The sequence below is a fragment of the Streptomyces sp. NPDC059909 genome, assembly GCF_042730885.1.
GTDB lineage: Bacteria > Actinomycetota > Actinomycetes > Streptomycetales > Streptomycetaceae > Streptomyces.
Genome location: NZ_JBHWKX010000062.1, coordinates 1 through 45,130, shown reverse-complemented (window position 1 = coordinate 45,130; position 45,130 = coordinate 1). Strand labels below are relative to the sequence as shown.

The following is a 45,130-nucleotide window of genomic DNA, read 5'->3' as shown; positions in this document are numbered from 1 at the left end:
TTCGACACACCCCACCCAACGCCACACCCCGGCCCAGGGACACCCCTGGACCGGTCACACCATACGAATCAACGACCCGCGAAGTACGGGTCTAGGCCGGGAGCAGTCGTACCTGGGCGTCGGGAAGCTTGGCCCACCAATGGTCGTACCGGCTGTACACCCGAGGGTCGCGGTCGGCCAGCACCGTGGTCAGGGCCTGCGCCTCGGCGGCGAGTTCCTCCCACGCCGCGGACGGAAGGTCGTGGAAGGCCGTGGCCTCGATGCCGCCGTCGACCGGCCGCCACACGCCGGCGACATAGCCGTCGACCAGCAGGGTGGGCAGCACGTCGCCGTTGTTTCGGGTCACCAGCCGGCGCCAGGCCGGAGGGATCACACGGCTGCGGTCGGCGTACGCCAGCAGGGTGCTGTCCCACATGGCCATGAGCCGCGCCGGGGCCGGGGTGTCCGACGGTGGGCGCGGGGCACCGGGGATGTCGAACAGCGTGGTGCCGTCGGGTCCTTCGAGCTGTTCAACGGCGCCGTCGAGTGCGAGGAGCGCCTGGCGGATCGGCGCGCGCTGCACCATGGAGAACTGAGCCACGTCCGCCACCGAGGCCGGTCCGAACCCTTCCAGATAGCGCAGGACGAGGGCCTGCAGCGCCTCCGGCGCCGTCTTCTTCCCCGTGGGCACGGGACCTGTCCGCGCCGCGACGAAGGACGACCGGGTGCCGAACGACCATGGCCCGCCCGTCGGGACGTGATGCAGCGGGGCATACGCCCGCAGCCCCCACCAGGCCCCGGCCTTCCTTCCCGCGCCGAGTCGCTCTTCGACCCATGCCTGCATCTCGGCGGCCGTCCGCGGCCGGTCGGCGAACGCCAGCAGCTGCGGCACCAGCTCGTCACCGTCCGAGGGAGCGAGCCCCGTGGCGGCGAAGCGAGAGCCCAGGCGCGAGCCGTACAGCGTCGGCTGCATCGCCTCGCGGAACACCTGGTAGTCGTCGGCATGGACCGCGTGCAGCGTGATCCGCATCAGGGTCGCCTTGACGACCGCGCGGCCGGTGAAGGCGGCGTCCACATCGGCCGGGACGAGGCCCGTGAGCCGGTTCCACAAGGCGAGGTACGGCGAAGCGGCGTGCTGCGCCTGCAGCGCGACGACGCGACGGACCGCGTCGGCAACGTTCAGCGGCTCCCGCTCCAGCAGCATTTGTCGGCTGAGAGTGGCCCGGTTGAGCTCCCGTGCGGTGATCTTCACGCCGAGGATTGTGCCGTGGGCCGGGCCACAGCCGCCAGGGCGTTCGCGCGCCTGTTCCGATGGACCGGCCCCAGAGCCAGCCGTCACACCGCGGCGGCGGAAAACCGCTTGATCCACCGTTCTATGGTTCCCGCATGGATTCCCGCACGACGACGCCGCGCCTCGAGAAGATCACCCCCGACAATGTCGACGCCGCGATCGGCCTGAAGGTCCGCCCGGACCAGGAACACCTGGTCGCGCCCGTCGTGAAGTCCCTTGCCGAGGCGTACGTGCACCCCGACACCGCCTGGCCCCGCCTCATCCTCGACGGCGACCGGACCGTCGGCTTCCTCATGGCCTTCTTCGACATCGACTTCGCCGGTGACGGCAAGGGCGCCGACGTCCGCTCCGGCCTCTGGCGCCTCAACATCGCCGCCGGGGAGCAGGGCCGCGGATACGGCCGCTTCGCGGTCGAGTCCGTTGCCGCCGAGATCCGCCGCCGCGGCGGCACCCGCCTGACGACCACCTGGCACCCGGGCGAGGACGGTCCCGAGGGCTTCTACCTCGGGCTCGGGTTCCGGCCGACGGGCGAGACGAGCGGGGACCAGCGCGTGGGGGAGCTGGAGTTGGGCTGAGGGCTGGTGCGGCCGGACCGCCGACCTGGTCGGGGAGGCTTCGCCATCATCACGCTCGTCGCCCGAGATCCTCGACCTGTTCGCGCGGGTCGGGGCGATGGCCCCCGGCTCCTTTGGACTCCTCCACGTACGCGACGACGAGGACCCGGGCCACGAGAACGACGTGCGCGTGTTCGGACGGGTCCGCGGGACGGTCACGGAGCACGCGGAGTCCCTGCTCTCACCGTGCATCCCCACGCCCGAGGACCCCCTCACCGGGTAGGGCGGCCGGCCACGCTCACGCCGGGGCGGCGCGCGTGAGGCGCCGGACGGGGTGAACGACGATGAGCGCGGCGGCGCAGCAGAGGCTGATCACCGCGGCGACCAGCAGGAGTTGATGGATGCCGAAGAGGCTGCTGGCGGGCCCGGCTATCGCCTGGCCGAACGGCACGGCGAGGATCGAGCCGGCGACCTCGTAGGCGGCCACCCGGTTGAGCCGGTCCTCGGGGACCTGGGTCTGCACGGTGGTGGCCCACTGGACGCCCCAGAACGCCCAGCCGAGCCCGCTCACCGCGTACCCGAGCATGAGCAGCGGCAGGGACGGGACCAGGGCCGCCGCCAGCGGCATCAGCGGGAACAGGAACATCGCGAGCCCGCCGCCGAAGAGCGGGCGGGCCGGGCGTATCCGTATCGCGACCAGGCCGCCGAGGACACAGCCGGCCCCGAACGCGCCCTCGGCGTAGCCGAACGCCGCCTTTCCGTGCTCGGCGATGATGGATGCCGCGCCGAGCGGAGTGATCGGGCCCCAGACGAACACGCCCAGCACCCACCAGATCAGGATGACCGACCACAGCCAGGACCGGGACCGGAACTCGACCCAGCCGGTACGGAGGTTCGCGAGGGTCGACTCCGACCGGTCCACCTCGAACGGGGGCAGCCGCAGCGCCGCCAGGCAGATCCCGCTGACCACGAAGGTGGCCGCGTTCGCCGCGAACACCCAGGCCGCCGAGGTCGTGGCGACCAGCATGCCGGCGAGCGCCGGCCCCGCCATCGTGGAGATCCCCTGGCTCACCCGCAGCACACCGTTGGCCTTCTGCGGGTCGGCGGCGATCTGCGGCACCAGACTGGAGAGCCCCGGCTGGAACATCGCGGTCGCGATCCCGCCCAGCACCGCCCCGCCGACGATGAACCACAACGGCGGGTGGCCGAGCCACAGATATGCCGCGAGCGAGCCCTGGATCACGCACCGGACGGCGTCCGCGCCGATCATCTGCGGCCTGGGGTGGAACCGGTCCGCGAACACCCCGCCGAACACGACGAAGAGGGCGAACGCCCCCATCCAGGCGGCGAGCGCGAACCCGACGCCGCTCACCCCGTACCCGAGCGAGAGCATCACGACCGCCATCGCGACCGGGATCATCGCGTCGCCCAGCATCGCCACGATGCGGGCGGTGAAGTAGAGGCTGAAATTCCTTGACCAGAGACGTGAGGGCGGGGGCGCCACGGCTTCGGCGACAGACAAGGCCATTCGGGCTTCCTTCTGGGGGCCGCGTTTCGGAGGGGTCTCAACTCCCGGCTGTTGCAGATCCGTACGCTAGAGCTCGCCACGCGATCGTGGTCGGTGATTTTTCGGTCGTCGCCGGGGGATGAGGCCGCAGGCGGTCCGTCACCTGCACATCGTGCCCGGGCGCCGCGGCGCACCACCATCCGTACGCGTGCTCATCCGGTCGAGCGAGTAGTGGTGACCGGCGGCCTATGCCCCTGGATCCTCGCGTCAGGCCTTCGCGTGCGCCACCGCCGCCTCCGCCAGGGCCCGCACGATCGGGTGCGGGCGGGTGCCGTCGCGGTACAGCTCGGGCTGGAAAAGCGTTGCCAACGACCTCGGGATGCCGCTCCTGGTACGGAGGCCCGTCGCGCCCACCCGCGCGGGCGCCCGGCTCCTGGAGCACGCCGGGTCCCTGCTGCTGCGTCTGGATGCCGCCCGCGCCGACCTCGCCCGGATGGCGGTGGATCCCGGGCAGGAGCTGACCCTGGCCGCATCGCCGCTCGCGCTGCCGGCGCGCAGCCTCGCCGCACTTCCCGCGTCAGGTGTGACCTTGCACGTACTGCCGCGGGAAGCGATCCCCGCCGCCGTGGCAACAGGCGCCGTGGACCTGGGACTTGTCGACGGGCTCGCCGCCCCCAGCGATCCGCTGCGGCTGCCCGACGTCGCCCCGCTCACCGCCACCGGAGTCGCCGAGGAGCCGCTCGCCGTCCTCCTCCCCGTCCGGCACCCCCTCGCCCGCCGCCGTGGACTGCGGCTCGGCGACCTGGCCGACGCCCGCTGGCTGGACGCACCCGCGGCCGGAATCCCGCTCGACCAGCTGCGCGCCGCCGCGCACGGCGCCCCGCCCGCCCGTGGATTCCGGCCCGCCCTCCGCTACGAGGGCACCGACGTCCGGACGCTGCTCGCCCTCGTCGCCGCCGGCCACGGACTGACGCTGCTGCCGTTGTCGGTCGCCCGCAGCGCCGACGGCACGGCGCCCGTCCCGCTGACCGAGCCCCGCCTCGTGCACCGCATCGAGCTGCTGCACGGCGGAATGCCCGACGGATCGGACGCCCATGCCCCGGCCGCAGCGGCGCGACCGGCCCCTGCACCGGGCGGCCCGGCCCGGACGGTCGTCCAAGCGCTCCTGGGCCTGAAGAGCGCGGCGGAAGGTGAGGTCGGTACGCTCGAAACCAGAACACACACATGAGGAGCGGGGGCCGACGTGGGGTTGTTCCGGCGAGGGCCGAAGCGTGACAGGGACGATGCGCCCCGGGACGAGGAGTTCTCCTTCTTCTCGGCGGCCGAGGGCGCGCGTTTCCGCGGCCAGGTGCGGGAGGCGTTCGCCGAGCAGGGCCTCGAGGTCACCGTGTACGCCGACGTCGTCACCGACAGCGCCGACCGGCAGTTCGGGCTCGGCAACCTCGCCGCGGTCTGCCACAACGACGAGCGAGGCCCGCGCGTCTGGCCCGAGGTGATCCGCGGGCACGTCGCCATGGTGCTGCGGACCATGGACGCCCCGTCCGCACTGGACACCCTCCCGCCCGACCAGATCCGCTCCCAGCTCTACCCCCGCGTCATCGGCTCGGAAGGGCTCGACCCGGAAACCTTCGGTTACGCGCGCACGCTCGCCCCGGGACTGTGCGAAGTGCTCGCCCTCGATCTCCCCGAGAGCGTCATGATGCTCACGGACGAGGCCCTGGAACCGCTCGGGGAGGTGCCACGGCTGCGGGAGCGCGCGATGGACAACCTGCGCGGGCTGCCCATCGAGGGCCACGAGACCATCAAGGACGCCGGGGGCATGTGCTTCGAGGTGGTGGTCGGCGACTCCTTCTACACCGCGAGCCGGGTCCTGGTCCTGGACGCGCTCGTCCGCCAGGTCACCGGGCAGCACATCACCGCCGACGGCGCCCTCGTCGCGCTGCCCTTCCGGCACCAGGTCGCCTTCCACGTCATCCGTGACGCCACCGTCATCCCCACCCTGAACGGCATGGCCGCGTTCGCCGCCTCCGGGTACGCGGACACGCCGGGGGCGATCACGCCGTACGTCTACTGGTGGCGGGCCGGGACACTCACCCAGCTCAGCGACCGCGACGAGGACGGCGAGGGGCTGCGGATCGTCGTCGGCGAGGACTTCCAGGAGCTGCTGGAGCGGCTGGTCACGCGGGAGCGGTACGGCGAGGGTGACGAGGACCAGGACTGACCGGGCCGCCCGGGCCGCCCGGACCGCCCTGCCGACCCGACCCGGCCGGCCTGCTGACCGGTCCGCCCTGAGACGACCGGACGGCCGGACCCCGACCGAACCGGACCGACCGAGCGCCCACGAGGAGAAGCTCATGACGCACACAACGACGGCACCCGCGCCCTTCACCGCCGCGGACTACCGCGCCCGGATGGCCCGCGCCGCCCGCTCCGCCGCCAAGGCCGGGCTGTCGGGCCTCCTCGTGGCCCCGGGCCCCGACCTGGTGTACCTCACGGGCTACCAGCCGGTCACCACGGAGCGGCTCACCCTCCTCGTCCTCGCCGAAGACCGCGACCCGGTGCTGGTCGTGCCCACGCTCGAGGCCCCGGACGCCGCGCACGCGGCGGGTGCGCCCGCGCTCAGCCTTCGCGACTGGACGGACGCCAAGGACCCGTACGCCGTCGCCTCGGCACTGCTCCCGGGCAAGGGGCGCTTCGGGGTCAGCGACAACGCCTGGGCCATGCATCTGCTCGGCCTGCAGAGGCAGCTCCCTGCCCTCTCCTACGTGGCCCTCACCGAGGCCCTCCCCATGCTCCGCGCGGTCAAGGACCCGGCGGAGATCGCGCGGCTCGAAGCGGCGGGCGCGGCGGCCGACGAGGCGTACGGCGAGATCCTCAAGGTCCGCTTCTCCGGCCGCAAGGAGACCGAGATCGCGGCCGAGCTGGCCGAACTGCTGCTCCGTTTCGGGCACTCCCAGGTCGACTTCACGGTCGTCGGCTCGGGCCCGAACGGTGCCAATCCGCACCACGAGGCCGGCGACCGCACCATCGTCGAAGGCGACATGGTCGTCCTCGACTTCGGCGGCCTGAAGCACGGCTACGGCTCCGACACGACCCGTACCGTCCACGTCGGCGAGCCGAGCACCGAGGAACAGCACGTCCACAACGTGGTCCTCGCCGCCCAGCAGGCGGGATACGACGCGGTCCGGCCCGGCGCAGCCTGCCAGGACGTCGACCGGGCGGCCCGCAAGGTCATCGACGCGGCGGGGTACGGCGAGTACTTCATCCACCGCACCGGCCACGGGATCGGCGTCACGACGCACGAGCCGCCGTACATGATCGAGGGGGAGGAGCGGGAGCTGGTACCGGGCATGTGCTTCTCCGTCGAGCCGGGGATCTATCTTCCCGGGCGGTTCGGAGTCCGTATCGAGGACATCGTGACGGTGACGGAGTCGGGGGGCCGGCGCCTCAACAACACGCCGCGGGAGATGGCGATCGTGGAGTAGCGGCGGGCGGTGGGGCGGGGGGGCGGGCGCCTGGGGCGGCCTCCTCCCCGCCCAGCCCCTTCCCGGCTTCGCCGGCCCCCCGCACTTCACCCGTCCGCCAGCACCACGCACGACTCGCCCGGCAGTTCCAGCACTCCGTCCGCCCCCGGCCCCCGCACCCCGTCCCAGACCGCGAGCAGGCGGGCGCCGCCGCCCAGGGGGATCGTGGCGGGGCCCTTGGCGAGGTTGACCGCGACGCGCAGGTCGCCGCGGCGGAAGACGAGCCAGCGGGCGTCCTCGTCGTAGGCGACGCGCACCGCCGCCAGGTCCGGGTCGGAGAGGTCGGGCTGGGTGCGGCGCAGGGCGATGAGTTCGCGGTGCCAGGCGAGGAGGCTGGCGTGGGGCTCGCGGGTGCGCTCCGAGCGGTCCAGGCAGGAGCGGTCGCGGGTGGCAGGGTCCTGCGGGTCCGGGATGTCGTCAGCGGCCCAGCCGTACGCCGCGAACTCCCGCCGCCTGCCCTGGCGTACGGACTCCGCCAGCTCGGGGTCGGTGTGGTCGGTGAAGAACTGCCAGGGCGTACGCGCGCCCCACTCCTCGCCCATGAAGAGCATCGGCGTGAACGGCCCGGTCAGCACGAGCGCCGCCGCGCAGGCCAGCAGGCCGGGGGAGAGGTGTGAGGAGAGGCGGTCGCCGAGGGCGCGGTTGCCGATCTGGTCGTGGGTCTGGGCGTATCCCAGGAAATGCTGGGCGGGGGTGCGCGTGAGGTCGACGGGCCGTCCGTGCGTACGGCCGCGGAACGTCGAGTACGTACCGTCGTGGAAGAAGACGTGCCCCATCGTTTTGGCCAGCGCGGCGAGCGGAGCGCGCGCGAAGTCCGCGTAGTAGCCGCGCGATTCGCCGGTCAGGGCGGTATGCAGGGCATGGTGGAAGTCGTCGTTCCACTGGGCGTGGATCCCGAGCCCGCCCTCCTCGCGCGGAGTCGTCGTCCGCGGATCGCACAGGTCCGACTCGGCGATCAGGAACACCGGCCGCCGGACGTCGGCCGCGAAGCGGTCCACCGCGGCCGACAGCTCCTCCAGGAACGTCAGCGCCCGGCCGTCCGCGAGCGCGTGGATCGCGTCGAGACGCAGCCCGTCCATGCGGTAGTCGCGCAGCCAGGCCAGCGCGCTGCCCAGCAGATACGCCCGCACCTCGTCCGAGCCCGGCGCGTCCAGGTTGATCGCGGAGCCCCACGGGGTGTGGTGGGTGTCCGTGAAGTACGGCCCGAAGGAGGGCAGATGGTTGCCCGAAGGGCCCAGATGGTTGTGGACGACGTCCAGGACCACCCCGAGCCCGAGACCGTGCGCCGTGTCGACAAAGCGCTTGAGCGCCTCGGGTCCGCCGTACGGCTCGTGCACGGCCCACGGCGACACGCCCTCGTACCCCCAGCCGTGGGTCCCCGGAAAGGGACACACGGGCATCAGTTCCACATGGGTGATGCCCAGGTCCACCAGCTCGCCGAGGTGCCCGGCCGCGGCGTCCAGCGTGCCCTCGTGCGTGTACGTCCCCACGTGCAGCTCGTACAGGACCGCGCCCGCGAGCCCCCGCCCCTGCCAGTCGTCGCTCCGCCAGACGTACGTGTCGGGGGCGACGACCGCGCTCGGCCCGTCAGGGCCCTCCGGCTGGCGGCGCGAGCGCGGATCGGGCAGCAGCGGACCGTCGTCCAGCAGAAAGCCGTACCGCGTCCCGTCCTCCGCCGCCGCCTCGGCCGTCCACCACCCCTCCCGCACGGGATCGCGTTCCATCGCCAGTCGCGTACCCTCCAGCCACAGCACGACCCGGTCCTGGGCGTTCGGCGCCCACACCTCGAACAGCACGGCTTCCCCTGTTGTGTCGACAGCACTCGATGGCACTCACAGCCATCCTGGCAAGTCCGAGGTCTGGAGGCGGCCTACTCGCCAGTACTAGGGTCCGGCCATGACACCGCCCCCCGTACCCTCCGCGAGCACGTTGCCCGTCTTCCCGCCCGGCTTCCTGTGGGGTGCCTCCGCGTCCGCCTTCCAGACCGAGGGCGCCGCCGACACCGACGGCAAGGGCCCGTCGGGCTGGGACGCCTTCGCCGCGCAGGGCCGCATCAAGGACGGCGCCGACGCCGCCCGCGGCACCGGCTTCCACGAGCGCTACCGCGAGGACGTCGCCCTTCTCGCCGGACTCGGCGCCGGAGCCTTCCGCTTCTCCGTCAGCTGGCCCCGCGTCGTCCCCGGCGGCAGCGGCCCCGTCAACCCCGCGGGCCTCGGCTTCTACGACCGCCTCGTCGACGAGCTCTGCGCGCAGGGCATCACCCCGGCACCGACCCTCTACCACTGGGACACCCCGCTGCCCCTGGACGAGGCCGGCGGCTGGCTGAACCGCGACACTGCCGCCCGCTTCGCCGAGTACGCCGCCGTCGTCGCCGAGCGTCTCGGTGACCGCGTACCCATGTGGATCACCATCAACGAACCGGCCGAGGTGACCATGCTCGGCTACGCGCTCGGCGAGCACGCACCGGGGAAGCAGCTCCTCTTCGACGCCCTGCCGGCCGCCCACCACCAGCTGCTCGCCCACGGCCTCGCCGTCCAGGCCCTGCGTGCCGCCGGTGCCGCCAGCATCGGCATCGCCGTCTCCCATTCACCCGTGCGGACCGCCGGTGACACCGACGAGGACCGCGCGGGCGCCGAGATCTACGACACCCTCACCAACCGGCTCTTCTCCGACCCGCTCCTCACCGGCAGCTACCCCGAGGGCTTCGACGGCCTCATGCCGGGTCCGGTCGCCGACGACCTCGCGGTGATCTCCCAGCCGCTCGACTGGTACGGCGTCAACTACTACAGCCCGATGCTCGTCGGGGCCCCCGCCCCCGAGGCGCTCGAGTCGTACGCCGGACTCGGCATGCCCGCCGGGCTCCCCTTCGGCCTGCGCGAGATCGAGGGCGTCGAACGGACCCACTTCGGCTGGCCCGTCGTCCCCGACGGGCTCCGCGAACTCCTCGTCACCCTCAAGGAGCGCTACGGGGACCGCCTCCCGCCCGTCCACATCACCGAGAACGGCTGCTCGTACGACGGCCTGGACGACACGCGTCGCATCGCCTTCCTGGACGGCCATCTGCGCGCCCTGCACCGCGCCGTCGAGGAAGGCGTGGACGTGCGCGGCTACTTCGTCTGGTCGCTGACCGACAACATCGAATGGGTCGAAGGGGCCTCGCAGCGCTTCGGGCTGGTTCACGTCGACTACGACACGATGGAGCGCACCCCGAAGGCGTCGTACGCCTGGTACCGGGACGTCATCCGCGCGCAGCGGGCCTCCGGCTCAGGGGACTGACCGGATCCGCCACACCAGCAGCCCGCCGGCGACCGTCACCAGCGTGGAGGTGAGGTACAGGCCGGCGTACCCGCCCGCGTACGCCACGATCGGCGCCGCGAGCGCCGGACCGAGGACCTGGGGAGCCGAGTTGGCGATGTTGATGACCCCCAGGTCCTTGGCCCGGTCCACGGCGCTCGGCAGCACCTGCGTGATCAGCGCCTGGTCCACCGCGATGTACGCCCCGAAGCCGAGCCCCAGCAGCAGCGCCGCGGCCATCGCCACCGGCCAGGTGTGCCAGAACGTCAGCAGCAGTGAGGCCGCGGCCATCACCACCGAGCTCACCGACACCAGCGCCTTGCGCCGCCCCCACCGGTCCGAGACGACCCCGCCGGCGACCGCCGTCACGACGACCCCCGCCGTGTAGAGCAGGGTGAGGATCAGGACGCCCTCGTCCGGATGCGCGTAATGCACCGCGTCCTTCAGGAAGTACAGCAGGTACAGCGTGCCGATGGCATTGCCGAGCATGACCAGGAACCGGGTGAGCCACGCCCACCCGAAGTCCGGATACGCGCGCGGGCTCACCCAGAAGTCCGCGAGGCGCACCGCCCGCGTCCGCCCCGCTCCCTCCCGCGCCTCGCGCGTGACCCGGGGATCGCGGGTGAGGAGCACGAACGGCAGCGCGGACAGCACCACGAGGACCGCCAGCAGCAGATAACCGGCCGTCGTCCCCGTCACGACCATCGTCACCAGCACGGCACCGACCACCAGTCCCAGCGTCTGCGGTATCCCGATCCAGCCGGAGACCGCGGCACGCTGTTCCACCGGTACCTGATCGGGGACGACGGCATTGGCGCCGGCGAGCATCGCGTTGAGTCCGAGCTGGGCGAGACACCAGCCGAGCGTCACCCCCACGATCGTGGTCTGCACCGACGTGACCGCGAGTCCGGCCGCGCCGGCCGCCGCCCCGCCCAGGATCCACGGGTGGCGGCGGCCGAAGCGGCCGCCCGTACGGTCCGAGAGGGTGCCCGCGAGCGGGTTGGCGACGACGGCGACGAGCGCACCGACGCCGGTGGCCCAGCCGAGCGCGAGCTCCTTGCCCGAGGGGTCGATGGCGTCGATCTGCTCGGCGAGGAGCACCTGGATCGGGGTCAGGAAGGCCATGTACAGGCCGAGGTTGGCCAGTACGAGCCCGGATATCCAGCCACTGCCGACGCGGATCCGCGGCTCGGTGTGCAGCTCTTCCGTCGTCATGGGCGGCTCGCCATCAGCTCGGGGGTGCCCGGAGCCTACGGACACCCCCGAGCCCGATCAATACATCGGCTCGTACGACCGTCGAGTCGGACGGTCCGATGGTCAGAAGGTCAGATGGACCCGCTCCTGCACCACCGGATGCCCGGCCTTGGCGAAGTTCGCCGCCATCGGGAAATTGCCCTGGTCGGTCGCGCCCGCGATGAACTCCGCGCCCCGCTCGGCCAGGAAGTGCGTGCACTCGGCGAGCAGGTCGTACGCGTAGCCGCGACCGCGCTGCTCCGGTACGACCCCGATGAAGCCGACGCACGGCCCCGACGGGTTGTGCGCGGGGACCTGGATCCCGGCCAGTTCGCCCTCCGGCGTGTACGCCAGCTGCCACCAGTCGCGCGGTGACGGGCACCAGTGGAAGAAGTCCAGCTCCTCCTGCGCCGCCCGGTCGACACCGCCCTCGGCGATGGCGCGCAGCGCGTGCGCGTCGAGCGTCACCGAGTGGATGCGGCGCAGGGCGTCGAGGATGACGGCGTCGTCGGGTTCCGGCCGGAACTCCAGCCGTCCCGGCCGCTCCGGCAGCCCGCACGCGGGCGTCCACCGGTACTGGAAGCGCTCGACGAGCACCTCCATCCCGGCCGCCTTCGCGGCCCGCAGCCGCGCCTCGCCCGCGGCCCGGGCCACCGGGTCGCCGCGCCAGCCTGCGGGCAGGATCAGCTCGTACTCGACCTGGAACGGGGAGGTGCGCAGCAGCTCTGCGCCCGCCTCCTCCTCGCCCTCGGCGACGTCGAACCAGTTGAGATTGACGGGAGTCGTGTCGTCGGGCCCGCCCCACCAGGCGGCCCGTGCGACGACCCTGCCCTCGCGCAGGGCGACCCGCTTCCACTCGGGGCGGTGCGTGGCACGGGCCAGCGCGCGGCCCACGCCGAGCGGGTCGGGCAGGGTGTCGAAGAGATGCGCGTCGCGCGCCGTGAGCGCGCGGATGACCGGATCGGTCATGAGGAAGTCCTCCGGGACGTTTGCGTGTGATGCGCTCCCGGTCGGACGGAGTCAGACGCCGAACGCCGGTCGGACGGGGCGGGAGCGCGGGAATCGTGTGGACTGCACTGCACTCGCCTCCTTCCGTCGGTCTCGGGCGTTGCGAGCACGCTAGACGGCTCCCGAGGGAGCCGTCCAGTGCTTTTCCCGCCGGCGCGCAGGAGGAAGGAGTGGCGGGCGGGCAGGGGATACGCCGTCCCCGGCGGTACTGCCAGGTGAAGTTGACGGCCCGTTCGAAGTGCTCGTAGCCGGTTCGCGCGAAGGCCTTCACCATCGGCACGTTGTCGCTGCGGTTCCGCGGCACGTCCCGTGGGGCGAGGACACGGGTGCCCTCGAAGAGGGCAGTGATCTTCACGGGTCCTTCTGGACACCTCGGGGCACTCGGCCCGACAATCTCGTTTGTGACGTCTTCCTTCGAGTTCCAGACGTATCCCGCGCGGCTCTCCGACGCCGAGCGGGACCGTGTGCTCGGGGTGCTCAGGGAAGGCGCCGCCCAGGGCAAGCTCTCGCACGACACGTTCGTGCGGCGGATGGAGCTCGCGCTGGCCGCCCGGCGGCCCGACGAGCTGCGGGCCCTCACCGCCGATCTGCGGCCCGAAGGACGGCTGTCGAAGCGGCTGTTCGGCGCGGTCGGGAAGATGTCCGCCTTCTCCGTGCGCCTCAGCCGCGCCTGGCAGGCCGAGCGGCTGCCCCCGCTGCTGCTGCCCGAGCCGGGGCCGTACCCCCTGCGCATCGGCCGCGACCCGTCCAACGGGCTGCGGCTCAGCCATGAGACGGTCTCGCGCCTGCACGCCGAACTGGCCCTGCGCGACGGACTCTGGGTGCTGCGCGACCTCGGCTCGACCAACGGCACCACCGTCAACGGTCACCGGGTGACCGGCTCGGTCGTGGTCCAGGCCGGGGACATGGTGAGCTTCGGGCGGATGAGCTTCCGCCTCGCCGCGCGCTGAACGCGCCGTCCGCACCTGCTCGTCACCGCGGGCGAACGCGCCCCGGGCTCGTCACTGCTGGTGGAGCCCCCGCCCGGCCAGCGTCAGGAACGTCTCGCCGACCGCCTCCGACAGCGTCGGGTGTGGATGGATGTGCCGGGCCACGTCCGACGGTTCCGCGTCCCATCCCACGATCAGCTCGCTCTCGGCGATCATCTCCGAGACGTTCGGGCCGACGAGGTGGACGCCCAGGACCTGGCCCCCGCCCTGCTGCGCGACCACTTTCACCATTCCGCCCTGGCCGTGGACCATGCCCTTGGCCACGGCGGTCAGCGGCATCGTGTTGACGGTGACGTCGTGGCCCCGGTTGCGTGCCTCCGCCTCGCTCAGCCCGACGGACGCGGTCTGCGGAGAGGAGTACGTCACGCGCGGGACGGTGGCGTAGTCGATCGGCGCGGACGGCAGACCGGCCAGGGTCTCCGCCACCAGCAGCCCCTCCGCGAACGAGGCATGGGCCAGCCCCAGCGACGGCGGCGGCAGCAGATCGCCCACCACGTGGATGCCGGGCACCGCGGTCTCCAGCCGCGCCCAGTCGGCGGGCGCGACAAAGCCGCGCTCGTCGGTCGTGAGCCCCGCCGCCTCCAGACCGAGCCCGTCGGTCACCGGCGCCCGCCCCACCGCGACCAGCAGCCGCTGCGCCTCCACGGTCCGCGTCTCGCCGCGCGAGGTGCGCACCGTGGCCCTGATCCCGTCGTCCAGCACCTCCGTCCGCTGGAGCAGAGCGCCCGCCTGCACATCGATGCCCCGCTTCTTCAGACCGCGCGTCAGATGCCGGGACACGTCCGCGTCCTCGAGCGGCACGAGCCGGTCGAGCGCCTCGACCAGCGTCACGGCGCCGCCCATCGATCGGTAGAACGAGGCGTACTCCACGCCGATCGGCCCGCCGCCCACCACCAGCACGGAAGCCGGCAGTCCGGGCGCGAAGAGGGCGTCGTCGCTGTTGACGACACGGCGGCCGTCGGTGACGAGGCCCGGCAGCATCTGGGGCCGGGAACCGGTCGCCAGCACGATGCCGCGCCCGGCCGTGACCTGCCCGTACCCCTCGATCGTCGCCGAACGCGGGCCGGTCAGCCGGGCGCTGCCGCGGGCGATCTCGACGCCCGCGTGCGCCAGATGAGCCTCGACGCCCTTGTGGTTGCGGGACACGATGTCGTCGCGTGTCGTCACGAGCGCGGTCCAGTCGACCGAGTCCAGGGTCGCCCTGACGCCCCACCGCTCGCGCCCCTCCGCGATGCCGTCGACCAGCTCGGCAGCGTGCAGCATCGCCTTGCTGGGGATGCAGCCGCGGTGCAGGCAGGTGCCGCCGATCTTGTCGCGCTCGGCGAGCACGACCCGGAGGCCGAGCGCTGCGGCACGCAGGGCGGTGGAGTAGCCGCCGGTGCCGCCGCCGATCACGAGGACATCGGTCTCATGTGTGTCTGTCATGCGACCAGCCTCCGCCCGGTCTTGTCATGAGTCCAAGGCAATGTTCTTGTGGAGCCGATGCACAGCCTTTATGGGGGACGGGGTCATGAGCAGCCTGCGGCAGATGGAGTACTTCGTCGCCGTCGTCGAACAGTCGTCGTTCACCCGCGCCGCGGAGCTGCTGCACGTCACGCAGCCCGCCCTCTCGCACCAGATCAGGGCCCTGGAGAAGTCCGTGGGCGGCGAGCTGCTGGAGCGGATGCCGCGCGGGGTGCGGCTCACCCCGATGGGCCGCGCCTTCCTCCCGCACGCCGAACACGCCGTACGCAGCGCCGCGCAGGCCAGGCGGGCGGCCCGCGCCGCGGCCGGGGCGGAGGGCGGTGAGCTGCACGTCGCGACCGTCCACGCGATCGCCGTGGGCGTCCTCCCCGACGTCTTCGCCCGCTGGCAGCGGGCACACCCCGGGGTCACGCTCGTCCTGCACGAGTACGCCACGGCCGACGCGCTGGAGGAGGCCCTGGAGCGCGGCGCCGCCGACCTCGCCGTCGGACCGCCGCCGCAGCGGCCGCAGGGGCCGGTCGTGCCGGTCGGCGAGGAGGAGATCGTCCTGGTCGTCCCCTTCGACGACCGGCTCGCGGGCCGGTCGTCGGTCCGTCTGGAGGAGCTGTCCGGCCACGCCTGGATCCGCTGCGCGATGGAGCCCGTCGTCGACGGCCGGCCGTTCCTGGACCTGGCCTGCGGCAGGGCCGGCTTCGCACCCCGTACGGCGGTGTGGACGGAGCACACCTCCACGGCCGTCCGTATGGCGGCCGCGGGGGTCGGAGTCGCCACCGCCCCGGCGCACATCGTGCAGGGAGCGGTCGGCGAGGACTGTGTGCTCCTGAGCGTCGATCCGCCCTGGCGCCGGGCCCTCACGGTCTTCTCGCGGGTCCCGCTGACCGGTGCGGCGGAGCGCTTCACCGACCTGCTGCGCACGTCCTGGCCGTACGGGGCGGCGTCGGACTCGGCCTCCCGGCCCGGGGACACGGCTTACTGTCCGTAATCCTCTGAATCGCGGCTTCTCTGGTGAATGGGTAATTTCTTGACTCCGGAGGAGGCGACGGAGAGGCCGGCCATGACCACTGACACACCCATGCAGCTCGGCATGATCGGGCTCGGCCGGATGGGCGCCAACCTCGTGCGCCGGCTGATGCGGGACGGCCATCGCTGCGTCGTCTTCGACCTGGACTCCGAAGCCGTACGGGACGTGGAGAAGGAGGGGGCGATCGGGGCGTCCTCGCTCCACGACCTCGTCGACAAGCTGGAGCAGCCGAGGAACGTCTGGCTGATGCTGCCCGCCGGAGTGGTGCAGCCGACCCTCGAACAGCTGGTGGCCCTGCTCGACGCCGACGACACCGTCATCGACGGCGGCAACTCGTACTACCGGGACGACATGGCCCGCGCCCAGCAGCTCGCCCCCAGCCGTGTCCACTACGTCGACTGCGGGACCTCGGGCGGCGTCTGGGGGCTCGAGCGCGGCTACTGCCTGATGATCGGCGGCGAGGCCGAGCCGGTGGCCAGGCTCGACCCGATCTTCCGCACCATCGCCCCCGGAACGGGGAACGCCGAGCCCACCCCGGGCCGGACCCGCACGGACGGGACCGCGCCCGAGGGCTATCTGCACTGCGGGCCCAGCGGCGCCGGCCACTTCGTGAAGATGGTCCACAACGGGGTCGAGTACGGGATGATGGCCGCCATCGCCGAAGGGCTCAGCATCATCAAGCACGCGGACGCCGGCCTGCGCTCACGGTCCGTCGACGCCGAGACCGCCCCGCTGCGCGAGCCCGAGGCCTACCAGTACGAGATCGACGTGCCCGAGGTCGCCGAGGTGTGGCGCCGCGGCTCGGTCGTGGGCTCCTGGCTGGTCGACCTCGTCGCCGACGCGCTGGCCCGCTCGCCGGAGCTCGACGCGTACACCGGCCGGGTCTCGGACTCCGGTGAGGGCCGTTGGACGGTCCTGGCGGCGGTTGACGAAAGCGTTCCGGCGCCCGTCATCAGCGCCGCGCTGACCCAGCGGTACGAATCGCGCGGGCTGGGCGAGTTCACCGACAAGGTGCTGTCCGCGATGCGCGGCGAGTTCGGCGGTCACGCCGAGAAGGCGGAGTGAACCGTGGCCGGCCGCGCCCAACCGGAAAGCCAGGCAAACCCGGAGAGCCCGCAGAGCCGGGAGAGGTCCCACGGCACGGGAAGCCCCGGGAGCCGTGGCCCCCTCCCCGACGACCACGTCATCGTGCTGTTCGGCGCGACCGGCGACCTCGCCCGGCGCAAGCTCCTGCCGGGACTCTTCCATCTCGCCAAGGCGGGCCTGCTGCCCACCCGCTACCGCATCGTCGGCTCGGCGCCGTCCCAGGCCGCGCTCAGCGACGACGACTTCCGCAAGCGGGCGCGCGACGCGGTCGCCGAGTTCGGCCGGTCGAAGCCCGGAGGCAAGGCCTGGCAGGACTTCGAGGACGCGCTGTCCTTCGGCGCGGCCGACCCCGACGACCCCGGGCCGCTCCTCGCCGCCGTGGGCGAGGCCGAGCGAGCCCTCGGCGGCAGCCCGCGGCGCCTGTTCCACCTCGCGGTGCCGCCCGGCGCGTTCGCCTCCGTCGTCGAGATGCTCGGAGCGACCGGACTCTCCGACAACGCCCGGCTGATCGTCGAGAAGCCGTTCGGCACGGACCTCCCGTCGGCCCGGGCGCTCAACGCGACGATCCACGCCGTCTTCGACGAGTCCCGCGTCTTCCGCATCGACCACTTCCTCGGCAAGGAGTCCGTCGACAACATCCTCGCCCTCCGCTTCGCCAACGGTCTCCTGGAGCCCGTCTGGAACCGCGACCACATCAGCCATGTGCAGATCGACGTGCCGGAGAGGATCGGCATCGAGGGCCGCGCCCAGTTCTTCGAAGGCACCGGAACCTTCCGGGACATGATCGTCACCCATCTCTTCCAGCTCCTCGGCTTCGTGGCGATGGAACCGCCGACCACCCTTGCGGCGAAGCCCCTGCGGGACGAGAAGGAGAAGGTCTTCGCGAGCATGCGGCCGCTCGACCCCGCCCATGTCGTCCGCGGCCAGTACGAGGGCTACCGCGACGAGCCGGGCGTCGACCCCCGCTCCGACACCGAGACGTTCGTCGCGCTGCGCGTCGAACTCGACAACTGGCGCTGGGCCGGGGTGCCCTTCTACCTGCGCTCGGGGAAGTCGCTCGGGCAGGGGCGGCACGTCGTGACGCTCGGCTTCCGGGAACCGGCCCTGCGCATGTTCCCGCTGGCCGTCCGGAGCGGCGCCGGGATGCGCAGCAACGAGCTGTTGATCGACTTCGACGACCCCGGACGGATCTCCGCCCGCTTCCTGGTGAAGGAGCCGGGCCCGGCCATGCGCCTGAGCGAGGCCGAGATGGTCTTCAGCTACGCCGAGTCCTTCAACGCGATGCACGCGCTCGAGGGATACGAGCGCCTCATCCTCGACGCGATGCTGGGAGACCAGAGCCTGTTCACCCGCTCCGACGGCATCGAGCGCCTCTGGGAGGCGTCCACCCCGCTCCTGGAGAACCCGCCGCCGGTCGAGCCCTACGCGCCCGGCTCCTGGGGACCCGAGAGCATCCGCCGGCTCATCGCCCCGTACCGCTGGAGCCTGCCGGACCGGCACTGACACCCGAGGGGATCGATCGCATGCTGGGGCTTCCGGATCACGTACGCACGTGCCTCTTCGACCTCGACGGCGTCCTCACCCGCACCGCGAAGGTGCACGCGGCCGCCTGGAAGGAGATGTTCGACGACTACCTGCGACAGCGCGCCCAACGCGAGGGCGTGCCCTTCGTGCCGTTCGACGCCGTCCGTGACTACGACGAGTACGTGGACGGGCGCCCCCGCGAGGACGGCGTGCGGACTTTCCTCGCCTCGCGCGGTGTCGAACTGCCCGAGGGCTCGCCCGACGACGGCCCGGACACGGAGACGGTGAACGGCCTCGGCACGCGCAAGAACGACCTCGTCCTGCGCAGGATCCGCGAGGAGGGCGTGGAGGCGTACGAGGGCTCGGTGGCCTATGTGCGCGCCGCCCGGGACGCCGGCCTGCGGCGTGCCGTCGTCTCATCGAGCGCCAACTGCCACGACGTGCTGGTCGCCGCCGGGATCGAGGATCTCTTCGAGGAGCGCATCGACGGGATCGTCGTCCGGGAGCAGCGGCTGCGCGGCAAACCCGCACCGGACACCTATCTGGCCGCCGCCCGCGCGCTCGGGGCCGAGCCGGGCACGGCCGCGGTGTTCGAGGACGCCCTGGCCGGCGTGGAGGCCGGCCGGGCGGGGCGGTTCGGCATCGTCGTCGGCATCGACCGGACCGGGCAGGCCGCTGAGCTCCGGCGGCACGGCGCGGACGTCGTGGTGCAGGACCTCGCCGAGCTGCTGGAGGCACCGTGATCACCCATCCCAGCTATGTGGTCGAACCCTGGAGCCTGCGCGAGACCGAGCTGAACCTCGACGTCCTCGCCCAGAGCGAGTCCGTGTTCGCCCTGTCCAACGGCCACATCGGATGGCGCGGCAATCTCGACGAGGGCGAACCGCACGGGCTGCCCGGGGCCTACCTCAACGGCGTCCACGAGCTGCATCCCCTGCCGTACGCCGAGGCGGGCTACGGCTACCCCGAGTCCGGTCAGACACTGATCAACGTCACCGACGGGAAGGTCATCCGGCTTCTCGTCGACGACCACTGCTACGACCTGCGCTACGGCGAACTCACCGCGCACGAGCGCGTACTGGACTTCCGTACGGGCGTCCTGAGCCGCACCGCGGTGTGGACCTCCCCGGCCGGACTCGCCGTGCGCATCACCTCGCACCGGCTGGTGTCCTTCACCCAGCGGGCCGTCGCGGCGATCGCGTACGAGGTGGAGCCGCTGGACGGCCGGAACACCGTGGCCGTCCAGTCCGAACTGGTCGCGAACGAGCAGATGCCGCACGACACCGGCGATCCGCGGGTCGCGGCGGCGATCGACTGCCCGCTCGTCGCGGAGGAGGACTTCGCCCAGGACACCCGGCTGCGACTGGTGCACCGCACCAGGCACAGCGGTCTGCGGGTGGGGGCGGCGGCCGACCACATCGTGGAGGGCCCCGAGGGGACGACCTGGTCGGCCGAGAGCGAGCCCGACGTCAGCAGGCTCACGGTCACCGCCGCGCTGGCGCCGGGGGAGCGCCTGCGGCTGGTGAAGTTCGTCGGGTACGGCTGGTCCGCCACGCGGTCGCTGCCCGCCGTGCACGACCAGGTCGACGGCGCCGTCGCCATCGCCCGCAGCACGGGCTGGGAAGGGCTGCTCGCCGAGCAGCGCGCCTATCTCGACGCGTTCTGGGCCTGCGCGGACGTCGAAGTGGACGGTGACGCGGAGATCCAGCAGGCCGTGCGCTTCGCGCTCTTCCATGTGCTCCAGGCAGCGGCCCGCGGCGAGGAGCGGGCGATTCCCGCCAAGGGGCTGACGGGCACGGGCTACGACGGGCACTCGTTCTGGGACGTGGAGTCCTTCGTCCTCCCTGTGCTCACCTTCACGGCGCCCCGGACCGTCGCCCCGGTCCTCCGCTGGCGGCACGCGACCCTGCCCGCGGCGCGGGAGCGGGCCCAGCAGCTCGGATTGAACGGGGCGGCGTTCCCGTGGCGGACCATCACCGGCGCGGAGTGTTCCGCCTACTGGCCGGCGGGCACGGCCGCCTTCCACATCAACGCCGACATCGCCGTCGCCGTCGAGCGGTACGTGATCGCCACCGGCGACGAGCAGTTCGAGCGGGGGCCGGGACTCGAACTGCTGGTGGACACCGCTCGGCTCTGGCGTTCGCTCGGCCACCACGACTCCGACGGCGTCTTCCACATCGACGGCGTCACGGGCCCCGACGAGTACAGCGCCGTCGCCCGCGACAACCTGTACACCAACCTGATGGCGCGGCGGAACCTGATCGCCGCCGCGGAGACGGCGGCGCGCCACGCCGACCGTGCGGAGGAACTGGGCGTCGACGACGAAGAGACCGCCGCGTGGCGGGACGCCGCCACCCGCATCGCCGTGCCGTACAACAAGACGCTCGGCGTGCACGAGCAGTCGGTCGGATTCACCGACTTCCAGCGCTGGGACTTCGCCGCCACCACGCCGGAGCAGTATCCGCTGCTGCTGCACTTCCCCTACTTCGACCTCTACCGCAAGCAGGTCGTCAAGCAGGCCGACCTGGTCCTCGCCATGATGATGTGCACGGACGCCTTCACGGCCGAGGAAAAAGCCCGCAACTTCGCCTACTACGAGTCGCTGACCGTGCGGGACTCCTCGCTGTCGGCGTGCTGTCAGGCCGTCATGGCCGCCGAGACGGGTCACCTCAGGCTGGCCTACGCCTATCTGGGCGAGGCGGCCCTGATGGATCTGGAGGACCTGGAGCACAACACGCGTGACGGGCTGCACATCGCGTCTCTCGCGGGTTCCTGGATCGCCCTGGTGCTCGGGTTCGGGGGAATGCGCCAGTACGGAGGGCAGGGCGGCACGCCGGCTCGTCTCGGGTTCGCCCCCAGGCTGCCCGAACGACTCTCCGGCCTGAAGTTCACCGTGCTCGTGCGAGGGCGCACGCTGCGGGTCGACATCCGCAGCTCCGCGGCCCGCTACACGCTGGTGGAGGGGGACCCGCTGCACCTGCTGCACCACGGTGAGCCGCTCACCCTCACGGCGTCCGAGCCGGTGGAGCGCCCCCTGCCGCCCGTGTCCGTGCTGCCCGAACCGCAGCAGCCGACGGGCCGTCGCCCGGCCGACCGTGCGGTTGGCCTGGCGGTGGCCGAGGCGGACACGGCCGGCTGACGTTCACTCCGGGGCCGGATCCTCGCTCACCGGTCGGCCGTTCGCTCCAGCAGCGCCACCGGACGGTCGGCGAAGAGCTCCGACAGGGCCACGGGCCCGCCGCCCGCGAACTCGCGCCCCGGAGCGAGCAGATCCGTCCACCGGCCCTCCGGAAGCGTCAGCGACGTAGTGGCCCAGCCACCCGCCTCGTCCAGCCGCAGCGAGAGCCGGGTCACCGCCGTGACCACGTCACCGGAGCGGCAGAAGGCCAGGCAGTGCCCGGCCGCCGGGCCGGCCGCCTCCAGCGGTGCGTACGTGCCCGCGTCGCCGAACACCTCCGGGCGCCGGCGGCGCAGCAGCAGCGCGGCGCGCGTCACCCCGGTCTTCTCGTCCGGCCGCCGCTCCTGGAACGACTGCCGGTTGTCCGGGTCGACGAGCGCCAGATACTCGCACTCGGTGCCCTGATAGAGGTCGGGCACTCCCGGCATCGTCAGCTGCACGAGCGCCGCGCCGAGCCTGTTGGCCCGTGCGTGGTCGTCGAGTTCGCGGGCGAACAGCGCCAGCGTGTACAGGGGCGGTCCCGCGGGCCCGGCCTCCACGAAGTCGTTCACGGCCTGCTCGTACGACGCGTCCGGCTCGGTCCAGCTGGTGTGCAGCCCCGCCTCCCGCACGGACTTGAGCAGGGCGGGCCCGAGCCGGTCGGCCCGTGGGATCCCGAAGCCGAACGCCGTCTGCCACGCGACCCACGCCAGATGGTGATCGGGCGCCGGCACCCAGGCCAGCCCGGTCAGCACCCGCTCCCACCGCTCCGGGCACTCCGACAGCACCGCGATCCTGGCCCGGACGTCCGCGCTCCGCTTCGTGTCGTGCGTGGAGAGCGCCGTGCCCGTCGTCGGCCAGTCCCGGGCGAGGCGGGCGCAGTACGCATGGAACTCCTCCGGGCTCACCGCCGGGCAGCCCGGATCCCCGCCCACCTCGTTCGCCGAGATCAGCGGTGCGTAGCGGTAGAACGCCGTGTCCTCGACGGACTTGGCGCGCAGCGCCGACGACGTCTGGGCGAAGCGGGCACGGAACGCGTCCTGGTCCGGGCCCTCTCCGCACCGCCCGAGCGCCAGATCCCGGATCACGCCGACCGCCTCCGCCTCCTCGGGGACGGCGAACGCCGCCTTCGCGCGCAGCGCCGCGTCCGCCGTGAGGACCGACTCGCCGCCGGTGCGGTACGGCCGGTAGACGGGCACCCGCACCAGCAGCTCGCGGATCGCCGTGCGCAGCGCCCAGGGCGCGTGGTCGCGCGTCGCCGGGTCCGCCGCGCACACGCGTTCCGCGCTACGGGCGAGGGCCTCGGTCTCCGCGACCAGCTCGTGGGTCACCACCTTGTACGCGGCGCGGCGCACCGTCGCGCCCCAGTAGCCGCCCCGGTCGCCGGCGGGCGAGGTGAAGTCCCGGTAGGCGCGGAGCAGTTCCTCGGCGCCGTCGGGGTCGGTGAACAGCCCGTCGATCCGGTGGAGCGCGTCGTAACCGGTCGTCCCGTCCACCGGCCAGCCGGCCGGCAGGTGCTCGTCCCGGGTGAGGATCTTCTCCACGATCGTCCAGCAGCCGCCCGTGGCCTCGTTCAGCCGGTACAGATACTCCTCCGGGTCGGCCAGCCCGTCCGGATGGTCGATCCGCAGCCCGTCGACGACGCCGTCCCGTACCAGCTCGAGGATCTTGGCATGGGTGGCCGCGAACACCTCGGGGTCCTCGACACGCACCCCGATCAGGCCAGAAATCGTGAAGAACCGCCGGTAGTTGAGCTCGGTACGGGCCAGCCGCCACCAGGCGAGCCGGTACCACTGCGCATCCAGCAGGTCCGGCAGCGGAAGCGTCTCGGTGCCCTCACGCAGCGGGAACAGGTGTTCCCCGTAGCGCAGGGTCCGGCCCTCCACCCGCAGCGCCGCGAGCTCGTCCCCGAGCCGCCTGCCCAGCACCGGCATCAGGACCTTCCTGCCGGCCGCGTCCCAGTCGATGTCGAACCAGCGCGCGTACGGCGAGTCCGGGCCCTCCCTCAGCACCTCCCACAGCGCGCGGTTGTGGCGGGGCGCGGCGGCCATGTGGTTGGGGACGATGTCGAGGACGAGCCCGAGGCCGTGCTCGCGCGCCGTGCGGGCGAGCGACCGCAGCCCCTCCTCGCCGCCGAGCTCGGCCCGTACGCGTGTGTGGTCGACGACGTCGTACCCGTGCGCCGAACCGGGCATCGCCTCCAGTACCGGCGACAGATGCAGATGGGAGATCCCGAGGCCGGCGAGGTACGGCACCGCTGCCTCGGCGGCCGAGAAGGGGAAGTCCGGCTGGAGCTGGAGCCGGTAGGTGGCGGTGGGCGTCATGCGAACGTACGTACCCGCATCACGGGGATCTCTGTCATCGGCTCGTGCACCGGTACGGACGGACCGTGCCACGTTCACCTGATGTGACCAACGGCTCCGGCGGGTTCACCGGTCGGCCTCCCTACGCCGGCCTGCGCAGCACCACCAGACTCCGTCCGATCATCGGCACCCGCTCACCGGCCGCGACCTTGGGTCCCTGGCCCGGGGGCACGCCCTCGGGCCTTGCGGTGTCCACGACCACCTGCCACTGCCGGCCGTGGTTGTCCGGTACCGCGAATTCCATCTCCTCCGCGCTCGCGTTGAACATCAGCAGGAACGCGTCGTCCGAGATCCGCTCGCCGCGCGGCCCCGGCTCCGAGATCGCGTGCCCGTTCAGGAACACCGTCAGGGCCTTGGCGTGCGCGGCCTGCCAGTCGCGCTGCGTCATCTCCACGCCTTCCGGGGTGAACCAGGCGATGTCGGACAGCTCGTCGTGCGTGCCCTCCACCGGCCTGCCGTGGAAGAAGCGCCTGCGCCGGAACACCTGGTGGTCGCGGCGCAGCCACACCATCGCCCGGGTGAAGGCCAGCAGCGAGCCCGGCTCCTCCTCGGTCGACGACGGCCACTGCACCCAGGACAGCTCGTTGTCCTGGCAGTATGCGTTGTTGTTGCCGCGCTGGGTGCGGCCGAACTCGTCACCGTGGCTCAGCATCGGCACGCCCTGGGACAGCATCAGCGTCGCGATGAAGTTGCGCATCTGGCGGCCCCGCAGCTCCACCACCTCCGGGTCCTCGGTGTCGCCCTCGGCCCCGCAGTTCCACGACCGGTTGTGGCTCTCACCGTCCCGGTTGCCCTCGCCGTTGGCCTCGTTGTGCTTCTCGTCGTACGAGACGAGATCGCGCAGCGTGAAGCCGTCGTGGCAGGTCACGAAGTTGACCGAGGCGAGCGGGCGCCGCCCGTCGTCCTGGTAGAGGTCGGACGACCCGGTCAGCCGGGAGGCGAACTCGGCGAGCGTGCGCGGCTCGCCGCGCCACAAGTCCCGAACGGTGTCCCGGTACTTGCCGTTCCACTCGGTCCACAGCGGCGGGAAGTTCCCCACCTGGTAGCCGCCCTCGCCGACGTCCCACGGCTCGGCGATCAGCTTCACCTGGCTGACCACCGGATCCTGCTGGACCAGGTCGAAGAACGAGGACAGCCGGTCCACCTCGTGGAACTGCCTCGCCAGCGTCGCCGCGAGATCGAAGCGGAAGCCGTCGACGTGCATCTCGGTCACCCAGTAGCGCAGCGAGTCCATGATCAACTGGAGCACGTGCGGGGAGCGCATCAGCAGGGAATTGCCGGTGCCGGTGGTGTCCGTGTAGTAGCGGCGGTCCTCGGAGAGCCGGTAGTACGAGACGTTGTCGAGGCCCCGGAAGGAGAGCGTCGGGCCGAGGTGGTTGCCCTCGGCCGTGTGGTTGTAGACGACGTCGAGGATGACCTCGATGCCCGCCTGGTGCAGCGCCCGGACGGCGGACTTGAACTCCAGCACCTGCTGGCCGCGGTCGCCCCAGGACGCGTAGCGGTTGTGCGGGGCGAAGAATCCGATGGTGTTGTAACCCCAGTAGTTGTTGAGGCCCGTGTCCACCAGCCGGTGGTCGTTCACGAACTGGTGCACCGGCATCAACTCCAGTGCGGTGACCCCCAGTTCCGTGAGGTGCGAGATCACCGCGGGATGCGCGAGCCCCGCGTACGTCCCGCGCAGCTCCGGCGGCAGCGCGGGATGCTGCATCGTCAGGCCCTTCACATGGGCCTCGTAGATGACCGTGCGGTGGTAGTCGGTCCGGGGCGGGCGGTCGTCGCCCCAGTCGAAGTACGGATTGACGACGACGGACGCCATCGTGTGCGGGGCGGAGTCGAGGTCGTTGCGCGAGTCCGGCCTGCCGAAGTGGTAGCCGTACACCGCCTCGCCCCAGTCGATACGTCCGCTCATCGCCCGTGCGTACGGATCGAGGAGCAGCTTCGCCGAGTTGCACCGGTGCCCGCGCTCCGGTGCGTACGGTCCGTGCACCCTGAACCCGTACCGCTGACCGGGCATCACGCCCGGCAGATAGGCATGGCGGACGAACGCGTCCGTCTCGCGAAGCTCCACCGCCGTTTCCGAGCCGTCGTCATGGAGCAGACAGAGCTCGATTCGGTGCGCCGCCTCCGAAAAGACCGCGAAGTTGGTGCCGGCGCCGTCGTACGTCGCGCCGAGGGGATACGCCTGTCCCGGCCAGACCTGCATAGATATGACTCTTCCACTTCTGATCCGGGTGCTGGGGACCACTTGGGCCAGATCCTCCCCGAAAGACGGGCAACCTCCTAGGACTTACCACCGTCCTACCGGGTGACCACAGGTAAGAGGGGGAAAATGTGCGCAAACTAGTGCGCCGCCATCTGGGGAAGGTGGTGGCGGGCACGGCCATTGCGGTGACGGGAACCGCCGCGATGATCGGAATCACCCTGCCGGGCACGGCAGGAGCGGACGGCGGCCGGGGGGCCGGAGCGGAGGGCCGCGCCGCCGCGTCCCAGGGCCCCGGACAGGGGCAGGGACAGGGCGCAGGCGCCCCGGCCTCCGATCCCGGCGTCGTCGCCGCGGCCGCCGACGAGGGCGAGAAGGGCTTCGGGCGCGACCCGCTCACCGACGACGAGCTGAAGCGCGCCGAACAGCTGGCGGCGGCCCCGGCCGCACGGGACGGCCGGAACGCGGGGGGCGGGCGCGGCCCGCAGCACCTGACCACCGATCTGGCCGAACCCGTGCCGTCCGAGGCGGGTCTCGCGGCGCCGCCGCGCCGCGCCGTCGTCTCGTACTACGACTACCGGACGGACCGGCTCGTCACGTCGACGGTCAACCTGACCACGGGGAAGGTCGAACAGAGCGCGGCCCAGCAGGGCGTGCAGCCCTCGCCGCACCGCGAGGAGCTGCGGGAGGCGGTCGAGCTGATCCTGGCGAGCCCGCTCGGCTCGGGGCTGAAGGCGGACTACAAGGACGCCACCGGCAGCGCGCTCACCTCCCCCGAGCCGCTCACGCTGAGCGGATTCGTCTACCGCAAGGACCGGGAGGTGCGGATTCCGGAGCAGCTCGCCGAATGCGGGGTGCACCGCTGCGTGCGCGTCATCACCAAGATCACGAACGGACCGTGGATCGACACACGGGACCTGGTCGTGGATCTGAGCGCCCGCACGGTCGTCCGTACGCCGGCCGGCTGAGGCCGCCCCCCGGCCCGACCGCTGTCACGGCCGACCGCATTCTCGTCCGCACGTCTTCCGCACGAACGTCCGAGGGAGTTCCTCTTCGCATGGACAAGAGCAGATTTCCGCATGCCCGCAAGCCGGCCTCGGTGCTCGCCGCCGCCGTCCTGCTCGGCGGCGCGCTGACCGCCGCCGGCCCGGGTGCCGCGACCGCCGCCACCGCCAGGGCCCCGCAGGCCCCCGCCCCGGCGCTGCCGTGCAGCGCGCCTTATCAGGTCACGTCGACCCTCGCGGGCGGCACCACCTGGCGCATGTGCTGGCACTACGACTCCTCCGCCGGCCTCGTCCTGGACAAGGTCAGCTATCAGCCGAAGGGCGAGCCCCGCCCGATCCAGGTCCTCACCAGCGCCAAGCTCGCGCAGATCCACGTCCCGTACGACGACGGGCAGGCCGAGTACGACGACCTCACCGGCTTCGGCTTCGGCTACGGACTGCAGAACCTGAAGCCCACCGAATGCCCCGGCGGCACCATCAAGAAGGTCAAGGTCCCCGACGTCGGCCAGGTCGACGGCCTGTGCACGACCACCCGCTCGCGCGGCCACGCCTACCGCCTCGCCAACGACGAGGGCACCAAGGTCTGGCAGGCCGAGGGCAAGGACCTGCTGCTCTACACCGTCAACAAGGTCTCCTGGTACGAGTACATCACCGAGTGGCGCTTCTCCTCCGACGGGACGATATCCGCCAACGTCGGCGCCACCGGGAGCCTCTCGCCGGGTGACTACGACGCGGGCGACGGCCGCGGCTGGCCCATCGGCAAGGGGGCCAAGGACTACGCCACCAGCCACAGCCACAACGTCTTCTGGCGGCTCAACTTCGGCCTCGACGGCAGCTCCAAGGACCGGATCGAGCAGTACGACTCCAAGGTCACCCCGCCCGCCGGCAACGGCAGCCCGAAGACGAGGACCACGCGCACCCCGGTCACCAAGGAGCTCGCCGGGGACGCGAAGGCGATGCGCTGGTGGCGAGTCGTCAGCGCGACAGGCAAGAACAAGGACGGCCACGCCCGCTCGTACGAGATCGTGCCCGGCCCCACCGCGAAGCACGCCGGCCGCGCCTTCACCAAGCACGACGTCTACTTCACCCAGAACCGCGCCTGCGAGCAGTTCGCCAGCAACAACACCCTCAACTGCGGCCGGGGCGCGCCCAGCAGTGTGGACACCTGGGTCAATGCCGAGACGCTGAGCAACCCGGTCGTGTGGGTCAACATCGGGTTCCACCACATCGCCCGGGACGAGGACCAGCAGCCGATGCCGGTCCACTGGCAGGGCTTCCAGCTCGCGCCCAGGGACGTAACCGCTATGAATCCGCTCACTCCGGCCGAACTCGCCAACCAGAACGGTGCGCCCCCGCTGGGGAGTTGAGGTACCAGCCTGTCCATCCGGCTGCACCGGCTCCCGCTCGCGGAGTACCCTTCCTTGATCGTTGGAGACGGGTGTCCAGGAGCTGGAGGCGGTGCGCGGGTGAGCTCGGGAGGGCTGGAGCTTCCCCCCGGTGACGCTGGTCACGAGGGGGACTCCGCCGACGTCCCGCCCGGCGCGGTGTCGCTCGCCCGGCCGGTCGAGATCGGGGCGGAACTGGACTGGGGCGCGGACGCCTGGAGCGAAGTGCGTACGCGCGCCCAACGGGCCGGGCGGGCCTACATCTGGCTGAACCTGGTGGAGCAGCGGCTGCGGACCGTCGTGGCCGCCGTGCTCCGGCCCATCTACGAGCCGGTGCACGGCGACGACTGGGTCGTCGCGGCCGCGGGACCCGCGGGCCATGAGTGGGTGCAGCGGGCCGTCGCCGTACGGGAGGTCTCCCGGCGCAAGGGGTATCTGCTGGACCCCGCCGACGACAACGTGCTGAGCTTCCTCACCCTCCCGCAGCTGCGCGAGCTGATGGTCCAGCACTGGCCCTGCTTCGAGCCGTACTTCGACGACCGGCGCGATGTGGAGCTGGCGCTGGACGAGCTGGAGGTCGCGCGCAACGTCGTCTCCCGCAACCGCGCGCTGAACGAGGCCGTCCTCGCCCAGGCCGAGCGGGCATCGGCCCGGCTGCTGGAGATCCTCGGCAGCGGGGCCGGCGTGCCGTCGGCGGACCGGCTGCCCGTGGATGCGGTCGAGGACCTGGTGGGGGACCGGTACGCGGACGTGGTGTCCGTCCATCCGGACCGGGTGCGGCTGCAGCGGCAACTGCCGGCCGAGGACCTGTTCGGGGGCGCGCGCCGCCTCGACGCCATCGGCATAGGCCTGAACCTGCTCGTGCAGAACTTCTCCGGACGCCGTCTGGTCCGGCTCGCCGAGTCCGGCGCCCGGGTGAGGCTGCTCTTCCTCAACCCGGCGAGCAGCGCGGTCAAGCGGCGCGAACGCGAACTCGGCCTCAAGAAGGGCGAACTGAGCCGCTCGGTGGAGATGAACATCCTCCACATGCGGCGTGTGCGGTCGAAGCTCCGCGACCCCGGGGCCTTCGAGATCCATGTCTTCGACGAGACGCCGCGCTTCACCGCGTATCTCGTGGACGGGGACGGGCCCGACGGGCTTGCGGTCGTGCAGTCGTACCTGCGCCGTGCGCGGGGCATGGAGGCACCGGTGCTGGTGCTGCGGGGAGCGGGCCGGTCGGTGGTGAGATCGGGTCAGGACGCCGAGCACGGGCTGTTCCAGACGTACCGGGAGGAGTTCGAGTCGGTGTGGACCGACTCGCGCCCGGTGTCCTGACTGTCGGTGCAACGTGCGAGAGTTTCCGTCAGCACCACTGACAAGGGGGGAGCGCCATGACGTGGCACCGTGAACCACTGGCCGGATTCGACCTGGAGACGACCGGCACCGATCCGCTGGACGCGCGCATCGTGACCGCGGCGGTCGTGGTCGTCCGGGGCGACGGGACGACCGAGCGGCGCACCTGGCTCGCGGACCCGGGGATCCGCATCCCGGAGCAGGCCTCCGCGATCCATGGCATCAGCAGCGAGCGGGCGGCCGCGGAGGGCCGCCCGGCGCGCGAGGTGGCGGACGAGATCGCGTCGGCCCTGGCGGGCCACTGGTCCGAGGGCACCCCGGTCGTGGCGTACAACGCGGCCTTCGACCTCACCCTGCTCTCGGCGGAGCTCGCCCGCCACGGGCTGCCGTCCCTGTGGGAGCGGCTCGGCGGCGCGGACATCGGCCCGGTCGTCGATCCGTACACGATCGACCGAGCCGTCGACCGCTACCGCCGCGGCAAGCGCACGCTCGAGGCGGTCTGCGCGGAGTACGGCGTCGTTCTGGACGACGCCCACGAGGCTCTCGCGGACGCACTCGCCGCGGTGCGGGTCGCCCAGGCGATAGCCGTCCGCCATGCCTCGGTCGCGGCGCTGACGCCCGCGGAGCTGCACGTCCGGCAGGTGCGGTGGTACGCCGAATGGGCGGCGGACTTCCAGGACTTCCTCCGCCGCAAGGGCACGCCGGACGCGGTGGTGGACGCGTCCTGGCCGCTGCGCGAGCCGGTCGCCGGCGCGTCGCGCTGACGGGGGACGGTCCCGCGCGGCTCCGCCGCGGAGGGGGCGAGCCGGCCCTCGTCCCCGGCGCCGTCCGGTGGGCCCGGGTGTCCGTCCCGGGGCTCGCCCGGAGCTTCGCCCCATCGCGGCCCCCGGGACACGGGAGGACGGATGGTTCGCGCCCCGCGCGCGGGCGGCTCAGTCGCTCGGTGCCGGCGGGGCACCACCCTGTCTGCCGATCAGCCGCGACAGCCCCGCGTGGTCGGAGCCGACCTTGCGGTATATGTCCGACAACAGCCGGGTCACCACTGTCTCCTGGGCGCCCAGCTCTGCGGCGATGCGGGCGTTCGACCAGCCGCGGGCGGCCCATTCGGCCACGGCCCGCTCCTGCGCGGTGAGCGGCTCCGTGGCCGCGGTGCGCAGCTGGAGCGGCCACAGGCCGGCCGCGTCCAGTTCGTCGCGGGCCCGCGCCGCGAGGGCGTCGGCCCCGCACTGCACGGCGCCTTCCAGCCCACGGTGGAGCTGCTCGACGGCCTCCTGCGGCAGCCCCGCACGGCGCAGCGCCACGCCGTGGTCCACCAGCGCACACGCCAGGTCGTAGCCGGCAGGGGAGCGCTCGAGGTGCTCGACGGCCTCGGCCAGCAGGGTGACCTGCTCCGCGCCGTGGTCCACCGAAGCCTTGGCGAGCAGCGCCTGTCCTATCGCCGACTGGGTGCCGAACTGGCGGGCCCTTCGTACGCCTTCGGAGGCGAACTCGAGGGCTCGCGCCGGATCGGACGCCTCCAGCGCGCGGGCCAGATGGAGCTGCCAGGGGCACCACGCCGGGTTGCGCATGCCGCGCGGATCGAGCCGCTCACCGACCTGGAGGAGCTGCCGCTCGGCCTCGCGCCGCATGCCGCGTGCGAGCAGCAGCTCGCTGTGGACGGTCTGGGAGTCGGGGTACACCACGGCGCTGGGCACTATGGTGCCGTAGCTGTACCGGATGGCGAGTTCGTGGGCGTCCTGGGTGCGGCCGCGGGCGAGCAGGATCTCGATGAGGATGCCGATGGCGAAATACTGTGCCGGCACCTGGTGGCCGACCCGGTCCGCGATCCGAAGTCCGCCACGGACCAGGGACTCGGCTTCGTCGAGACGCCCACGGCGATAGCGGATGTAACCCAGGAGGGTGAACCCGAACGACAGGTGGGCGCCGCGCCAGCCCTTCTGCTCGCATTCCGCAATACCCGTGTTGAAGAGCTCCTCCGCTCGTCCGGGCTGGTCGCAGTACATGAAGGTGAGCGCGACCAGGACCGGGACCTCGAAACCCCACTGCTCGTCGGTCCAGCTGAGGCCTTCGCCGAGGGCTTCCTCCGCATAGTGGAGCGCGGTGGCCGCGGGCTCGCCGCGCACCATGGCGTCCCAGGCACGCAGGCCCAGGATGTACCGCTCTCCCGTGCTCCGGCCGGTGAGGTGCTCGGCCAGCCGGGCCAGCCGGCGGGAGCGGGCGGGCGAGTCCTGTTCGTCGGCCCGGAAGGCGTTCCACATGAACTGCTCCGCCTGCATGCGCAGCCGTGTTCTGGCGTCGGTGGCCCCTCGTGCGGCCTCGGCGACCGTCTCGGCCGCTTCCGCCATCCGGTCCGAGTGGCCGAGTGCCTGCGCCAGCCGGTAGACGATCGCCTCGCGCAGGGCCGGCTCGAGGACGGGCTCCTCCAGTGCCGCCCGCAGATGGTTGACCGTGGTCGCAGGCTCGGTCAGCAGGGCGGAGCAGCCGAGTTCGAAGAGGACGTCGGCACGCTCATCCAGGGCTGGTGGCTCGCGGAGCGCCCGGGCGAGGCAGCGCCGGGCGGCCTCGGGCGCACCTGCCCTGAGGTATTCGCGGGCGGCCTGCCGGAGCTGCTGCACGGCCCAGGGGTCGCTCTCCGGGTGCATCTCCAGCAGATGGCGGGCGGCCGTGGTGGCGCCCAGGCCCGCGCCGGCGACCACCGCGGCGGCCTGGCCGTGCATGGCGACGCGGAACGCCGCGGGAATCGCCCGGTAGACGGCGGTGGCGACCAGCGGGTGGAAGAACTCCAACGAGTCCTCGTCAGAGACGCCGGGAGCGGCTTCGGCGAGGATGCGGACCTCCCGCAGCCTGGCGACGGCATCCGTGGACTCGGCCTCGCCCAGTCCGCCGACGCTCGCGGCCAGGCGCCGGGATGCCTCGGCACCCAGCACGGCGGCACTCCAGGCGAACCGGACTGCGGAGGTGCCGAGCCGCTCCAGTCGCTCGACGAGCCCGCTGCCCTTCACCGCGGAGGCCAGCTCGCGCAGTTCGGGTACGTGTACGACCTGCGGCTTCAGCCCGCGGTCGGCGACCTTGGCGGCGAGTTCGACGGCCTCGAAGGGGTTGCCTCCGGTGACGGCCCAGGTCTCACGGCAGAACGCCTCGTCGGCCTCCTCGCCCAGGGTGTCCCGGACGATGCGGCTGACCGCGCCGGGGGTGAGCGGTACGAGGTCGAAGGGGCGCGATCCATGGCGCTCGGCAAGCCGGCCGAAACCGGCCGCGTCCATCGGGAGTTCATCGGGACGGTAGGCCACGACGAGCAGCATCGGGAGTTCGGTGACCCGCGGCGCGAAACCGGTGAGCCAGGCCAGCGACTCGGCGTCGGCCCAGTGGGCGTCGTCCAGGATCACCATCAGCGGCGCTTGCTGCACGGCGAAGCGGGTGACGATCCAGTCCAGGCCGTCCCGTACGCCCTGGGGGTCGGGCGAGGCGGTGCTGTTCTGCGCCACCAGGCCCACCGCGGGAGCGACGATGTCGTACCAACTGCCCAGTATTTCGCGCTGTTCCTTCTCCGTGCCCGCCGCGAGCACGGGTTGGACCAGCTGGCGTACGACATGGAACGCGAGGCCCTGCTCCTGCTCCCCTCCGCGGGCGAAGAGCACCGTGCAGCCGCGGGCCACGGCCCTCCTGCGCATCTCGGCGAGGAGTGAGGTCTTGCCGAGTCCCGCCGGCCCGGAGAAGGCGAGTAACCCGCCCGTGCCGGGTGCGGCCGAACCCGTCGAGGCCCCGCTCAGGTCGGTCAACAGGGCGTCGAGTGCTGCCAGTTCCGTGTCGCGTTCCAGCAGTAGCCGGCGCGGCCGTCCTGGCCGGTCTCCTGTGTAGGCCACATCCGTTCCTTCGGCCGTAAGTCGTCCTCGGGTACGCGAAGGGTACGCCCGTGGAGAGGCTCGGTCGTCCTTTGTGAAGGTACTGCCCGCACGAAGCGATGAAATTCTGATAATACCGGCCAACGTGTTTTCGGTTCTGCCCCTCCATGCCCCGCACCGCTCCTGGGGGCGCGTGCGCCGTCGCGTGCGCCGGGTATACGCTCCATGGCGCCCGTCGGGAGCGGTCGTTCGGCTCGTATGACGCCTAACCTCTTAGGACGGCGAGAACGCGTCACGACCGCACCGCCGAGCCGGTGGGATGCGCCGCGACGCCCAGGGGGTGCGTATGGCGAACGCAAGGCCTTCCGGCTTCCGTCCGGTGCCCTCGGACCCGACGCGGCGCACCGCCGCCATCAGGATTCCGTTCTCCGCCCGCTTCAGTCCGCATGCCGAGCGCGCTCGTCGGCACACGCTGCTGTGGCTGCAGGAGACGGGCCTGCTCAAGGAGGAAGCCGAGGTGGCGGAGTACGACGCGCTGCGGCTCGAGCGGTTGATGGCGTATTTCTACCCCGACGCCACGGGCAGCGACCTCGAGCTCGCGGCCGACTTCAACGCCTGGTTCTTCATCTTCGACGACCAGTTCGACGGTGGGCTGGGAACGCGGCCCGAGGCGATCGAGCGCGTGGTGGACAACCTCGTGGCGACCATGACGCTGGACGGCCCGGCCCACCAGCGCCCCGATGGCCGCGAGTCGCCGCTCGTCCGGGCGTTCCAGGACATATGGCGCCGGGCCACTGCCGGCACGCCGTACGGCTGGCAGAGCCGGTTCCGTGCGCACTGGCGGGACTACATGGCCGCCCACCAGGGAGAAGCGCGCAACCGGAACGCGGACCGCCTGCCCACCCTGGAGGAGCTCCTCGAGGTGCGGCGGGACTCCATAGGCGTACAGCCCTGCCTCGACTTCACCGAGCGGTGCGGTGGCTACAGCCTGCCGGACGAGCTGCTCGGTTCCTCCCCGCTGCGGGAGATGCGTCGGATCACGGGCGATGTGGTGATCTTCGTCAACGACATCGTCTCGCTCGTGAAGGAACTGGCAGCGGGGGACGTGAACAACAGCGTCGTCGTCCTTCGCGAACAGGAGGGCTGCACGCTGGAGCAGTCCGTCGAGCGCATCGCGGCGCTCGCCAACGCGCGGACAGCACGCTTCGCCCAGCTCGCCGCGGCCCTCCCCAAGGGGATGAGCGAGCGGGGAGTGCCTCCGGAGGTGCGCGGACACATCGAGCACTACGTGGAGGGCATGGGCCACCTGATGGCGGGCAACCTCGCCTGGTCCCTTGCGACCTCCCGTTACGACGAGACCGGGATCGCCGCCGTCAGCGGTGGGCGGCAGCGTCCCTGGGCGCATCTCACCTCGGTACCCGAGGCCCGTGCCCGCTGCGCCGGCGGCGACGGGCCTGAGCGGAGCGCGCCGCCGGAGAGTTGAGCCGGACCTTCGGTCACTCGCCGCGCGGCGACAGCGTGCGCAGCGCCATACGGCGGAACTCGATCGACTCATAGGGTCCGGCGACCCCGGTCTCGTACAGGATCCCGACCGTCTCGGCGTCGGACTGCACCAAGTCCGAGTACCCGGCCTTCCGCGCGGACACGGTCAGCGCCTTGACGAAGGAGCGCCCCGCGTCCGCACTGCTCCAGATGGCCATCGATGCCCGCTCGGTGGGCACCGAGGGGCCCGAGAACAGCAGCCTTCCCCGCTCCCCGGCCGTCTGCAGCACACTTCCCTGGACCATCGGCACGTCATCCAGCGCCGGCTGCACCTCATAGGCCCGGTCCTGGGTCGAGGCCCCGTCGCTGGAGTACGTGTCCAGGCGGTTCCCCGCGCTCGTCCCGAGCTGATCCCGGGCATTGAAGTACATTCGCCCGTCCGGCAGTTGCGCCGCGGACGACTCGTTCGCGTTGTTCCTGCCCTCGTACGCACCCTCCACGAACCCGAGCCGCCAGGACAGGCCGCCGTCGTCGCTGTAGATCGCGTGCGCCCCGTAGTACTTGGGCTCCCGCCCGGTGTCCGGGGATCCGGCCGGCGGCGCGATCGAGTGATTGGCCGGCACCACCAGGCGGCCCGCGTGCGGGCCTCGCGCCAGGGCGACCGCGTGGCCCGGCCCGGTCGCGTACCAACGCCACTCGGAGCGCTTCACCGAGGGTGTGATTTCCCGCAGCGGCGAGAACGACCGCCCGTCGTCCCGGCTCGTCTGCACGAACACCCGTCGGCTCTGCTCGTCCGTGACCTCGCCGCGCAGAATTCGTGCCTCGGTGACGTCACCGCTGTTGTACGAGGTGACGAGCACGACATCGCCGGTCCGGGGATCGATGACCGGCGCGGGATTGCCCCGCGTGTCGCCCTTGCCCGCCGCGACGACCTGCAACGGCCCCCAGGTGCAGCCGCCGTCGCCCGACCGCCTCAGCACCACGTCGATGCTGCCGCTGTCCCCCGAGCCACCGGAGCGCCCCTCGGCGAAGGCGAGCAGGGTCCCGGCCCGGGTCCGGACGACGGCGGGTATGCGGTAGGTGTGATAGCCGCCCGTGCCCGCGGTGTACGGAACCGACGAGGTGCACTTCTGCCGGGACTCGCCGGCCACGTCGCCGGCTTCGGCCGCCCAGGGGCGGACGACGACCGCCAGCGTGGTAACGGCAGCAACGGCGCAACCGGGGATGAGCACCCAAGGATTCAGGACCTTACGATTCATCGCTTCCCTCCGCAGGGCGCTCCGGCGGCGCGCATACCCGGACGGGCCGGGCCTCCACCGCATCGTGGAGGCACCCGTGGCCTGTCTTAGCGGAAGGCGGTGACACCTGGGTTGATCACGGGTAACACTTCAAAGCCGCTCAGCCGGCCCTCGCGCTCCGGGCCTCCGCCTCGCCGATGAAGTCCAGCAGCAGCTCGTTCACCCGCTCCGGCGCATCCAGCTGCAGCCAGTGCCCCGCGCCCTCCACCCGCTCGTACCGCCAGGAACCGGCCACATGCTTCTCCGTGCCGGTCATCGACACCTCGGTCAGGAAGCGGTCACCCGTGCTCCACACCCCCAGCACGGGCCCGGGCAGCGGCGGCAGCGGCAGCTCGGGGCCGAACAGCACCTCGGGCGGCAGCCCCGCGCGGTACACCGCCAGCGCGGCCGTCAGCGCACCCGGCGCGCGCAGGCCGTCGACGATCACGTCTGCGTCGGGATGCTCGCCGAGCATCTCGCGGAGGTGGGCGAAGTCGTCCCGGGAGAGCCACTCCTCGGCGATTCCCGGCAGCTGGAACAGCAGCATGTACCAGGACTTCTGCCGCTGCTCCCAGCCGGCGTCCCGCAGCGCCGCGACGTGCCCCACGGACAGAATGCTCAGGCCGGCCACCCGCTCCGGCGCCGCCATGGCCAGTTGCTGGACCATGCCGGATCCCCAGTCGTGGCCGACGAGATGGACCCGCTCGACCTCCAGCCGGTCCAGCAGCTCCAGCAGGTCGGCCACGGACCGGGCCGGGGCGTAGGCCTCGGTGCCCTCCGGGCGGTCCGAGCCCCCGAAGCCGCGCAGATCCGGGGCGATGGTGCGGTATCCCGCGGCGTTCAGCGCGGACACCTGGTGGCGCCAGCAGTCGTGAGTGTCCGGGAAGCCGTGCACGAGGAGCACGGCAGGCCCCTCGCCACCGGTGGCGACCTCGAGGGTCACCTCGCTGAGTTCGACGCGCATCCAACACTCCGATTCGTGGAAGGGAGGTGAGCCGGTACGGGCCTCCCGATCACGATGTCAGAACGGGTACCAGCGCACCTGCGCGTCATCCTCGCGCAGCGAGGCCACACGACGGCGGAATTCGGCCGGCGCTTTCGGGTTGGTGGGGGCGTGCTGCGCCACCCAGGCGCAGCTCGCCGTCTCGCGGGCGCCGCGCAGGACCGCGCAGCCGGCCCAGTCACGGACGTCCCACCCGTACGCCTCGGTGAACGCGTCGTACGCCGCCGGATCGAGCCCGTACCGGTCGCGGGACAGCGCCAGGACCACCAGATCGTGCTCGCGCAGGTCCGAGGAGAAGGTCTCCAGATCGACCAGTACCGGGCCGTCGGGGCCGATGTGGACATTGCGGGGGAGTGCGTCCCCATGGATCGGACCCGGCGGCAGATGCGGGGTCAGCGCGGCCGCCGCCGTGGCGAAACCGTCCCGCCGTTCCCGCAGGTACGCCGCGTCCGCCGGATCGATCGCGTCCCCCGCCAGCCGCAGCCACCGCTCGACGCCCCCGAGCAGCTCCCGTCGCGGCAGCGCGAACGGCGCCGCGGGCAGCCCGTGCACCTGACGCAGCAGCGGCGCCAGGTCCCGCGGCTCGGCCGGCCGCACCGCATCGGGGAGCCGCTGCCACAGCGTCACCGGATGCCCCTCCACCAGCCGCGCCTTCGGCTCCACGGCCCGTACGGCAGGGACGCCCGCACCCTCCAGCCACCCGGCCACCGCCAGCTCGCGCTCCGCACGCTCCAGCAGCTCCGCGCTCCGCCCGACCTTGACGACGACGTCGCCCGTGCCGAAGACCGCGTTCTCGCCGAGGGCCAGGAGCGCCGCGTCCCGCGCCAGTCCAGCCGCTGCCAGCACCTCGCGTGCGCGTGTCTCGTCCATGGCCCGAATTCTCGCATCCCCGCAGGTGGGGCTGACGAGCCGACGGTCCGTCAGCGCCATGACGGAGGTCGAGGCCGGTCCGGATCAACTTCGCAATGGGGGCGGATCCGTGACACTGGCGAGTACCGGTTGCACGAGACGTCTCGTCTCGTTTAACGTGAGGGCATGACCGAACCGAAGCGTTCCCATGTCGCCATGTTCTCCATCGCCGCCCACGGGCACGTGAACCCGAGCCTCGATGTCATCCGGGAACTCGTGGCCCGTGGGTACCGCGTCAGCTACGCGATCCCGCCGTCCTTCGCCGAGAAGGTCGCCGCCACCGGCGCCGAGCCGGTGGTCTACACCTCGACGCTCCCGACCGACGACGAGCCGGAGGCATGGGGGACGGAGCTCATCGACAACATCGAGCCGTTCCTCGCGGACGCGGTCCAGGCGCTGCCGCAGCTGGCCGAGGCGTTCGCCGGCGACGAGCCCGACCTCGTCCTGCACGACATCACCTCGTACCCGGCGCCCGTGCTCGCCCACCGGTGGGGCGTGCCCGCGGTGTCGCTCTGGCCCAACCTCGTGCCGTGGGAGGGGTACGAGGAGGAGATCGGCGAGCCGATGACCGCCGAGCTCAAGGCGTCGGAGCGGGGCAAGGCGTACTACGCCCGCTTCGGGGCGTGGCTCGCGGAGAACGGCATCGACATCCACCCGGACCGGTTCGTCGGCCGCCCGCGGCGGGCCGTCGTGCTGATCCCGAAGGCGCTCCAGCCGAACGCCGACCGGGTCGACGAGTCCGTCTACTCCTTCGTCGGCGCCTGCCAGGGCGACCGCGCGGACCAGCGGGAGTGGCGGCGTCCGGAAGGTGCCGAGAAGGTGCTGCTGGTCTCGCTGGGCTCGGCCTTCACCAAACAGCCGGGTTTCTACCGCGCCTGCGTGGAGGCCTTCGGTGATCTGCCGGGATGGCATGTGGTGCTGCAGATCGGCAAGTTCGTCGATGCGTCGGAACTGGGGGAGGTGCCCGCCAGCATCGAGGTCCACCACTGGGTCCCGCAGCTGGCGGTCCTGAGGGAGGCCGACGCCTTCATCACCCATGCGGGTGCGGGCGGCAGCCAGGAGGGCCTGGCCACCGCGACCCCGATGGTCGCGGTCCCGCAGGCCGTCGACCAGTTCGGCAACGCGGACATGCTCGTCTCGCTTGGCGTGGCCCGGCACGTCCCGATGGAGGAGGCCACCGCCGACGCCCTCCGCGAGGCGGTCCTCGCTCTGGTCGCCGACCCGGACGTCGCCCGCCGCCTCCAGGAGATCAGGCTCTCGATGGCGGGCGAGGGTGGTACACGGCGTGCGGCGGACCTGATCGAGGCCGAACTTCCGCACGGCTGAGGCGCATGAGCCGGGGGCGTATATCCCGGCGCGCAATACCCGGCACAGGTGGAGCGGACCGGCCCTTCAGGGGCCGGTCCTCCTTTTGTGTGCCGGAATTCCGGGCGGGATATGTGAAGACCTTAAGCCCCCTATGTGTAAGCCGAGTTGAGGGTGAAGTCCGACATGTGCCGCCCTGGTCGTTTCGTTATTACGAAGGCTTGTTGAGTAAGTCACAGGTGTATGAAGGTCTTGATCTGAGCCCGTCAATCGGTCAGGGTTTCGAGCCAACCCCCGGAGATTTTCCTTCCGGAGGCCAAACCCCCCACAAATGATGACGAGGAGACCCCTCTTCATGGCAACTCACAAGCGCTCGAGCAGGATCAAGCTCACCGCGGCGATAACCGCCGTGGCCGCAGCCGCCGGAGTGACCGTACTCAACACCTCGTTCGCCGGAGCCGCGCCCGCACCCGCACCCGCGGAGGGCACGATCTACGGTGCGAACGCCGAAGGCGCCGTCGCCGGCAGCTACATCGTGCTGCTGGACGAAAAGGCGAACAAGAAGGAGCTGGCCAAGGAGTACGGCGGCACGCTGCAGCGCACCTACAACTCCGCCATCAACGGCTTTTCCGCCAGCGGACTCTCGGAGACCGAGGCCAAGCGTCTCGCCGCCGACCCCGCCGTCGCCAAGGTCGTCCAGAACAAGAAGTTCACGATCAACGCCACCCAGGACAACCCGCCGTCCTGGGGCCTGGACCGGATCGACCAGGCCGACACCGCGGGCGACAGCAAGTACACCTACCCCGACAGCGCCGGCGAGGGCGTCACCGCGTACGTCATCGACACCGGAGTCCGCATCTCCCACAAGGACTTCGAGGGCCGCGCCACGCACGGCTTCGACGCCGTCGACAACGACGACTCCGCCGACGACGGCAACGGCCACGGCACGCACGTGGCGGGCACCATCGCCGGCGCCGCCCACGGAGTCGCCAAGAAGGCGAAGATCGTCGCCGTCCGCGTCCTCGACGACAGCGGCTCCGGTACCACCGAGCAGGTCGTGGCAGGCATCGACTGGGTCACCAAGAACCACCAGGGCCCGTCCGTCGCCAACATGAGCCTCGGCGGCGGCGCCGACCCGGCGCTCGACGAGGCCGTTCGCAAGGCCATCGCCTCCGGCGTCACCTTCGGCGTGGCCGCGGGCAACGAGTCGAGCGACGCGAGCCAGGGCTCCCCGGCCCGCGTCGAGGAGGCCATCACCGTCGCCTCCTCCACCAAGGACGACGCGCAGTCGGACTTCTCCAACTTCGGCTCGGTCGTGGACATCTACGCCCCGGGCTCGGACATCACGTCCGACTGGAACGACAGTGACGAGGGCACGAAGACCATCTCCGGTACGTCGATGGCGACTCCGCACGTCGTCGGCGCCGCCGCGGTCTATCTCGCCGCCCACCAGGACGCCACCCCGGAGCAGGTCGCCAAGGCGCTGACGGACGGTGCCACCGCCGACAAGATCAGCAATCCGAGCGAGGGCACGCCCAACAAGCTCCTCAAGGTCGTCGAGTGATCGGCTGACCGACCACCGGTGATGAGCCGGCGGCCGCCGCGCCCTCCCCCACGGGGCGCGGCGGCCGTCCTATGGTGTGACCATGGCGACCACGGCGAAGACCTCTGCGTACGCACTGCTGCTGCGCGGCATCAATGTCGGCGGACACCGCAAGGTCCCCATGGCCGACCTCCGCGCGCTGCTGGCAGAACTGGGCCACGGCGACGTCCGTACGTATCTGCAGAGCGGCAACGCCGTCTTCACCAGCGCGACGCGCGACGAGGACGCGCTCGCGACGGGCATCGGGCAGGCCATCGAGAAACACTTCGGCTTCACCGTCGACTGCCTGGTGCGCTCGGGCCCGTACCTTCGGGCCGTCGTCGAGAACTGCCCCTTCCCGGCAGCCGATCTGGCGGGCAAGCAGCTCCACGTCACCTACTTCTCGGAGCGCATCGGCCCCGAGCGGCTCGCGTCCGTGGACGCGGCGGCCTTCCTCCCGGAGGAGTTCCGGCTCGGCGAGTGCGAGCTGTATCTGTACGCGCCCGACGGGCTCGGCCGCTCCAAGCTCGCGGTGGCCCTCTCCAGGCCGGGCCTCACGAAAGGTGTCGTGGCCACGACCCGGAACTGGAACACTGCCGTCAAGCTCGCCGAGATGACCGGAGGACACGCGTGATGACCGAGCCAGGCTCCGGCATCGACGCCGCGATCGAGGGCGAACTCCGACTCCTCGACCCGCTCGTACGCACCGAACCCGCACTCGTCGCCGGACTGCTGCACCCGGAGTTCCTCGAGTTCGGCGCGTCGGGGCGCCGCTTCGACCGCGACGCGATCATCGAGTCACTCGCCCAGGAGGGGGCCCAGACCTCCGCCAAGCCGATCACCGCGTCGCAGCTCAGGGGCACCCAGCTCGCCCCCGACCTCGTCCACCTCACCTTCGTGACCGAGTACAACGGACGGCGTGCCCACCGCAGTTCACTGTGGCGGCTGACCGGTGACGCCTGGCAGCTCTACTTCCACCAGGGCACGCCGTTCAGTGCCGATGAGAGCTCCGACGGGAGCTCCGGCTCCAGCTGAAGCCTCCGGGCAGCCGCACGGAAGCCCTCTGGTGGCCCGAGCTGTCCCGTGTGACGTGGGCGCGGCGCGTGCCGACGCTCAGCGACCAGCCGTGCATACCGAGGTTCAGATGGACCAGCTTCGGGATGATCGTGATCCGCTTGTGGTAATAGATCGACATATCGGCCTCCTTGTCGCCATGGTGCGCGAAGAGCTCGGCGCGGCTGTCACGGCACCGCCACGGTCGTGTCACCGCAGGGAAGACATGTCCTCGTCCGACAGTCGCATCGCGGCCGCGGCCAGGTTCTCCTCCAGATGGGCGAGCGAACCCGTGCCAGGAGTGGGGCGGAGCACGGGCGAGCGGTGCAGCAGCCACGCCAGGGCGATCTGCCCGCGTGACGCACCGTGCCGATCGGCGACCTCGTCCAGCGCGGCAGCCGTCCCGCCCGTCAGCGCGCCGTTGGCCACGGCGTCCGGGCGCTCGCCCCGGGGCCCCAGTAGCCGGCCCCGGTGAGCTGCGCCGTGCCGTACCCGAGCCGCCGGACCGACGGGCCCTCGCCGAAGGGTACGTGTCAGTGATCAGGCGGGCACGGTAGCCGAGCCGCCGGAATGTCGGTGCCGAGGCCTATCGTCGCTTCCATGTACGACGACGGTGACGGCACGCCGCGGGACGGCGGGGCACGGGCGGCGCAGGCGCGCGCGGCCGAGGTACGGGTCGCCTTCGAAGGGCTGCTGCAGATCCGCCGGCTGACGAACACGGGCGCCGCCGACCCGGAGGCGATACCGGCGGCCTGGGAGCGGGGCCGGACGGTGCGGGCGGTCGCGCTCGCGCTGGAGGCGTCCGGGATCACCCCGTCCGCGGTCGACGAGTCCACCGGACAGCGGGTCGCGACGGGATACCGCGTCCGGGCACGGGAGGAGGAGCCGGGCACGGTCACGGTCGAGTGGCTCGGGCCGCCCGGCAGCGGGGCCGTGGCCCAGGAGGAGAGCGCCCTCACCGAATGCGCGCGGGTGCTGGACCGGCTCGGCTGGGACGCGCTGCTGTACCGGGGCCGCGGTCATCACCGCTTCCTGGAGGTACGGCCTCCGCATCCCGGACGTTGAATGGCCCACGTATCCGGCCCCCGATTGGCCCGTGGTGTAGGGACATTTGGCCCCTAGGGTGGCCGTCATGACAACCGAGTCCGGCACCGAGTCCACGGCCGAGTCCACATCCGCGCACCCAGCAACCGCCGTCGACTTCTACTTCGACCCCGCCTGTCCGTTCGCCTGGATCACCTCCCGCTGGATCCTGGAGGTCGAGCAGCAGCGCGACATCGACGTGCGCTTCCGCCCGATGAGCCTCTACCTGCACAACCTCGGCAACGAACTGCCCGACTGGTACCGCGACCTGGTCGACCGCTCCATCGGCCCGGTCCGGGTCGCGGTCGCGGCGGCCGAGCAGCACGGCGAGAAGGTCCTGCGCGACCTGTACACCGCGATGGGCACCCGCATCCACCAGCGCAGGACGGAGGACTTCGACGTCGTGATCGCCGAGGCCCTCGCGGAGACCGGTCTCCCTGCCGAGCTGGCCGCCGCCGCGCACGGCACGGCGTACGACGACGCGGTGCGCCGCAGCCACGACGCGGGCAAGGACCCGGCGGCGGACGGCTACGTCGGCACGCCGACCATCCACGTCGACGGCGCCGTCTGGTTCGGGCCGGTCCTCAACTCGGTGCCCCGCGGCGAGGAGGCTGGCCGGCTCTTCGACAGCTTCCGCGTGCTGGCCGGCCACCCCGACTTCTTCGAGCTCAAGCGGACGCGGACGGGAAAGCTGAACCCGGCCTGACCGGTGCGGCCGGCGGTCAGCCCGCCAACGCGACGATCCGGTCCATGTGCGCCTCCTCGTAGCGCTCCAGCAGCAGACGCGCCAGCTCGGGGGCCGGGCCCAGCACGTCCGCGAGGACGTCGGCACCCGCCTCGGCGGCGCCCGCGACGATACGGTCCGGCAGTCGGCCGGGGGCGATGACGTACGGGGCCACCGCCACCCGGGCGACGCCCTCGGCGCGCAGCGCCCGCACCGCGTCCTCGGTACGGGGCAGCGCAGCGGAGGCGAACGCAGGTCGCACGGCGCACCAACCGGTGTGCCGCAGCTCCCGCGCCACATCTGCGATCACTGCGATCGCCTCCGGGTCGGAGGAGCCCGCCGAGGCCAGGACGACCCCGGTCGAGCGCTTGTCCGCCGGGCCGAGCCCCGCCTCGTACAGCCGCCGCTCCAGCGCGGCCGGCAGCAGCGGCGACGGGCCCAGCACCTCGGCCTGGGTGATCCGCAGCCGGGGGTGCCTGGCCCGCGCCTCGTTCAGGACGGACGGGATGTCCGCCTTGGCGTGGAAGGCGCGGGTCAGCAGCAGCGGCAGCGCCACCACGTCCCGTACGCCGTCGTTCGCCATCCGCTCCAGGACCTGCGGCACGGACGGCGCGTTGAAGTCGAGGAACGCGGTCGACAGCCGCAGCTCCGGCCGCAGCGACCGGACGCGCCGTACGAGTGCGTGCACGGTCGCGGCGTGCCGCGGGTCGCGGCTGCCGTGGGCGATGACGAGCAGGACGGGGCCGTGCGCGGGGCTGTGCGGGAGGTGCATGGCAGACGCTCAGTTCCTGACGAGCAGACCGCGGCTGCGCAGGACCCAGCGCTCCAGCGGGCTGAAGATGAGCAGGTCGATGGCGATGCCGACGATCAGGATGAGGATGATCGCGAGGAACACCCCGGCCATGTCGATGTTGTTGCGGGCGTTCTCGAGCAGCTGGCCGAGGCCCAGGCCGAG

Annotated in this window: 38 protein-coding genes and 1 pseudogene; 23 read left to right on the top strand and 16 right to left on the bottom strand. The window is 71.9% G+C overall.

Going from position 1 to position 45,130, the window contains the following annotated elements:
• Positions 1-91: 91 nt before the first annotated feature.
• Positions 92-1,231 carry a winged helix DNA-binding domain-containing protein gene (locus ACFV9O_RS30960; protein ID WP_385423622.1) on the bottom strand — a complete coding sequence of 380 codons (1,140 nt, stop codon included), beginning with the start codon at positions 1,229-1,231 and terminating at the stop codon, positions 92-94.
• A 134-nt stretch (positions 1,232-1,365) separates the two neighbouring features.
• Between ACFV9O_RS30960 and ACFV9O_RS30955 the strand changes: the two genes are divergently transcribed.
• Both ACFV9O_RS30955 and ACFV9O_RS30950 read left to right on the top strand, forming a co-directional pair.
• On the top strand, positions 1,366-1,845 hold the full coding sequence (locus tag ACFV9O_RS30955; protein ID WP_385423620.1) for a GNAT family N-acetyltransferase: 480 nt from the start codon (positions 1,366-1,368) through the stop codon (positions 1,843-1,845).
• Positions 1,846-1,942: 97 nt separating this feature from the next.
• Positions 1,943-2,107, top strand: a complete 165-nt coding sequence (locus ACFV9O_RS30950) for an Imm7 family immunity protein (RefSeq protein ID WP_385423618.1) — start codon at positions 1,943-1,945, stop codon at positions 2,105-2,107.
• Positions 2,108-2,122: 15 nt separating this feature from the next.
• Here ACFV9O_RS30950 and ACFV9O_RS30945 read toward each other — a convergent pair whose 3' ends face one another.
• On the bottom strand, positions 2,123-3,352 hold the full coding sequence (locus ACFV9O_RS30945) for an MFS transporter (RefSeq protein ID WP_385423616.1): 1,230 nt from the start codon (positions 3,350-3,352) through the stop codon (positions 2,123-2,125).
• 358 nt (positions 3,353-3,710) lie between these two features.
• Here ACFV9O_RS30945 and ACFV9O_RS30940 point away from each other — a divergent pair, with 358 nt between their 5' ends.
• The 3 genes from ACFV9O_RS30940 to ACFV9O_RS30930 all read left to right on the top strand — a co-directional run bounded on the left by ACFV9O_RS30940 (position 3,711) and on the right by ACFV9O_RS30930 (position 6,816).
• Positions 3,711-4,559: a LysR substrate-binding domain-containing protein gene (locus ACFV9O_RS30940; RefSeq protein ID WP_385423614.1), complete on the top strand. Its 849-nt coding sequence runs from the start codon at positions 3,711-3,713 to the stop codon at positions 4,557-4,559.
• 15 nt (positions 4,560-4,574) lie between these two features.
• Positions 4,575-5,552, top strand: a complete 978-nt coding sequence (locus ACFV9O_RS30935) for a hypothetical protein (protein WP_385423612.1) — start codon at positions 4,575-4,577, stop codon at positions 5,550-5,552.
• 133 nt (positions 5,553-5,685) lie between these two features.
• A complete protein-coding gene (locus ACFV9O_RS30930) occupies positions 5,686-6,816 on the top strand; it encodes a M24 family metallopeptidase (RefSeq protein ID WP_385423610.1) in 1,131 nt (376 codons plus the stop codon).
• Between the two features lie 86 nt (positions 6,817-6,902).
• On the opposite strand, the gene treZ is transcribed toward ACFV9O_RS30930, so the two are convergent.
• The gene (gene treZ, locus ACFV9O_RS30925; RefSeq protein ID WP_385423608.1) at positions 6,903-8,651 is read right to left on the bottom strand and encodes a malto-oligosyltrehalose trehalohydrolase; all 1,749 of its coding nucleotides are present in this window, start codon (positions 8,649-8,651) and stop codon (positions 6,903-6,905) included.
• Between the two features lie 100 nt (positions 8,652-8,751).
• Here treZ and ACFV9O_RS30920 point away from each other — a divergent pair, with 100 nt between their 5' ends.
• Complete coding sequence (locus ACFV9O_RS30920; protein WP_385423606.1) at positions 8,752-10,131, top strand: GH1 family beta-glucosidase; 1,380 nt, start codon at positions 8,752-8,754, stop codon at positions 10,129-10,131.
• Here ACFV9O_RS30920 and ACFV9O_RS30915 read toward each other — a convergent pair.
• Both ACFV9O_RS30915 and ACFV9O_RS30910 read right to left on the bottom strand, forming a co-directional pair.
• Positions 10,120-11,364: an MFS transporter gene (locus ACFV9O_RS30915; protein WP_385423604.1), complete on the bottom strand. Its 1,245-nt coding sequence runs from the start codon at positions 11,362-11,364 to the stop codon at positions 10,120-10,122. The genes ACFV9O_RS30920 and ACFV9O_RS30915 overlap by 12 nt on opposite strands.
• Positions 11,365-11,466: 102 nt before the next feature.
• The gene (locus tag ACFV9O_RS30910) at positions 11,467-12,351 is read right to left on the bottom strand and encodes a GNAT family N-acetyltransferase (protein WP_385423602.1); all 885 of its coding nucleotides are present in this window, start codon (positions 12,349-12,351) and stop codon (positions 11,467-11,469) included.
• A 440-nt stretch (positions 12,352-12,791) separates the two neighbouring features.
• Here ACFV9O_RS30910 and ACFV9O_RS30905 point away from each other — a divergent pair, with 440 nt between their 5' ends.
• Entirely contained in the window at positions 12,792-13,340 is a 549-nt protein-coding gene (locus tag ACFV9O_RS30905) for a DUF1707 and FHA domain-containing protein (RefSeq protein ID WP_385423600.1), read from the top strand.
• Between the two features lie 51 nt (positions 13,341-13,391).
• On the opposite strand, the gene lpdA is transcribed toward ACFV9O_RS30905, so the two are convergent.
• Positions 13,392-14,804, bottom strand: a complete 1,413-nt coding sequence (gene lpdA / locus ACFV9O_RS30900) for a dihydrolipoyl dehydrogenase (protein WP_385423598.1) — start codon at positions 14,802-14,804, stop codon at positions 13,392-13,394.
• Positions 14,805-14,889: 85 nt separating this feature from the next.
• Between lpdA and ACFV9O_RS30895 the strand changes: the two genes are divergently transcribed.
• From ACFV9O_RS30895 to ACFV9O_RS30875, 5 genes are all read left to right on the top strand, one after another.
• Positions 14,890-15,825, top strand: a complete 936-nt coding sequence (locus ACFV9O_RS30895; RefSeq protein ID WP_385423596.1) for a LysR substrate-binding domain-containing protein — start codon at positions 14,890-14,892, stop codon at positions 15,823-15,825.
• A gap of 72 nt (positions 15,826-15,897) precedes the next feature.
• On the top strand, positions 15,898-16,929 hold the full coding sequence (gene gnd / locus ACFV9O_RS30890; protein ID WP_385423594.1) for a phosphogluconate dehydrogenase (NAD(+)-dependent, decarboxylating): 1,032 nt from the start codon (positions 15,898-15,900) through the stop codon (positions 16,927-16,929).
• A gap of 120 nt (positions 16,930-17,049) precedes the next feature.
• Positions 17,050-18,453, top strand: coding sequence for a glucose-6-phosphate dehydrogenase (gene zwf, locus ACFV9O_RS30885; RefSeq protein ID WP_385423626.1), 1,404 nt, complete (start codon positions 17,050-17,052; stop codon positions 18,451-18,453).
• A gap of 20 nt (positions 18,454-18,473) precedes the next feature.
• A complete protein-coding gene (locus ACFV9O_RS30880) occupies positions 18,474-19,217 on the top strand; it encodes an HAD family hydrolase (protein ID WP_385423592.1) in 744 nt (247 codons plus the stop codon).
• Positions 19,214-21,613 carry a glycoside hydrolase family 65 protein gene (locus tag ACFV9O_RS30875; protein ID WP_385423590.1) on the top strand — a complete coding sequence of 800 codons (2,400 nt, stop codon included), beginning with the start codon at positions 19,214-19,216 and terminating at the stop codon, positions 21,611-21,613. Before ACFV9O_RS30880 ends, ACFV9O_RS30875 begins: the two co-directional genes overlap by 4 nt.
• Positions 21,614-21,639: 26 nt before the next feature.
• Here ACFV9O_RS30875 and treY read toward each other — a convergent pair whose 3' ends face one another.
• Together treY and glgX are read right to left on the bottom strand one after the other, a co-directional pair.
• Positions 21,640-23,955 carry a malto-oligosyltrehalose synthase gene (gene treY, locus ACFV9O_RS30870; RefSeq protein ID WP_385423588.1) on the bottom strand — a complete coding sequence of 772 codons (2,316 nt, stop codon included), beginning with the start codon at positions 23,953-23,955 and terminating at the stop codon, positions 21,640-21,642.
• Between the two features lie 121 nt (positions 23,956-24,076).
• Complete coding sequence (glgX, locus tag ACFV9O_RS30865; protein ID WP_385423586.1) at positions 24,077-26,197, bottom strand: glycogen debranching protein GlgX; 2,121 nt, start codon at positions 26,195-26,197, stop codon at positions 24,077-24,079.
• A 128-nt stretch (positions 26,198-26,325) separates the two neighbouring features.
• On the opposite strand from glgX, the gene ACFV9O_RS30860 reads away from it, so the two are divergent.
• The 4 genes from ACFV9O_RS30860 to ACFV9O_RS30845 all read left to right on the top strand — a co-directional run bounded on the left by ACFV9O_RS30860 (position 26,326) and on the right by ACFV9O_RS30845 (position 30,679).
• A complete protein-coding gene (locus tag ACFV9O_RS30860) occupies positions 26,326-27,162 on the top strand; it encodes a Tat pathway signal sequence domain protein (protein WP_385423584.1) in 837 nt (278 codons plus the stop codon).
• An 89-nt stretch (positions 27,163-27,251) separates the two neighbouring features.
• A complete protein-coding gene (locus tag ACFV9O_RS30855) occupies positions 27,252-28,565 on the top strand; it encodes a copper amine oxidase (protein WP_385423582.1) in 1,314 nt (437 codons plus the stop codon).
• A 99-nt stretch (positions 28,566-28,664) separates the two neighbouring features.
• A complete protein-coding gene (locus ACFV9O_RS30850) occupies positions 28,665-29,897 on the top strand; it encodes an SAV2148 family HEPN domain-containing protein (RefSeq protein ID WP_385423580.1) in 1,233 nt (410 codons plus the stop codon).
• A 56-nt stretch (positions 29,898-29,953) separates the two neighbouring features.
• The gene (locus tag ACFV9O_RS30845) at positions 29,954-30,679 is read left to right on the top strand and encodes a 3'-5' exonuclease (protein ID WP_385423578.1); all 726 of its coding nucleotides are present in this window, start codon (positions 29,954-29,956) and stop codon (positions 30,677-30,679) included.
• A 168-nt stretch (positions 30,680-30,847) separates the two neighbouring features.
• Here ACFV9O_RS30845 and ACFV9O_RS30840 read toward each other — a convergent pair whose 3' ends face one another.
• Positions 30,848-33,778 (bottom strand): ATP-binding protein, encoded by a 2,931-nt coding sequence (locus ACFV9O_RS30840; protein WP_385423576.1) that lies wholly within the window; start codon positions 33,776-33,778, stop codon positions 30,848-30,850.
• A gap of 325 nt (positions 33,779-34,103) precedes the next feature.
• Here ACFV9O_RS30840 and ACFV9O_RS30835 point away from each other — a divergent pair, with 325 nt between their 5' ends.
• A complete protein-coding gene (locus ACFV9O_RS30835; RefSeq protein WP_385423574.1) occupies positions 34,104-35,240 on the top strand; it encodes an isoafricanol synthase in 1,137 nt (378 codons plus the stop codon).
• A 13-nt stretch (positions 35,241-35,253) separates the two neighbouring features.
• Here the strand turns inward: ACFV9O_RS30835 and ACFV9O_RS30830 are convergent, their stop codons facing one another.
• The 3 genes from ACFV9O_RS30830 to ACFV9O_RS30820 all read right to left on the bottom strand — a co-directional run bounded on the left by ACFV9O_RS30830 (position 35,254) and on the right by ACFV9O_RS30820 (position 38,389).
• Positions 35,254-36,498, bottom strand: coding sequence for an exo-alpha-sialidase (locus ACFV9O_RS30830; protein ID WP_385423572.1), 1,245 nt, complete (start codon positions 36,496-36,498; stop codon positions 35,254-35,256).
• Between the two features lie 139 nt (positions 36,499-36,637).
• Positions 36,638-37,480, bottom strand: coding sequence for an alpha/beta fold hydrolase (locus ACFV9O_RS30825; protein ID WP_385423570.1), 843 nt, complete (start codon positions 37,478-37,480; stop codon positions 36,638-36,640).
• 57 nt (positions 37,481-37,537) lie between these two features.
• Positions 37,538-38,389 (bottom strand): phosphotransferase enzyme family protein, encoded by an 852-nt coding sequence (locus ACFV9O_RS30820; protein ID WP_385423568.1) that lies wholly within the window; start codon positions 38,387-38,389, stop codon positions 37,538-37,540.
• Positions 38,390-38,554: 165 nt separating this feature from the next.
• Between ACFV9O_RS30820 and mgt the strand changes: the two genes are divergently transcribed.
• The 4 genes from mgt (at position 38,555) to ACFV9O_RS30800 (ending at position 42,350) form a co-directional block, all read left to right on the top strand.
• Entirely contained in the window at positions 38,555-39,754 is a 1,200-nt protein-coding gene (gene mgt, locus ACFV9O_RS30815) for a macrolide-inactivating glycosyltransferase (protein WP_385423566.1), read from the top strand.
• Positions 39,755-40,088: 334 nt separating this feature from the next.
• Positions 40,089-41,297: a S8 family peptidase gene (locus ACFV9O_RS30810; protein ID WP_385423564.1), complete on the top strand. Its 1,209-nt coding sequence runs from the start codon at positions 40,089-40,091 to the stop codon at positions 41,295-41,297.
• 82 nt (positions 41,298-41,379) lie between these two features.
• Positions 41,380-41,949, top strand: a complete 570-nt coding sequence (locus ACFV9O_RS30805) for a DUF1697 domain-containing protein (RefSeq protein ID WP_385423562.1) — start codon at positions 41,380-41,382, stop codon at positions 41,947-41,949.
• Complete coding sequence (locus ACFV9O_RS30800) at positions 41,949-42,350, top strand: DUF4440 domain-containing protein (protein ID WP_385423560.1); 402 nt, start codon at positions 41,949-41,951, stop codon at positions 42,348-42,350. The genes ACFV9O_RS30805 and ACFV9O_RS30800 overlap by 1 nt, the downstream gene beginning before the upstream one ends.
• On the opposite strand, the gene ACFV9O_RS30795 is transcribed toward ACFV9O_RS30800, so the two are convergent.
• Entirely contained in the window at positions 42,307-42,447 is a 141-nt protein-coding gene (locus ACFV9O_RS30795) for a DUF4236 domain-containing protein (RefSeq protein ID WP_385423624.1), read from the bottom strand. The two genes, ACFV9O_RS30800 and ACFV9O_RS30795, sit on opposite strands and share 44 nt — an antisense overlap.
• 131 nt (positions 42,448-42,578) lie before the next feature.
• On the bottom strand, positions 42,579-42,797 hold the full coding sequence (locus ACFV9O_RS30790; protein ID WP_385423558.1) for an aldo/keto reductase: 219 nt from the start codon (positions 42,795-42,797) through the stop codon (positions 42,579-42,581).
• 171 nt (positions 42,798-42,968) lie between these two features.
• On the opposite strand from ACFV9O_RS30790, the gene ACFV9O_RS30785 reads away from it, so the two are divergent.
• Together ACFV9O_RS30785 and ACFV9O_RS30780 are read left to right on the top strand one after the other, a co-directional pair.
• Positions 42,969-43,433, top strand: a complete 465-nt coding sequence (locus ACFV9O_RS30785; RefSeq protein WP_385423556.1) for a hypothetical protein — start codon at positions 42,969-42,971, stop codon at positions 43,431-43,433.
• Between the two features lie 67 nt (positions 43,434-43,500).
• Positions 43,501-44,157, top strand: coding sequence for a DsbA family protein (locus ACFV9O_RS30780; RefSeq protein ID WP_385423554.1), 657 nt, complete (start codon positions 43,501-43,503; stop codon positions 44,155-44,157).
• A gap of 16 nt (positions 44,158-44,173) precedes the next feature.
• On the opposite strand, the gene ACFV9O_RS30775 is transcribed toward ACFV9O_RS30780, so the two are convergent.
• Positions 44,174-44,947 (bottom strand): sirohydrochlorin chelatase, encoded by a 774-nt coding sequence (locus tag ACFV9O_RS30775; RefSeq protein WP_385423552.1) that lies wholly within the window; start codon positions 44,945-44,947, stop codon positions 44,174-44,176.
• A gap of 9 nt (positions 44,948-44,956) precedes the next feature.
• Positions 44,957-45,130: pseudogene (locus tag ACFV9O_RS30770) on the bottom strand (ABC transporter permease); the annotation flags it as partial.

What these genes read in the sequence shown, in the direction of transcription:
- mgt (WP_385423566.1), top strand. Translation starts at nt 38,555, where the DNA reads ATGACCGAACCGAAGCGTTCCCATGTCGCCATGTTCTCCATCGCCGCC.
- ACFV9O_RS30880 (WP_385423592.1), top strand. Translation starts at nt 18,474, where the DNA reads ATGCTGGGGCTTCCGGATCACGTACGCACGTGCCTCTTCGACCTCGAC.
- treY (WP_385423588.1), bottom strand. Translation starts at nt 23,955, where the DNA reads ATGACGCCCACCGCCACCTACCGGCTCCAGCTCCAGCCGGACTTCCCC.
- ACFV9O_RS30775 (WP_385423552.1), bottom strand. Translation starts at nt 44,947, where the DNA reads ATGCACCTCCCGCACAGCCCCGCGCACGGCCCCGTCCTGCTCGTCATC.
- ACFV9O_RS30835 (WP_385423574.1), top strand. Translation starts at nt 34,104, where the DNA reads ATGGCGAACGCAAGGCCTTCCGGCTTCCGTCCGGTGCCCTCGGACCCG.
- ACFV9O_RS30950 (WP_385423618.1), top strand. Translation starts at nt 1,943, where the DNA reads ATGGCCCCCGGCTCCTTTGGACTCCTCCACGTACGCGACGACGAGGAC.
- ACFV9O_RS30780 (WP_385423554.1), top strand. Translation starts at nt 43,501, where the DNA reads ATGACAACCGAGTCCGGCACCGAGTCCACGGCCGAGTCCACATCCGCG.
- ACFV9O_RS30945 (WP_385423616.1), bottom strand. Translation starts at nt 3,352, where the DNA reads ATGGCCTTGTCTGTCGCCGAAGCCGTGGCGCCCCCGCCCTCACGTCTC.
- ACFV9O_RS30930 (WP_385423610.1), top strand. Translation starts at nt 5,686, where the DNA reads ATGACGCACACAACGACGGCACCCGCGCCCTTCACCGCCGCGGACTAC.
- ACFV9O_RS30895 (WP_385423596.1), top strand. Translation starts at nt 14,890, where the DNA reads ATGAGCAGCCTGCGGCAGATGGAGTACTTCGTCGCCGTCGTCGAACAG.
- ACFV9O_RS30785 (WP_385423556.1), top strand. Translation starts at nt 42,969, where the DNA reads ATGTACGACGACGGTGACGGCACGCCGCGGGACGGCGGGGCACGGGCG.
- ACFV9O_RS30830 (WP_385423572.1), bottom strand. Translation starts at nt 36,498, where the DNA reads ATGAATCGTAAGGTCCTGAATCCTTGGGTGCTCATCCCCGGTTGCGCC.
- lpdA (WP_385423598.1), bottom strand. Translation starts at nt 14,804, where the DNA reads ATGACAGACACACATGAGACCGATGTCCTCGTGATCGGCGGCGGCACC.
- ACFV9O_RS30805 (WP_385423562.1), top strand. Translation starts at nt 41,380, where the DNA reads ATGGCGACCACGGCGAAGACCTCTGCGTACGCACTGCTGCTGCGCGGC.
- ACFV9O_RS30855 (WP_385423582.1), top strand. Translation starts at nt 27,252, where the DNA reads ATGGACAAGAGCAGATTTCCGCATGCCCGCAAGCCGGCCTCGGTGCTC.
- gnd (WP_385423594.1), top strand. Translation starts at nt 15,898, where the DNA reads ATGACCACTGACACACCCATGCAGCTCGGCATGATCGGGCTCGGCCGG.
- ACFV9O_RS30920 (WP_385423606.1), top strand. Translation starts at nt 8,752, where the DNA reads ATGACACCGCCCCCCGTACCCTCCGCGAGCACGTTGCCCGTCTTCCCG.
- ACFV9O_RS30845 (WP_385423578.1), top strand. Translation starts at nt 29,954, where the DNA reads ATGACGTGGCACCGTGAACCACTGGCCGGATTCGACCTGGAGACGACC.
- glgX (WP_385423586.1), bottom strand. Translation starts at nt 26,197, where the DNA reads ATGCAGGTCTGGCCGGGACAGGCGTATCCCCTCGGCGCGACGTACGAC.
- ACFV9O_RS30820 (WP_385423568.1), bottom strand. Translation starts at nt 38,389, where the DNA reads ATGGACGAGACACGCGCACGCGAGGTGCTGGCAGCGGCTGGACTGGCG.
- ACFV9O_RS30955 (WP_385423620.1), top strand. Translation starts at nt 1,366, where the DNA reads ATGGATTCCCGCACGACGACGCCGCGCCTCGAGAAGATCACCCCCGAC.
- ACFV9O_RS30795 (WP_385423624.1), bottom strand. Translation starts at nt 42,447, where the DNA reads ATGCACGGCTGGTCGCTGAGCGTCGGCACGCGCCGCGCCCACGTCACA.
- ACFV9O_RS30940 (WP_385423614.1), top strand. Translation starts at nt 3,711, where the DNA reads ATGCCGCTCCTGGTACGGAGGCCCGTCGCGCCCACCCGCGCGGGCGCC.
- ACFV9O_RS30800 (WP_385423560.1), top strand. Translation starts at nt 41,949, where the DNA reads ATGACCGAGCCAGGCTCCGGCATCGACGCCGCGATCGAGGGCGAACTC.
- ACFV9O_RS30910 (WP_385423602.1), bottom strand. Translation starts at nt 12,351, where the DNA reads ATGACCGATCCGGTCATCCGCGCGCTCACGGCGCGCGACGCGCATCTC.
- ACFV9O_RS30810 (WP_385423564.1), top strand. Translation starts at nt 40,089, where the DNA reads ATGGCAACTCACAAGCGCTCGAGCAGGATCAAGCTCACCGCGGCGATA.
- ACFV9O_RS30825 (WP_385423570.1), bottom strand. Translation starts at nt 37,480, where the DNA reads ATGCGCGTCGAACTCAGCGAGGTGACCCTCGAGGTCGCCACCGGTGGC.
- ACFV9O_RS30915 (WP_385423604.1), bottom strand. Translation starts at nt 11,364, where the DNA reads ATGACGACGGAAGAGCTGCACACCGAGCCGCGGATCCGCGTCGGCAGT.